Source organism: Stenotrophomonas sp. YJH_SMC_133, assembly GCF_059370655.1.
Window position 1 is genome coordinate 111583 of the sequence record NZ_JCAFTW010000004.1, and the last position, 56580, is coordinate 168162.

The 56580-nt window shown below is 67.3% G+C and carries 49 protein-coding genes (2 of these 49 cut by a window edge); 20 read left to right on the forward strand and 29 right to left on the reverse strand.

Translation table 11 applies throughout. The features are described from left to right. From AC5P78_RS07085 to AC5P78_RS07095, 3 genes are all read right to left on the reverse strand, one after another. Nucleotides 1-482: the 5' portion of a ribonucleoside-diphosphate reductase subunit alpha gene (locus tag AC5P78_RS07085; RefSeq protein WP_024956224.1), read on the reverse strand. The gene continues 1921 nt to the left of window position 1, outside the view; only the first 482 of its 2403 coding nucleotides appear in the window; its start codon is at nt 480-482; its stop codon lies off the left edge, out of view. 632 nt (nt 483-1114) lie between these two features. Beyond that, nucleotides 1115-2215, reverse strand: a complete 1101-nt coding sequence (gene zapE, locus AC5P78_RS07090) for a cell division protein ZapE (RefSeq protein WP_033836032.1) — start codon at nt 2213-2215, stop codon at nt 1115-1117. Beyond that, nucleotides 2212-2883 carry an alpha/beta hydrolase gene (locus AC5P78_RS07095; RefSeq protein WP_012478798.1) on the reverse strand — a complete coding sequence of 224 codons (672 nt, stop codon included), beginning with the start codon at nt 2881-2883 and terminating at the stop codon, nt 2212-2214. The genes zapE and AC5P78_RS07095 overlap by 4 nt, the downstream gene beginning before the upstream one ends. A gap of 43 nt (nt 2884-2926) precedes the next feature. On the opposite strand from AC5P78_RS07095, the gene AC5P78_RS07100 reads away from it, so the two are divergent. Beyond that, nucleotides 2927-3784 (forward strand): EamA family transporter, encoded by an 858-nt coding sequence (locus AC5P78_RS07100; RefSeq protein ID WP_049395828.1) that lies wholly within the window; start codon nt 2927-2929, stop codon nt 3782-3784. 301 nt (nt 3785-4085) lie between these two features. Here the strand turns inward: AC5P78_RS07100 and AC5P78_RS07105 are convergent, their stop codons facing one another. The 3 genes from AC5P78_RS07105 to AC5P78_RS07115 all read right to left on the reverse strand — a co-directional run bounded on the left by AC5P78_RS07105 (nt 4086) and on the right by AC5P78_RS07115 (nt 7174). After that, entirely contained in the window at nt 4086-5531 is a 1446-nt protein-coding gene (locus AC5P78_RS07105; protein WP_049397256.1) for an ExeM/NucH family extracellular endonuclease, read from the reverse strand. A 310-nt stretch (nt 5532-5841) separates the two neighbouring features. After that, nucleotides 5842-6360, reverse strand: a complete 519-nt coding sequence (locus AC5P78_RS07110) for a c-type cytochrome (RefSeq protein ID WP_005407662.1) — start codon at nt 6358-6360, stop codon at nt 5842-5844. Between the two features lie 205 nt (nt 6361-6565). Then, nucleotides 6566-7174 carry a TetR/AcrR family transcriptional regulator gene (locus AC5P78_RS07115; RefSeq protein ID WP_005407661.1) on the reverse strand — a complete coding sequence of 203 codons (609 nt, stop codon included), beginning with the start codon at nt 7172-7174 and terminating at the stop codon, nt 6566-6568. A gap of 161 nt (nt 7175-7335) precedes the next feature. Here AC5P78_RS07115 and AC5P78_RS07120 point away from each other — a divergent pair, with 161 nt between their 5' ends. Genes AC5P78_RS07120 through AC5P78_RS07130 form a run of 3 tightly spaced genes read left to right on the forward strand, consistent with a single transcriptional unit; the run spans nt 7336 to nt 12144 of the window. Next, nucleotides 7336-8499: an isovaleryl-CoA dehydrogenase gene (locus AC5P78_RS07120; RefSeq protein ID WP_005407660.1), complete on the forward strand. Its 1164-nt coding sequence runs from the start codon at nt 7336-7338 to the stop codon at nt 8497-8499. A 10-nt stretch (nt 8500-8509) separates the two neighbouring features. Continuing rightward, the gene (locus AC5P78_RS07125) at nt 8510-10120 is read left to right on the forward strand and encodes a carboxyl transferase domain-containing protein (RefSeq protein WP_005407659.1); all 1611 of its coding nucleotides are present in this window, start codon (nt 8510-8512) and stop codon (nt 10118-10120) included. A gap of 8 nt (nt 10121-10128) precedes the next feature. Continuing rightward, a complete protein-coding gene (locus AC5P78_RS07130) occupies nt 10129-12144 on the forward strand; it encodes an acetyl-CoA carboxylase biotin carboxylase subunit (protein WP_012478794.1) in 2016 nt (671 codons plus the stop codon). A 21-nt stretch (nt 12145-12165) separates the two neighbouring features. Here the strand turns inward: AC5P78_RS07130 and AC5P78_RS07135 are convergent, their stop codons facing one another. Next, nucleotides 12166-13335: a putative peptide maturation dehydrogenase gene (locus AC5P78_RS07135; protein WP_044569369.1), complete on the reverse strand. Its 1170-nt coding sequence runs from the start codon at nt 13333-13335 to the stop codon at nt 12166-12168. Between the two features lie 143 nt (nt 13336-13478). Here AC5P78_RS07135 and AC5P78_RS07140 point away from each other — a divergent pair, with 143 nt between their 5' ends. Beyond that, nucleotides 13479-13784: an NHLP-related RiPP peptide gene (locus AC5P78_RS07140; RefSeq protein ID WP_005407656.1), complete on the forward strand. Its 306-nt coding sequence runs from the start codon at nt 13479-13481 to the stop codon at nt 13782-13784. Here the strand turns inward: AC5P78_RS07140 and AC5P78_RS07145 are convergent. The 4 genes from AC5P78_RS07145 to aceB all read right to left on the reverse strand — a co-directional run bounded on the left by AC5P78_RS07145 (nt 13757) and on the right by aceB (nt 20759). Beyond that, nucleotides 13757-16294: a putative peptide modification system cyclase gene (locus tag AC5P78_RS07145; RefSeq protein WP_012478792.1), complete on the reverse strand. Its 2538-nt coding sequence runs from the start codon at nt 16292-16294 to the stop codon at nt 13757-13759. The genes AC5P78_RS07140 and AC5P78_RS07145 overlap by 28 nt on opposite strands. Nucleotides 16295-16311: 17 nt before the next feature. Next, nucleotides 16312-17352 (reverse strand): GGDEF domain-containing protein, encoded by a 1041-nt coding sequence (locus AC5P78_RS07150; protein WP_005407654.1) that lies wholly within the window; start codon nt 17350-17352, stop codon nt 16312-16314. 417 nt (nt 17353-17769) lie between these two features. Then, complete coding sequence (aceA, locus tag AC5P78_RS07155; protein WP_005407653.1) at nt 17770-19071, reverse strand: isocitrate lyase; 1302 nt, start codon at nt 19069-19071, stop codon at nt 17770-17772. 65 nt (nt 19072-19136) lie between these two features. Then, a complete protein-coding gene (aceB, locus tag AC5P78_RS07160; protein ID WP_012478791.1) occupies nt 19137-20759 on the reverse strand; it encodes a malate synthase A in 1623 nt (540 codons plus the stop codon). A gap of 109 nt (nt 20760-20868) precedes the next feature. Between aceB and AC5P78_RS07165 the strand changes: the two genes are divergently transcribed. Together AC5P78_RS07165 and AC5P78_RS07170 are read left to right on the forward strand one after the other, a co-directional pair. Further along, a complete protein-coding gene (locus AC5P78_RS07165; protein WP_012478790.1) occupies nt 20869-21837 on the forward strand; it encodes a LysR family transcriptional regulator in 969 nt (322 codons plus the stop codon). 329 nt (nt 21838-22166) lie between these two features. Continuing rightward, the gene (locus tag AC5P78_RS07170; protein WP_044569368.1) at nt 22167-23084 is read left to right on the forward strand and encodes a LysR family transcriptional regulator; all 918 of its coding nucleotides are present in this window, start codon (nt 22167-22169) and stop codon (nt 23082-23084) included. 129 nt (nt 23085-23213) lie between these two features. Here AC5P78_RS07170 and AC5P78_RS07175 read toward each other — a convergent pair whose 3' ends face one another. Further along, nucleotides 23214-24470, reverse strand: a complete 1257-nt coding sequence (locus tag AC5P78_RS07175) for an MFS transporter (protein ID WP_012478788.1) — start codon at nt 24468-24470, stop codon at nt 23214-23216. Between the two features lie 124 nt (nt 24471-24594). Continuing rightward, nucleotides 24595-25221, reverse strand: a complete 627-nt coding sequence (gene lepB / locus AC5P78_RS07180; protein ID WP_012478787.1) for a signal peptidase I — start codon at nt 25219-25221, stop codon at nt 24595-24597. A 176-nt stretch (nt 25222-25397) separates the two neighbouring features. Between lepB and AC5P78_RS07185 the strand changes: the two genes are divergently transcribed. After that, nucleotides 25398-25799: a hypothetical protein gene (locus AC5P78_RS07185; RefSeq protein WP_012478786.1), complete on the forward strand. Its 402-nt coding sequence runs from the start codon at nt 25398-25400 to the stop codon at nt 25797-25799. Between the two features lie 3 nt (nt 25800-25802). Further along, nucleotides 25803-26249, forward strand: coding sequence for a 3-dehydroquinate dehydratase (locus tag AC5P78_RS07190; RefSeq protein ID WP_012478785.1), 447 nt, complete (start codon nt 25803-25805; stop codon nt 26247-26249). Between the two features lie 379 nt (nt 26250-26628). Here the strand turns inward: AC5P78_RS07190 and dcp are convergent, their stop codons facing one another. The 3 genes from dcp to arfB all read right to left on the reverse strand — a co-directional run bounded on the left by dcp (nt 26629) and on the right by arfB (nt 29935). Beyond that, a complete protein-coding gene (dcp, locus tag AC5P78_RS07195) occupies nt 26629-28785 on the reverse strand; it encodes a peptidyl-dipeptidase Dcp (RefSeq protein ID WP_012478784.1) in 2157 nt (718 codons plus the stop codon). A 111-nt stretch (nt 28786-28896) separates the two neighbouring features. Next, nucleotides 28897-29499 carry a lysophospholipid acyltransferase family protein gene (locus tag AC5P78_RS07200; RefSeq protein ID WP_005407645.1) on the reverse strand — a complete coding sequence of 201 codons (603 nt, stop codon included), beginning with the start codon at nt 29497-29499 and terminating at the stop codon, nt 28897-28899. A gap of 4 nt (nt 29500-29503) precedes the next feature. Next, on the reverse strand, nt 29504-29935 hold the full coding sequence (gene arfB, locus AC5P78_RS07205) for an alternative ribosome rescue aminoacyl-tRNA hydrolase ArfB (RefSeq protein WP_005407644.1): 432 nt from the start codon (nt 29933-29935) through the stop codon (nt 29504-29506). 133 nt (nt 29936-30068) lie between these two features. Here arfB and AC5P78_RS07210 point away from each other — a divergent pair, with 133 nt between their 5' ends. Further along, a complete protein-coding gene (locus tag AC5P78_RS07210) occupies nt 30069-30596 on the forward strand; it encodes a DUF2059 domain-containing protein (protein WP_005407643.1) in 528 nt (175 codons plus the stop codon). 76 nt (nt 30597-30672) lie between these two features. Here the strand turns inward: AC5P78_RS07210 and AC5P78_RS07215 are convergent, their stop codons facing one another. After that, complete coding sequence (locus tag AC5P78_RS07215) at nt 30673-31413, reverse strand: pseudouridine synthase (protein WP_012478780.1); 741 nt, start codon at nt 31411-31413, stop codon at nt 30673-30675. A 176-nt stretch (nt 31414-31589) separates the two neighbouring features. Then, on the reverse strand, nt 31590-32177 hold the full coding sequence (locus AC5P78_RS07220; protein ID WP_044569365.1) for an O-methyltransferase: 588 nt from the start codon (nt 32175-32177) through the stop codon (nt 31590-31592). Nucleotides 32178-32342: 165 nt separating this feature from the next. Here AC5P78_RS07220 and AC5P78_RS07225 point away from each other — a divergent pair, with 165 nt between their 5' ends. Genes AC5P78_RS07225 through AC5P78_RS07240 form a run of 4 tightly spaced genes read left to right on the forward strand, consistent with a single transcriptional unit; the run spans nt 32343 to nt 35475 of the window. Then, entirely contained in the window at nt 32343-32954 is a 612-nt protein-coding gene (locus AC5P78_RS07225; RefSeq protein ID WP_012478778.1) for a PIG-L deacetylase family protein, read from the forward strand. Further along, nucleotides 32954-34093, forward strand: a complete 1140-nt coding sequence (locus AC5P78_RS07230; protein WP_012478777.1) for a glycosyltransferase family 2 protein — start codon at nt 32954-32956, stop codon at nt 34091-34093. The genes AC5P78_RS07225 and AC5P78_RS07230 overlap by 1 nt, the downstream gene beginning before the upstream one ends. Next, a complete protein-coding gene (locus AC5P78_RS07235; RefSeq protein ID WP_044569363.1) occupies nt 34080-34685 on the forward strand; it encodes an LbetaH domain-containing protein in 606 nt (201 codons plus the stop codon). Before AC5P78_RS07230 ends, AC5P78_RS07235 begins: the two co-directional genes overlap by 14 nt. A 4-nt stretch (nt 34686-34689) precedes the next feature. After that, nucleotides 34690-35475, forward strand: a complete 786-nt coding sequence (locus tag AC5P78_RS07240; RefSeq protein WP_012478775.1) for a YaiO family outer membrane beta-barrel protein — start codon at nt 34690-34692, stop codon at nt 35473-35475. 52 nt (nt 35476-35527) lie between these two features. Here the strand turns inward: AC5P78_RS07240 and ubiB are convergent, their stop codons facing one another. Together ubiB and AC5P78_RS07250 are read right to left on the reverse strand one after the other, a co-directional pair. Then, complete coding sequence (ubiB, locus tag AC5P78_RS07245) at nt 35528-37183, reverse strand: ubiquinone biosynthesis regulatory protein kinase UbiB (RefSeq protein WP_012478774.1); 1656 nt, start codon at nt 37181-37183, stop codon at nt 35528-35530. Continuing rightward, nucleotides 37180-37815 carry a ubiquinone biosynthesis accessory factor UbiJ gene (locus AC5P78_RS07250; RefSeq protein WP_012478773.1) on the reverse strand — a complete coding sequence of 212 codons (636 nt, stop codon included), beginning with the start codon at nt 37813-37815 and terminating at the stop codon, nt 37180-37182. The genes ubiB and AC5P78_RS07250 overlap by 4 nt, the downstream gene beginning before the upstream one ends. Nucleotides 37816-38250: 435 nt before the next feature. Between AC5P78_RS07250 and ddlA the strand changes: the two genes are divergently transcribed. Continuing rightward, entirely contained in the window at nt 38251-39345 is a 1095-nt protein-coding gene (gene ddlA, locus AC5P78_RS07255) for a D-alanine--D-alanine ligase (RefSeq protein WP_044571124.1), read from the forward strand. A 76-nt stretch (nt 39346-39421) separates the two neighbouring features. On the opposite strand, the gene AC5P78_RS07260 is transcribed toward ddlA, so the two are convergent. The 3 genes from AC5P78_RS07260 to oleC form a co-directional block, all read right to left on the reverse strand. After that, nucleotides 39422-39577 carry a DUF1328 domain-containing protein gene (locus AC5P78_RS07260; protein WP_005407633.1) on the reverse strand — a complete coding sequence of 52 codons (156 nt, stop codon included), beginning with the start codon at nt 39575-39577 and terminating at the stop codon, nt 39422-39424. 81 nt (nt 39578-39658) lie between these two features. Next, entirely contained in the window at nt 39659-40651 is a 993-nt protein-coding gene (gene oleD, locus AC5P78_RS07265; RefSeq protein ID WP_012478771.1) for a 2-alkyl-3-oxoalkanoate reductase, read from the reverse strand. Continuing rightward, nucleotides 40648-42306: an olefin beta-lactone synthetase gene (oleC, locus tag AC5P78_RS07270; RefSeq protein ID WP_012478770.1), complete on the reverse strand. Its 1659-nt coding sequence runs from the start codon at nt 42304-42306 to the stop codon at nt 40648-40650. The genes oleD and oleC overlap by 4 nt, the downstream gene beginning before the upstream one ends. Before the next feature lie 104 nt (nt 42307-42410). Here oleC and AC5P78_RS07275 point away from each other — a divergent pair, with 104 nt between their 5' ends. After that, on the forward strand, nt 42411-42842 hold the full coding sequence (locus tag AC5P78_RS07275) for a YkgJ family cysteine cluster protein (protein WP_005407630.1): 432 nt from the start codon (nt 42411-42413) through the stop codon (nt 42840-42842). Nucleotides 42843-42956: 114 nt separating this feature from the next. On the opposite strand, the gene AC5P78_RS07280 is transcribed toward AC5P78_RS07275, so the two are convergent. The 4 genes from AC5P78_RS07280 to AC5P78_RS07295 form a co-directional block, all read right to left on the reverse strand. Next, nucleotides 42957-43847, reverse strand: coding sequence for an alpha/beta fold hydrolase (locus tag AC5P78_RS07280; protein ID WP_012478769.1), 891 nt, complete (start codon nt 43845-43847; stop codon nt 42957-42959). A gap of 94 nt (nt 43848-43941) precedes the next feature. Then, entirely contained in the window at nt 43942-44958 is a 1017-nt protein-coding gene (locus tag AC5P78_RS07285; RefSeq protein ID WP_004135358.1) for a 3-oxoacyl-ACP synthase III, read from the reverse strand. A 103-nt stretch (nt 44959-45061) separates the two neighbouring features. Continuing rightward, nucleotides 45062-45379 carry a DUF4156 domain-containing protein gene (locus AC5P78_RS07290; protein ID WP_005407628.1) on the reverse strand — a complete coding sequence of 106 codons (318 nt, stop codon included), beginning with the start codon at nt 45377-45379 and terminating at the stop codon, nt 45062-45064. Nucleotides 45380-45591: 212 nt separating this feature from the next. Continuing rightward, nucleotides 45592-48441 (reverse strand): M16 family metallopeptidase, encoded by a 2850-nt coding sequence (locus tag AC5P78_RS07295; protein WP_012478768.1) that lies wholly within the window; start codon nt 48439-48441, stop codon nt 45592-45594. Between the two features lie 415 nt (nt 48442-48856). Here AC5P78_RS07295 and AC5P78_RS07300 point away from each other — a divergent pair, with 415 nt between their 5' ends. Continuing rightward, nucleotides 48857-49333, forward strand: a complete 477-nt coding sequence (locus AC5P78_RS07300; protein ID WP_012478767.1) for an XAC0231 family protein — start codon at nt 48857-48859, stop codon at nt 49331-49333. Nucleotides 49334-49402: 69 nt separating this feature from the next. After that, on the forward strand, nt 49403-49882 hold the full coding sequence (locus AC5P78_RS07305) for a tRNA (cytidine(34)-2'-O)-methyltransferase (RefSeq protein WP_005407625.1): 480 nt from the start codon (nt 49403-49405) through the stop codon (nt 49880-49882). Between the two features lie 407 nt (nt 49883-50289). On the opposite strand, the gene AC5P78_RS07310 is transcribed toward AC5P78_RS07305, so the two are convergent. Then, complete coding sequence (locus AC5P78_RS07310) at nt 50290-51453, reverse strand: acyl-CoA dehydrogenase family protein (RefSeq protein WP_044569360.1); 1164 nt, start codon at nt 51451-51453, stop codon at nt 50290-50292. Between the two features lie 315 nt (nt 51454-51768). Between AC5P78_RS07310 and AC5P78_RS07315 the strand changes: the two genes are divergently transcribed. Both AC5P78_RS07315 and AC5P78_RS07320 read left to right on the forward strand, forming a co-directional pair. After that, entirely contained in the window at nt 51769-53445 is a 1677-nt protein-coding gene (locus AC5P78_RS07315) for an electron transfer flavoprotein-ubiquinone oxidoreductase (RefSeq protein WP_043034974.1), read from the forward strand. A gap of 65 nt (nt 53446-53510) precedes the next feature. Then, nucleotides 53511-53912: a c-type cytochrome gene (locus AC5P78_RS07320; protein WP_012478764.1), complete on the forward strand. Its 402-nt coding sequence runs from the start codon at nt 53511-53513 to the stop codon at nt 53910-53912. Here the strand turns inward: AC5P78_RS07320 and AC5P78_RS07325 are convergent. After that, nucleotides 53906-56580 carry the 3' portion of an ATP-binding protein gene (locus AC5P78_RS07325; protein ID WP_049396232.1) on the reverse strand. Its footprint extends 925 nt past the window's final position, so only the last 2675 of its 3600 coding nucleotides appear in the window; its start codon lies off the right edge, out of view; it ends in the stop codon at nt 53906-53908. The two genes, AC5P78_RS07320 and AC5P78_RS07325, sit on opposite strands and share 7 nt — an antisense overlap.

The following is a 56580-nucleotide window of genomic DNA, read 5'->3' on the forward strand; positions in this document are numbered from 1 at the left end:
AAGTTCAGGTCCAGCGAGATGTCGATGGCATCGTTGAGCTTGCGCGCGTTGGTCTGCACGAAGTTCAGCAGGCGGTCGTTGATCAGGCCGACTTCATGGCCACGGCTGACCGACTGCGAGAAGGCGTAGATTTCCTGGCCCGAGACTTCCTTGGCAATGTAGTTGGCCAGCAGGCGCGCAGCCAGGCGGCCGTACTCGGGCTCTTCACCGATCAGCAGGGCGGCGGTGCGGATGGACAGTTCGTCCAGCTCGCGGGTGGTGGCGCCGTTGTACAGGCCGGAAATGGTGCGGGTGGCCACGCGCATCGGATCGACGGCGTGCAGGCCTTCGGAGGAACGCTGCACCGCGCGCACGATCTTGTTCAGGTCCACCAGTTCGGTCGTGCCATTGCGCTTGGTCACACTCATCGCGTTGGCCGTCGGCGGCGACGTCAACAGGAATTCGCTTTCCTTCTCGATGGTGGCGCTGGATTCGGTGGTCACGGCGTGTGTCCTCTTGGCGTGATTGGTGGGTGCTCGATGCATCGGGTGACGCAGCCCGGGACATGACAGCCCAGGATGGCAGGACGGCGTCGCAGCGGATGAGACCCTGCGCCTGCCACTGCCGTTGACGATCGCGGATGGGTACCCGGGCATCCCTGGAATTGGGGTTGCTGCGACCGACGGCCACAAGATAGTGGGGGTGATGGGGCCCGTCAACGCCAAATGTAGTGAAATTCGGCAATCCCTTGCGCCGCAAGGATCGTGCCACCGGCGTCCGGATCAGACGCTTCAGACCTGCCGGAACGGGCTGCGCAGTCAAGCCCGAAAGGCGTCATTGCGGTGGTACAACGCACCGCGAAAACGGAACAATGACAGCTTCACATGACAGTGATGAAACTGGCTAGGGACAACCCTGTGGATAGGTGGTGGGCAGCCGGTGGGAATCCGGTGGACGCCGGGACCGCCCGCCGGGCAGCGACGCGAGGCTGCATGTGCCGGCCAGGCCGGAGCAGCGGCCGCAGGGAAACGCCGTTGCACCCTTCCCCCGATCATTGCCGGCCAGCGGCCGGCACTACCGGAATCCCAGGGGGGTCGTGCCGGCCGCTGGCCGGCAACGTACGCCCGCAGGCCCCTCACGCCCGGTGTGGGGTACCCAGGTACTCGGCGCTCTGCATTTCGATCAGGCGCGAGGCGGTACGTTCGAAAGCGCCCTGCAGGCGCTGGCCGGTGTACAGCTCGACCGGCGAGGTGCTGGCGGTGCAGACCAGGTTGACGTGGCGGTCGTACAGCTCGTCGATCAGGTTGACGAAGCGGCGCGCGGCATCTTCGTTCAGGCGGTCGAAGGCGGGAATGCCGCCCAGCAGCACCGTGTTGAACTCGTGCGCGATCTCGATGTAATCCGAGGGCCCGCGCGGGCCTTCGCACAGCGCGGCGAAATCGAACCAGGCAATGCTCTTGCCGCGGCCACGCACCGGGATCTTGCGGCCCTCGATCTCGATGTTGCCGGGCTTGGCCGGCTGGCCGCCGCTCAGCTCGTTCCAGCGCGTGGCCAGCCACTCATCGCTGTCGGCCGCCAGCGGTGCGCGGTATACCGGCGAGCGGGTCAGCGCGCGCATGCGGTAATCCTCGGTACCTTCGGCATACAGCTCGACGCAGAAGCGCTGCAGCAGGCCAATGGCCGGCAGGAAGCTCTCGCGCTGCAGGCCGTTGAGGTACAGGTTCTCCACTGCGGTGTTGGAGGTGGTGACCAGGGTCACGCCCTCGGCGAACAGGCGCTCCAGCAGCCGCGCCAGCAGCATCGCATCGCCGATGTCGGTGACGAAGAACTCGTCCAGCACCAGCACGCGCAGGTTGCTGCGCCATTCCTGGGCGATCTTCGCCAGCGGGTCGCTCTGGCCCTGGTGCTCGCGCAGGCGCTCGTGGACGCTGCGCATGAAGCGGTGGAAGTGGGTGCGGTACTTCTGCTTGATCGGCAGCCCGTCGTAGAACAGATCAACCAGGAAGGTCTTGCCGCGGCCGACGCCGCCCCAGAAGTACAGGCCCTTGACCGGCTCGGGCTTCTTCCAGAACGAGGACAGGCGGTCCAGCCAACCGTCCTCGGCACTGTCCAGCAGGCCCAGGTGGATGCGGTCCAGCTCGGCCAGCGCCGCATGCTGGGCCGGGTCGTTCTGCCAGTCGCCACGGGCAACCCCTTCCGCGTACCGCTGCGACGGGGTCAGCTCGGTTGCACTCATGCCGCCGCGCCCAGCCAGTGCTTCACGCCGTGGGTCAGCGCGCCGCGCAGGTCGATCAGCTTGCGGTGGAAGAAGTGGCTGGTCTCGGGCATGCGCACCAGCTCATGCGGGAAATCCAGCGAGTCCAGCCACTGGTAGACAGCCTGCGGGTCGACGATCTCGTCCTGCTCGCCCTGGATCACCAGCCAACGGGCCGGCGGGGCGATGCCGTCGAAGTCCCAGCGGCCGGCCGGCGGCGCGATCGAGATCAGCGCTTCCGGCTGCAACTCGGCCGCGGCCTTCAGTGAAACGAACGCGCCGAAGCTGAAACCGGCCAGCCACAGGCGGTCGTCCGGACGCTGGCTGCGCACCCAGGCGGCGACGGCCTTCAGGTCGTCCTGCTCGCCCACGCCATGGTCGAACTCACCGGCCGAACCACCCACGCTGCGGAAGTTGAAGCGCACCGTGGCGATGCCCAGCTCGCGCAGGGTGGTGGCGGTCATGGTGACCACCTTGTTGTGCAGGGTGCCGCCTTCGGTGGACAGCGGATGGCAGATGATGGCCACGATCGGCTGCACCGGCGCATCGGCCTTGGGCAGGTCGACGACCACTTCCAGCGGGCCGGCCGGGCCGTCCAGTTCGAGGCAGGCGGTTTCGCCGGGGGCGACGGGGAACGAGTGCTTGTGCATGGCACCATGATACCGTCCCCCGCCCCTGCCCTGTGCCCGTCCCATGCTCTACCTGTCTTTGGCCGTGATCTGCAGCGTGCTGGTTTCGGTGTTGTTGAAGGTGGCCGGACGCCGCCAGCTGGATGTTTCGCAGATGGTCACCTGGAACTATCTGGTGGCGGCAACGCTCACCGCCGTGGTGCTGCGGCCGCCACTGGATGCGCTGCGCGCGCCGCACGCGCCGTGGCTGTCATTGCTGGCGCTGGCGGTGGTGCTGCCCTCGATTTTCCTGGTGCTGGGCCGCGCGGTGGCGGTGGCCGGCATCGTCCGCAGCGACGTGGCGCAGCGGCTGTCGCTGCTGCTGTCATTGGCCGCCGCCTTCCTGTTCTTCGGCCAGACTGCCACACCGTGGAAGCTGGCCGGGCTCGGCCTGGGCCTGCTGGCGATGGTAGCCATCAGCCTGCGCCCGCGCGGACCGGCGGTGGCGTCCTCGCCCGGTGGCTGGGGCTGGCTGCTGGCGGTATGGGCCGGCTTCGCGGTGGTGGACGTGCTGCTCAAGCAGGTGGCGCTGTCCGGCACGCCGTCGATGGCGGCGGTGCTGGCCAGCTTCAGCGTGGCCTTCGTGCTGATGCTGGTGCTGCAGCTGTGGCGGCATGCGCGTGGCCGCAGCCGGCTGGCCTGGCGCAACCTGGGCGCGGGCGCGCTGCTGGGCCTGCTCAATGGCGGCAACATTCTCTTCTATGTGCGCGCGCACCAGTCGATGCCGGACAGCCCGGCCACCGTGTTCGCCGGCATGAACATCGGCGTGGTGGTGCTGGGCGCGCTGGTAGGCGTGTTCGCCTTCGGCGAGGCCACCACGAAGTGGAACCGCGCCGGCCTGGCGCTGGCGGTGCTGGCGATCGGGTTGATCGCCTGGGGGTGAGCGTTGGTTGCGGCGGGCCATTTCCGCGCCCGCGGTGGGATGTCACTTTTCTTTTCGCGCGAAAAGAAAAGTAACCAAAAGAAACGCGCCGCCAGCCGCGAGCCGGTGCTGTGCACCGGTACCCTGCGCTTCTCGATGAACCAGGGGACGGCGCCGAACTCGCTGCGCTCAAACATCGGCGCCTCTTCGCCCCTGATTCACCTGCGATGCTCGGCTCGCTTGAAGACGGACTGGAAGATCAAAAGCAACGGCAGGATCCGTGCCGATCAAGGTCCCTCCCAGAGCAGATCCCCGCCGAACCTTATTTGTCGAAACCCAGCAGCAGCGGGTCGTGGTCGGAGCTGCGCCACGGGCCCTGCACGTTGCGGTCCTGGTAGCCGCTGGCATCCTGCTCGTCGGCGTTGCTGTGCCACTCGGCGGCACCGCGCAGGCGCTTGGCCATGCCCGGGCTCAACAGCGCGTGGTCGAGGCGGCCGGTATAGCCGTTGTAGACGTAGCTGTAGGGATGCTCGACCTTGGCGACCTTGAACGCGTCCTGCCAGCCCAGGTCATGCAGGGTGCGGATCGGGTCTTCCATCGCGTAGGCATTGAAATCGCCGAGCAGCACCGCGTCCTTTGCACCGGTACCGGTCGGGTCGGTCTGCAGCCAGGCGTGCAGCTGCTGCGCCGAGGTCACGCGGGTGGCGTTCCAGCAGCCCTGGTTGTCGTTGTGGTCGGCGTCGGCACCGGCGGCGTCGCGGCAGCCCTTCGACTTGAAGTGGTTGGCCACCACCACGAACGGCGCGCCCTGCTTGCCCTGGAAGGCCTGCGCCAGCGGCACGCGGCTGTGCTCGACGAACGGGCCACCGGTCAGCGTGGCCGGCTTGCCCACCGGCTGCAGGCGCGCGCTGCGGTAGATGATGCCGACCCGGATCGGGTTGTCACCGGGGCCGTTGCCGGCATCGACAAAGCGCCAGTCGCCCTGCGCGCCGCGGTCGCGGTTGAGCGCATCGACCAGTTCGGCGATGGCCGACTGCGGACCGTAGCCATCGTTCTCCAGCTCCATCAGCGCGGCGACATCGGCGCCCAGCGCGTTGACCGTGGTGACCAGCTTGGCCACCTGCGCCTTGTGTTCCTCCAGCGTGCGTGCGCCGCGCAGGGTCGGGAAGCCACCGCCCTGGCCGTCGCCGTTGAAGAAGTTCTCCAGGTTGAAGGCCGCCACATGCAGGTTGCCCGGCACGGTCGGCACCGCCGGGCGCTTCAGCTCCGGCAGCTTCAGCGCGCCTTCGACCTGCAGGCGCGGATGGCCCTGCGCGTCCATGCGCACGATGCCCTGCACATCGCGCAGTTGCATGCCGGTGCGCAGCACCGGGTTGCCCGGCAGGTAAGCCACGCTGGCCGGGTCGCGGGCATCGCTGCCATCTTCCAGCACCAGGCGGCGGCGCTGGTTGTCGGCCATCACCTGCTCATAGCCGGCAGTGCCCGGCGTGGCCACTTCGGTCGGCTGCCAGAGGCGGCCATCGAAGGCCACGGTGAGCTGGCCGAAGCGCTCCAGGCCGTCGGTACCGGCCAGGGTCAGCGGTGCGGCGATGCGCACTCGCTGGCCATCCAGTGCACGCCAGTCGGCCGGCGCGGCGGTCAGCACCACGGTGGCGCTGCTGCGCGCAGCGGAGGGCGACGCGGCCGGTGCGGCCTGCGGCTGGGCCTGGGCAAAGGCACCGGCCGGCAGCAGCAGGGACAGGGCAAGGGCGAGGGAACGGCGGCGCATCGACGGGCGACTCCATGGAAGAGGCGCACAGACTAACCTTGAAATGCGAAACCCCAGCGACGCGCGCGGTTTTGGCCTTGGCCGGCAAAGCCGCCGGCGGCAGACGGAGAACGACCGCGGCGATTGGGGCGACCGGCGGGTAGAGTCGACTGTTAGTCGACTATCGCGCGCAGCGCGGGCTTTTTCGGTGGCGTTGGGAAGAGCAGTCGACCAACAGTCGACTCTACCCCCTTCCCGCGGTTCCGCCATCCCGTTTGGCCGTTCCATGTTCCGACGTTTCCGCCGTTTCGCGGTTTGGCCGTCCCGGCGCCTACTTCAGGTTGCCCAGCATCCAGTCCACGGTGGCGTGGATCTGTTCCTCGGTCAGCGCCGGGTTGCCACCCTTGGGCGGCATGATGCCGCCATCCGGGCCGGTGTAGCCCTCGATGGCGTGCTTGTAGAGGGTGTCCTTGCCCTGCGCGATGCGCTTGTCCCAGTGCGAATGGTCCAGCGTCGGCGCCATGCCCACGCCAGTGGTGTGGCAGGCGGTGCACAGGTTGTCGAAGATGACCTTGCCGTCCTTGGTGCCGCCGTAGGCCACCTGCGAGGCGGCCTTGGCCAGCGCGGCGGCCTTGGCCGCAGCCTGCGCGGCGGCGCCGGTGCTGCCGGCATAGACCGCGCCGGTGGGCGAGATGCGCTGTTCGGTGCGCTTGGCCGCAGTCGGCGACACCTCGGGCGGAATCCGGGTGTGGATGTAGGCGGCTAGGAGGATGAGGCCGAGGGTGATGGTCGCCAGCAGCGCGATCACCATGGAGAAGCGTTTCAGGAACTCCAGATCGTAATTCCGCACTCTTCGTTACCCCTGGCTGATAGTCGTTGGACCACGGCTGAGCGACTGCGTGATGGACCGAGTATAGAACGCGCTTTGCGTGCGACAACAGGCGTCACTGCTGGTGCGGCGCAACATGCCGGCCCGGTAGTGCCGGCCGCTGGCCGGCATCGCCATCCCGCCGGATGGATCGTGCAGAAGCCGGCCAGCGGCCGGCTCTACCACGTTACCGGGCGCCGATCGCGCGCAGGCAGAAGCTGCAGATCGCATCCACCAGCGCGTCTTCGTCGCGGTGCGCTTCGCGGCTGGGTGCGGTCGGGCCGACCATCGCCTCGGTGAAGGCGCCGACCAGGCAGGCGGCGGCCACATGCGCGTCCTGCGCCGGCAGCTCACCGGCGGCCACGCCCTCCTCCACCAGCCGCAGGAACACGTCGCCGAAGGCGCGACGACCACGCATGCGCTCAGCCTCCACGTCCGGATCGACCGGTTCGACGATGAAGGCATGCGCCAGCCCCGGCCCGGCCAGGGCGCGGCGAACGAAGGCGGTGATCGCCAGCCGCAGGCGCTCGCTGGCCACCTCCGGACCACTGGCGATGCGCTCCATGATCGCGACCTCGTGGGCCACCGCGGCGTTGAGCACCTCCACGAACAGCTCGGCCTTGGACGGGAAATGGCGATAGATCAGGCCAGTGGATACCCCCGCCTGGGTTGCCACGGCGGTCACCGGGGCGTTGCGCCAGCCGCCGGTGGCGACCAGCTCACGGGTGGCCAGCAGGATCCGTTCACGGGCCCCGGCCAGGCGTTCTTCCATCAGTGCAGAGCGTTTGTAGGCCATGTTTTGATTCTTGTTTCAATTTTTGAATTTGTATTCACTTCTTATCCGAACCCCGCTACGCTGGGGTCCAATCGCCCGTGCGGGCAGCGGTCCTGCAGACCGCCGCCCGCTCCCCCGCCGGGTGCGTCCATTTCCTGCCATCCCGTCGTGGAGCCACCACAATGCACGTGCCATCCCTGAACTTCGACCTTGGCGAAGACATCGACCTGCTGCGCCAGAGCGTGGCCCATTTTGCCGCCGCCGAGGTCGCACCGCTGGCCGCCGAGGCCGATGCCAGCAACCAGTTCCCGCTGGCCCTGTGGCCGAAGCTGGGCGAACAGGGCCTGCTCGGCCTCACCGTGGAAGAAGCATACGGCGGCACCGGCATGGGCTACCTGGCCCACGTGGTGGCGATGGAAGAAATCTCGCGTGCCTCCGGCGGCATCGGCCTGTCCTATGGCGCGCACTCCAACCTGTGCGTGAACCAGCTGCGCAAGAACGGCAACGAAGAACAGAAGCAGCGCTTCCTGCCCGGCCTGTGCGACGGCAGCCTGGTCGGCGCGCTGGCGATGAGCGAGCCGGGTGCCGGTTCGGACGTGGTGTCGATGAAGCTGCGCGCCGACAAGCGCGGCGACCGCTACGTGCTCAACGGCAACAAGATGTGGATCACCAACGGCCCGGATGCCGACGTGCTGGTGGTCTATGCCAAGACCGACATGGACGCCGGCGCCAAGGGCATCACCGCGTTCCTGGTCGAGAAGGGCATGAAGGGCTTTTCCACCGCGCAGAAGCTGGACAAGCTGGGCATGCGCTCCTCGCCCACCTGCGAGCTGGTGTTCCAGGACTGCGAAGTGCCGGAAGAAAACGTGCTGGGCCAGGTTGGCGGTGGCGTGCGCGTGCTGATGTCCGGCCTGGACTACGAGCGCGTGGTGCTGTCCGGCGGCCCGCTGGGCCTGATGGCCGCGGCGATGGACGTGGTGATGCCGTACGTGCACGAGCGCCACCAGTTCGGTGAGGCGATCGGCAGCTTCCAGCTGATCCAGGCCAAGATCGCCGACATGTACGTCGGCCTGGGTGCCTGCCGCGCCTATGTCTATGCCGTGGCGCGCGCCTGCGACCAGGGCCGCACCACCCGCCAGGACGCCGCCGGTGCCATCCTGTACGCCGCCGAGAAGGCCACCTGGCTGACCGGCCAGGCGATCCAGATTCTGGGCGGCAACGGCTACATCAACGAATACCCGACCGGCCGCTTGTGGCGCGACGCCAAGCTGTATGAAATCGGCGCCGGCACCTCGGAGATCCGCCGCATGCTGATCGGCCGCGAACTGTTCCAGCGCACCCTGTAAGGCCACCGCGATGACCGTCCTGAACAGCCAGCTGCAACCGGGCAGCGATACCTTTGAAGCCAACCGCGCGGCCATGCAGGCCGTGGTCGACGATCTGCACGCCACCCTGGCGCGCACCGCGCTGGGTGGCAGCGAAGCCGCACGCGCCAAGCACACCGCACGCGGCAAGCTGCTGGTGCGTGACCGCATCGACGCCCTGCTCGACCCCGGCAGCGCCTTCCTCGAAATCGCGCCGCTGGCCGCGCATGGCATGTACGAAGACGCCGTGCCGGCCGCCGGCGTGGTGGCCGGCATCGGCCGGGTGAGCGGCGTGGAGTGCGTGATCGTGGCCAACGATGCCACGGTCAAGGGCGGTACCTACTACCCGATGACGGTGAAGAAGCACCTGCGCGCGCAGGAGATCGCAGAACAGAACCACCTGCCGTGCATCTACCTGGTCGATTCCGGTGGCGCGTTCCTGCCGCTGCAGGACGAAGTCTTCCCCGACCGCGACCATTTCGGCCGCATCTTCTACAACCAGGCCAACCTGTCGGCGCAGGGCATTCCGCAGATCGCCTGCGTGATGGGCAGCTGCACCGCTGGTGGCGCCTACGTGCCGGCGATGAGCGACGAGACGGTGATCGTGCGCGAACAGGGCACGATCTTCCTCGGCGGCCCGCCGCTGGTGAAGGCGGCCACCGGTGAAGTAGTGACCGCCGAGGAACTGGGCGGCGCCGACGTGCACACCCGCATATCCGGCGTGGCCGACCACATGGCTGACAACGATCTGCAGGCACTGGCACGGGTGCGTGCGATCATCGCGCAGCTGAACTGGCGCAAGCCGGAACCGGCGATGGCGGTGCAGGCCAGCGAAGAACCGCTGCTGCCGGCACACGAACTGTACGGCGTGATCCCGGCTGATACGCGCAAGCCCTACGACGTACGCGAGGTGATCGCGCGCCTGGTCGATGGCTCGCGCTTCGACGAATTCAAGCCGCGCTATGGCGCGACGCTGGTGACCGGCTTCGCCCATCTGAACGGCTACCCGATCGGCATCATCGCCAACAACGGCATCCTGTTCTCCGAGTCGGCGCTGAAGGGCGCGCACTTCATCGAGCTGTGCACCCAGCGCAACATTCCGCTGGTGTTCCTGCAGAACATCACCGGCTTCATGGTCGGCCGCAAGTACGAACAGGGCGGCATCGCCAAGGACGGCGCCAAGCTGGTGATGGCGGTGGCCTGCGCCAGGGTTCCCAAGTTCACCGTGGTGATCGGCGGTTCGTTCGGCGCCGGCAACTACGGCATGTGCGGCCGCGCGTACTCGCCGAACTTCCTGTGGATGTGGCCGAACGCACGCATCGGCGTGATGGGCGGCGAGCAGGCCGCCAGCGTGCTGGCCACGGTCAAGCGCGATGGCATCGAAGCCAAGGGCGGCCAGTGGCCGGCTGCGGAGGAAGACGCGTTCAAGGCGCCGATCCGCGACCAGTTCGAGCAGCAGGGCCACCCGTACTACGCCAGCGCGCGCCTGTGGGACGACGGCGTGATCGATCCGGCCGACACCCGCCGGGTGCTGGCCCTGGCGCTGTCGGCCAGCCTCAACGCCGCCCCGCAGCAGACGCGCTTCGGCGTGTTCCGCATGTAATCCATGCCATGACCGAGCACGCTCCCATGAAGCCCGTTGCCATGTTCACCAAAGTCCTGATCGCCAACCGTGGCGAAATCGCCTGTCGCGTCATCGCCACCTGCCGCCGCCTCGGCATCGCCACCGTGGCGGTGTACTCCGATGCCGACCGCAACGCGCGCCACGTGCGGCTGGCCGACGAAGCCATCCACATCGGCCCGGCTGCCGCGCGTGAGAGCTACCTGCGCGGCGATGCCCTGCTCGACGCCGCACGCACGACCGGCGCGCAGGCGATCCACCCCGGCTACGGCTTCCTGTCCGAGAATGCCGACTTCGCCGATGCCTGCGCCGCCGCCGGCATCACCTTCATCGGGCCGCCGGCCAGCGCCATCCGCGCGATGGGCGACAAGAGCGCGGCCAAGGCGCTGATGGCCAAGGCCGGCGTACCGCTGCCCCCGGGCTACCACGGCGACCAGCAGGCACCGGACTTCCTGCGCACGCAGGCCGACGCCATCGGCTACCCGGTACTGATCAAGGCCAGCGCCGGTGGCGGTGGCAAGGGCATGCGCAAGGTCGAGCGCAGCGAGGACTTCGTCGATGCGCTGGCCAGCTGCCAGCGCGAGGCGGCCTCGGCGTTCGGCAACGACCACGTGCTGGTCGAGAAGTATGTCGAGCGCCCGCGCCATATCGAGATCCAGGTATTCGGCGACAGCCACGGTGACGCGGTGTACCTGTTCGAGCGCGACTGCTCGGTGCAGCGCCGCCACCAGAAGGTGCTGGAAGAAGCGCCGGCCCCGGGCATGAGCGCGGAACGTCGTGCTGCGATGGGCAAGGCGGCGGTCGATGCCGCGCGCGCGGTGGGCTATGAAGGTGCGGGCACGGTGGAGTTCATCGCCGGCCCGGACGGCGATTTCTACTTCATGGAAATGAACACCCGCCTGCAGGTCGAGCACCCGGTCACCGAGTACATCACCGGTACCGACCTGGTGGAATGGCAGCTGCGTGTGGCCTCGGGCCAGCCGCTGCCGCTGCGCCAGGAGCAGCTGGCCATCCACGGCCACGCGATCGAAGCGCGCCTGTATGCCGAAGATGCCGACCGTGGCTTCCTGCCCTCCACCGGCACCCTGCGCCGCCTGCGCCTGCCAATCCCGTCGGCCCATGTGCGCGTGGATACCGGCGTGGAGGAAGGCGACAGCATCACCCCGTACTACGACCCGATGATCGCCAAGCTGATCGTCTGGGACGTGGACCGCGATGCAGCGCTGCGCCGCATGAGCCAGGCGCTGGCCGACTGCCAGGTGGTAGGCGTGACCACCAATGCCGGCTTCCTGCGCCGGCTGGTGAATACCGATTCGTTCGCGCACGCCAGGCTGGATACCGCGCTGATCGAACGCGAACAGGCGGCATTGAGCGCAGTGGGCGACACGGATGATGCCCTGTGGCAGCTGGCCGCCGTGGCCGCGGTTGCTGGCACTGCCGGTGCCAGCACCGACGCGCGCGACCCGCATTCGCCATGGCAGGCCCAGGATGGCTGGCGCCTCGGCGCATCGGCACCGCGCGTGCTGCCGCTGCAGCAGGGCGAACGCAAGCACACGCTCAAAGTGTGGGCACAGGCCGATGGCTGGCGCGTGCAGCGCGATGACGCCGCGCCGGTTCAGGTGATCGGCACAGCCGATGCGCAGCATCTTACCGTGCAGCTGGGCGAACGCCGCTGGTCGCTGCAGCTGCTGCGCGACGGTGACCAGCTGTACCTGTTCGGCGCCGACGGCCAGCACCGCTTCACCCTGCACGATCCGGTGGGCGAATCGGACCACGCCGTGGCGGATGCCGGCAGCCTGCTGGCGCCGATGCCGGGCAAGATCGTCGCGACACTGGTCGCGGCCGGCACCGAGGTCAAGCGCGGCACGCCGCTGGTGGTGCTGGAAGCGATGAAGATGGAGCACACCCTGCAGGCACCGGCGGATGGGACGGTGAAGGGCTATCGCGCCAAGGCCGGCGACCAGGTGGGTGATGGCGCGGTACTGGTGGACTTCGAAGCGGCGTGATGCAGCAGAGGCCGCGCGGGGTCAGCCCGCGCGGTCTTCAAGGTTCCAGATCGTGCCTGCAGGGTCCAGCTCGCTGGTCGTCATCCGTGATGCACGCCATCCGAAACCGCAGACCGCGAGTACCCCCTCATTGATCGTGTCCAGGCCCAGGGCACGTTCGATGGGCTTTTCGTTGATCGCTGCAGTAATGAATGCTCCCAGGCCGGCATCCGTGGCCGCCAGGTACAGCGTCTGGGATAGATGTCCCGCCTCCATCGCGACAACCCGATAGCTTTTCCCATGCTGGCGATACTTCCAGTACGTCCTGTTGAAACGCGGGGCCAGGACCACCAGCACGTGCGCATCCGCGAACCAGTGCTGCTGCCCGACCATGGACATCACGAAGTCGCGATCGATGGCCACGGGGCAATCAACCGGCATCAGTCCGTGGCCCTGCGCTCGATAGAGGTACATGCCCGCGGCAAGTCCATCGACATTGCGCACCAGCACGTAGGCTTCGACAGGATGCAGTCCACCGCCCGAAGGGACGTTCTTCTTCAGGAACACCAGATCATCGCCTTCGCGCTGGCAGCTGCTGCTGCCGAATGCCCGTTGCAGCATCTGGCTCAGCAGGGACAGCGGCAGTGATCGGGTGACATCGAAGTTCCGGCAGGTGACGCGCCGCGCCAGCAGTGCGTCGAAATCGTTGGACTGCTGAGGCGGCAGTGGTACCAACCCAGCGTCGGCAGCGGCAGCGTGCGGTGGCGGCGGTCCCAACGTCCTGCGCATCTGCGAGGCCGTTTCGATCTGTGATTCACGCATGTTGCGAACGGCGTCAACATCCTCCCAGCGTGAGAAGGCATGCATGACCGCAGCCAGGGGATGCCAATGCGTTGCACGCAGCCGCTCGTCACGAGCGGCAACATCGTCATCCTGCCCCCGGGTCAACACCAGGCCACTGGCGATCAGCAGGTCCATCGCGGGTGAACAGGCCTCCCCTGCCTCAAGCGTGGTCCATGCACTTGGGCTCAGGCTTCCCAGCAGTGCCTGTGCCGCAGCGTCCAGCACCACCGGTCCATCCAGGTGGGGGGCGAGTGCCTCCCAGGCAAGCGTGCGCACCAGCCCATCACCACCGCGCAGCAGGCCCTCAAACTCGAACCGGATCTGCTCGGTGGGCTGTACCACTACGATCGCGCAGCGCCTGACATCCATCGGATCAGCCCTTCCTTCATCGTGAATCCACGTTATCGAACCGCGACCCGATTCCTTTACATCTCCCGCTCTACCCTCTCAAGAACCGCTTTGCCAAGCCGACATCACCACTGCCCCTCGACACTCCATGGATGCAGGACACAATGCCCACGTTGACGCTCTCGCTGCCGGTCGCAAGGACGCTGGTTCAGCGCCTCGCCACCGATGACACCTTCCGCCAGCTCTTCGCCACCGACACGGCTGCCGCGATACTGCTGGCTGGACACGTTCCATCCAACCCGGCTGACCTTCAGCAGTTCGTCCAGGATTGCTGCAAGAACATCTGCCTGGCGGAGAAAGACGTCATCGCACAGGCCGAAGAGCAGATCATCGCCATGCTGACCAGTGGTACCGGCTACTCCGTGCCGATGCTTGAGGACGGTTACGGCTCGCCGCGCACGCTGCGCTGAGGCATCGAGGCCATGGTGTCGGCAGCCTCGATTGCCGGCGCCGCCATGAGCCTCCGCACATCCACTACGTTAAGCGCCTGCAGGCAGAAGCTGCATTGCGCTTCTGCATATGCAAATCCGGGGCGATCACGCAGCCAACGCGTCTGCTCCTGGGCAACATCCTTCAGGCCCGCCTCCAGCGCCAGGTCACGCACTGCCAGCCGCACCTGCAGGCGTGGCTGCTTCTTCAGCAGCGGTACGAGCAGGTCCAGCCCGGCCTGGGGCCGGCCCTCATGCTGCATCATCCGCCCGGCCAACAGGGTGACGTACTGGCGCAACACGCTGCTGTCAGGGAGATCCTGAAGCGCGTTCATCCGGGCCTGGACCGCCTTGGCCGGTGCGGCATCGCCCAGTCTCAGTGCCAGCAAGGCTGCCGCGTGTGCTGCAACCAGGCGATCCACTACCTCCACCGCGGGTTCGCCGCTCAGCTCTGCGAACGGCGCGGTCGCGGCCACGCGCGCCACCATCAGCGCCTTCGACCTTCTGCCGGCCATCATGTAGGCGACGGCCAGGGGCATGTCGAAGTTGTACCGATCCATGCCCTGGCGCTGTCCGGCAAGCATCCTTCCCTGTTCGGCGAGCTTGATGGCGCCCTCGACATCGCCTTGGTCAAGCGCAATCGTGGTAGCGAAATTGCCAGCATGGAAGTTGCCTGGATCGATCCGCGCAAGCAGCGCATTGGCCTTCTCGAACTCGGAACGCGCTGCCGCCACCGTCGCCTGGCGCATCAATGCACCTTCCCAACCATTGCCGGCGGCACGGCTGAACGCGATGTCAGCCTCTGCGTAGCGCTCGCTGGCCAGCAAGGCGCGGCCGTACTGGTCCTGCGCGATCTCAGGCAGCTCGACCCTGCTTTGTGCAACACGCCTGGAAAGCGCCAGGGCCTCGGCAAGGCGGTTCTCGTGGAAAAGATTCAGACCGGCGTTGTAGCTTGCAGGCATGTAATCCGGATACAGCTCCGCCATGCGCGCCCAGCCATCGGTGGCGCGATCCGGATCACTGATCTGCAGCGCCCAGTTCTGCACGTACAGGCGCTCGCGTGGCGTAAGGTGCCCTGATCGACGGTCGGCCTCTGCCAGCAGACGCCGGGCATCGCGGTAATTCATCATGGCGAAGCGACAGCGGGCTTGGCCCAGCCATGCCAGGGCGAACTCAGGATCGACCTCGATCGCCTGCCCGAAGAATGCCATCGCGCCGTTGAAATCTCCTCGGCTGTAGCGCTTCTGGCCCAAGGCAAACGCACGCAACGCATCCATGCTGCCCGTGGTCACCTCCGGCAGGGATTGGCTGTCGCGCTGGATCAATGCGGGCTCTTCGCCCAGGCGATCGCGCAGCTGGCGCGAAACATCGTCCACCGCCGCCAGTACCGCACCCGCCTTCGCATCGGCGGATACCACGGCCAGGGTGCGCAGCGTCGACGGCTCAAGCACCTCCACGCTGAAGCGGGTTCGGCCGCCGACATCGGTCGCCGATGGCACGAACACCAGGCGGGCGCCCGTGCGCACCGCCACAGCGGCGGCATCGCCACGTTCGCGGACACCGCGATCCGGCGGTTTCCGCATCATCTCAAGGGTGCGGCTGACGCGGTCGTCACTGACGACGTTGACGTAGCGGGACTGCTCGAGACTGATCCGGAACGCCTGGTCCAGGGCGTCATCGAGCAGTCGATTGCCGGTGAGGTTATGCAGCCCGCCGAGCACCACCCAGTCGCGTTCGGCGAACGCGATGGCCGGCTGTGGCCGGGTCAGCAACCAGACGCCAAGCACTGCGGCCAGCAGTACGGCGGCCTGCGCCGCCATCGCCAGCGGACGGCGCCACAACGGAAGATCACGCCGGGCCTTGGCCGTGTGCCGCAGCCGCCCCGGGGCGGGCATGCCCGCCGCCTGCACGCCGTAGACTTCGGCTGGCTGGCTCACGCCCTTGAAGCGCCATCGCCCGAACGATCGCCATTGCAGGCCTTCAGCCATCGCGCCCAGCGACCCACTGGAGCGACGCACGATGGATTCGGCCACCGCCGAAAGCAGGATCTGGCCCGGACGTGCCAACTGCATCAGGCGCGCCGCCGTCGGCTTGGCCAGGCCTTCGACTTCAATCGCCTTGGCGCCAGCCCGCACTGCCTCGGCGCTGTTCTCCCAGGTCAGCACATCGCCCACATGCAGACCGGCCCGCGCCTGCAGATGGATCTCGTGTCTCTGCCCCAGCGGCTGCAGCCCACGCTGGTAATCCAATGCGAAGCCAAGCGCGTCGATCGGGCGCTCGAACAGCATGAACAGTCCGTCGGAGCGATCGATCAGCTGGCCGTTCCAGCGCTGCTGCAGCGCCAGCACCAGGCGGTCGTGTTCCTGGAACAGTTCGGCGGCAGCGACATCGCCGATGCGTTCGACCAGCAGCAGCGAGTCACACAGGTCGGTGAACAGCAGGGCGCGCAGTTGCTGGTTGTGCGGCGCCGACGTTCCGTTGTCGCCATTCATCGCCTCTGTCTCCCGATCTAGGGTGAGTCCACTGCGTCTGCCCAACGCAGGCAGTTGCCACCATCACGCTTGGCCTGGTACAGCGCACGATCCGCGCTGGCGTACCACTCGCTCCAGCCCGCATCCGGGTCCAGCAGGCTGGCGCCGATGCTGACCAGGCTGACGTGCGGCGTGCCGTGGCTGCGCTCGAGCAGGCCGTGTACCGCGCTGAGGATGAACTCTGCCGCGTGCTGCACGATCTCGTAGTTGCCACGACGCAGGATCAGGCAGAACTCGTCACCGCCGAGCCGGCAGGCCAGGTCCTGCTCACCGGCCATCGAGCGCAGGATGTTGCCCATGCTCTGCAGCACGCGATCGCCGGCCTGGTGGCCATGGCGGTCATTGATCTGCTTGAAGCGGTCGCAGTCGATGAGCAGCAGCGCCTGCGGCAGCCCACTGCCATCGGCGCGGCATTCCTGCAGGTACAGGGTGAGGCCACGGCGGTTGTGCAGCCCGGTCAGTTCATCGGTACGCACCAGTTCACGGGTGTGGGTCAGCTGGTGGGTAGTGATGTACAGATTGTCCAGCGCGGTTTCCAGATCATGGTTGCGCCGGCGCAGCTGGCTGATCAGCGCCTGTTCGTTGGTCAGCACGCGCATGATCGTGCGGCGCAGGAAGTAGGCGACCAGGCCCGGATCGGATTCCACCAGACGATGGAAGTCGGCGGGCCCCAGCTCAAGCACCTCGCAGTCCACCAGGGCGCGCGCACTGGCGCTGCGCGGGTGATCACCCACCAGCAGGCCCAGCTCACCGAAGAACTCCTGCTGCCCGAGGGTCTTGATCACCAGGTCCTCGCCGAAATCCAGTTCGATCTGGCCTTCCAGGATCACGTACATGCGCTCGCCACGGTGGCCACGCTGGAACAGCCACTGCCCGGCATGAAGCTTGCGTGGACGGGCAAATCTGGCGAACAATGCGACCTCGGCATCGGACAGCAGCGCATGCACGATCTCGGCCATCGCCACCCGGGCGATACCTGACGTCACATCACTGTTCTCGGCCGCACCCCTGCCGGTCATTCCCTGCACCCGCCGCCAGCGTCCCCTGGTGAGCCGCGGAGCATAGCACCGCTTTAAAATGTGCGCCCTATCTCATTTTGAGCCTTGTGGTCCGCTTTCCCGATGTGAAGGCGCACGGTGGCCGTTCTGCCCGCCACGGTCCAGGGAAAAGTCGTTCCGGATCAATCTGATGGCCACCTTCACAGGGTTTCGGCCAAGTTGCCGGACTGTGGGGTGCGCTGGATTGACGCTGCATGCGTTCATCGCGTTTCCGTCGATACAACAACGCCGGCAGGTCCCCCGACCGGCCGGCGTTGCCTGGCCCTTCCCTGGCCACCCTGATCGGATTCGCGACCCCGGTAGAGCCGGCCGCTGGCCGGCTTCTCCGTAGTGCCCGAAGGAGCACGTGGGTGCCGGCCAGCGGCCGGCACTACCGCATCACGCGGCGCGTTCGCTGCGCCCGCCGTGGAACTGCTCTTCTTCGGTCGAGCCGGTCAACGCGGTGGTCGAGGACTGGCCCTGCTGGATCGCCTGGGTCACGGCATCGAAGTAGCCGGTGCCAACCTCGCGCTGGTGCTTGACCGCGGTGAAGCCGCGCTCGGCGGCTTCGAACTCGGCTTCCTGCAGTTCCACGAACGCGCTCATCTGGCGGCGTGCGTAGCCGTGGGCCAGATTGAACATGCCGTAGTTCAGCGCGTGGAAGCCGGCCAGGGTGATGAACTGGAACTTGTAGCCATAGCTGCCCAGCTCACGCTGGAACTTGGCGATGGTGGCGTCGTCCAGGTTCTTCTTCCAGTTGAAGCTGGGCGAGCAGTTGTAGGCCAGCAGCTTGCCCGGGAACTTCGCATGGATCGCCTCGGCGAACCTGCGTGCGAATTCCAGGTCCGGCTTGCCGGTCTCGCACCACACCAGGTCGGCGTAGGGCGCGTAGGCCAGGCCACGGCTGATCGCCTGGTCCAGGCCATTGCGGGTCTTGTAGAAGCCCTCGACGGTGCGCTCGCCAGTGGTGAACGGGCGGTCGTTGCCGTCGATGTCACTGGTCAGCAGATCCGCGGCCTCGGCATCGGTGCGCGCGACCAGCAGGGTCGGCACGCCCAGCACGTCGGCGGCCAGGCGTGCGGCGTTGAGCTTCTCGATGGCCTCACGGGTCGGCACCAGCACCTTGCCGCCCATGTGGCCGCACTTCTTCACCGACGCCAGCTGGTCTTCGAAATGCACGCCGGCGGCGCCGGCCTCGATCATCGCCTTCATCAGTTCGAAGGCGTTGAGTACGCCGCCGAAACCGGCTTCGGCGTCAGCCACGATCGGCTGCAGGAAGTCGATGTCATCCTTGCCTTCGGCGTGGTGCAGCTGATCGGCACGCAGCAGCGTGTTGTTGATGCGCTTGACCACCGCCGGCACCGAATCGGCCGGGTACAGCGACTGGTCCGGGTACATCTGGCCGGCCAGGTTGGCGTCGGCCGCCACCTGCCAACCGGACAGGTAGATGGCCTTCAGGCCAGCCTTGACCTGCTGCATGGCCTGGTTGCCGGTCAGCGCACCCAGCGCGTTGACGAACTCGCGCTCATGCAGCGACGCCCACAGCTTCTCCGCACCCAGGCGGGCCAGCGAGTGCTCGATGTGGACGGTGCCGCGCAGGCGCACCACGTCGGCGGCGCTGTAGTTGCGCTGGATGCCTTCCCAGCGCGGGTTGGTATCCCAGTCGTGCTGGATCTGTTCGGCAGTGGGCAGCTTGCTCATGTCTTTCTCCAGTTCGGTTCGTGCGTGCAGCGGGGAGGGAAACGGCGTGGAAACGCGGGCGGGAGTCAATCGATGCGCGCGTAGGCCGGCAGGGTCAGGAAATCGGTCAGTTCGTCGCTGCGGCTCAGTTCGCCGAGCAGGGTGATGGCTTCGCCGATGCGTGTACCACCAGGCAGCGCGGCGGTATCGCCCAGCCGTGCCGGCAGCTGCGAGAGAGTGGAATCCAGCAGCGCCAGATCGATCGCAGTGCCGTCGTCCAGTTGCTGGCCCGGCGTATGCAGCCACTGCCACAGCTGGCTGCGGCTGATCTCGGCGGTGGCCGCGTCCTCCATCAGGTGGTGGATCGGCACGCAACCGTTGCCATCCAGCCACGCCGCCAGGTAGCGCACGCAGACTTCCACGTTGCCTTCGAAGCCGGCACGGGTGATGGTGCCCGGCGGGCGCGCGATCAGTTCATCGCGGCCCACGCGCACATCCTGGCGCAGCACGCTGTGCTGGTTCGCACCGGGCATGTGTTCGTCGAAGATCGCCATCGCCACTGGAATCAGCGCCGGATGCGCAACCCAGGTGCCGTCATGGCCGGCGGTGACTTCGCGCAGCTTGTCGGCGCGCACCCGGGCCATCGCCTGTTCGTTGGCCGCGGCATCGTTGTTGATCGGGATCTGCGCGGCCATGCCGCCCATCGCATGCGCACCGCGGCGGTGGCAGGTCTGGATCAGCAGTTCCGAATACGCCTTCAGGAACGGCTGGGTCATGGTCACCTGGCCGCGTTCGGGCAGCACGCGGTCGGCGTGGCGGCGGAAGGTCTTCAGGTACGAGAAGATGTAATCCCAGCGCCCGCAATTCAGGCCGACGATGCGGTCACGCAGTGCGTGCAGGATCTCGTCCATCTCAAACACCGCCGGCAGCGTTTCGATCAGCACGGTCACCTTGATCTGGCCGTGCGGCAGGCCGAGCATGCCTTCGATGTGCGACAGCGCGGTCTCCCACAGCGCGGCCTCTTCCATGCTCTGCAGCTTGGGCAGGTAGAAGTACGGGCCGCGGTCCTTGGCCTGCAGGGTGCGGGCGTTGTGGAAGGCGAACACCGCCGCGTCGAACAGGCCGCCGGCGATGAACTGGCCGTCGATGCGCACGTGCTTCTCGTCCAGATGCCAGCCGCGCGGGCGCACGATCAGCACGGCCTGTTCGTCGTACGGGCGCAGCGTGTAGTGCTTGCCATTGGCGGCGGTGAATTCCAGATCACCACGCACCGCCGCCGCCAGCGACTGCTGCCCGGCCAGCAGGTTGCGCCAGGTCGGCGAGGTCGAATCCTCAAAGTCGGCCATGAACACCTTGGCGCCGGAGTTCAGCGCGTTGATGACCATCTTCGGGTCGGTCGGGCCGGTGATCTCGACGCGGCGATCCTGCAGCGCGGCCGGCAGCGGCGCAACGCGCCAGTCGCCGCTACGGATCGCGGTGGTGTCTTCACGGAAGTCCGGCAGGCCGCCCTGGTCGAAGAACGCCTGGCGTTCACGGCGGGCCTGCAGCCGTGCCTGCCGGCCCGGTTCCACCGCACGGTGCAGCGACACCAGCAGGGCCAGCAGCGGCGCCGGCAGCACGGTGTCCTGACCGGCCACGCGGGTCGCCAGGGCGATGCCGGGGGTGGCCTTGCTGGCAGGGGTGGGAACAGCGGAAGCGACGGCGGACATGGGGCGACTCCAGCGGTGGGGAACGCCTCCACGGTGCCGCCCTGGCCGAGTATTTGGCAAAACAGTTTTTGCAATGCTCTACATAAGTTGTGCTAATACTTGTAACGCCATGACCACGCGCCCCTCGCCAAGTCCGCGTTTTTCCTACAAATCCGACCGGTTGAAGCCGTTGCGCGCGTTCTGCCAGACCGTGCGCCTGGGCTCTGTCTCACGGGCGGCTGAGGCGTTGTTCGTCAGCCAGCCGGCCATCAGCCTGCAGTTGCAGGCCCTGGAACGGGAGCTGGGCGTGCCGTTGTTCGAGCGCAGCGGGCGTCGCCTGGTGCCCAGCCGCGAGGGCCAGCTGCTGTACGAAATGGCGCAGCCGCTGGTGGAGAACCTGGACGGGCTGGAGGCACGCTTCCGCGACAAGGTACGCGGCCTGGACGCGGGCGAGCTGAACATCGCCGCCAACAGCTCGACCATCCTGTACCTGCTGCCGAAGATCGTCGAACGCTTCCGCCTGCACCACCCGGACGTGCGCCTGACCCTGCACAACGCGATCAGCGCCGACGGCACCGACCTGCTGCGCGAGGATGCCGCCGACCTGGCAATCGGTTCGATGACCGATGTGCCGGCCGATCTCAGCTACGCCCCGGCCTATCGCTTCGAGCAGGTACTGATCGCGCCGCACGATCATCCGCTGGCGAGCGGTGGCGAGCTGGAGCTGGCCGACATCGCGCGCTATCCACTGGTGCTGCCACCGAAGCGGCAGATCACCTATCGGCTGGTCGACCAGGTGTTCCAGCGCCACCGCATCGCCTACACCGTGGCCCTGGAGGTGGGCGGCTGGGAGGTGATCAAGCAGTACGTGGCGATGGGCATGGGCATTTCCATCGTGCCGGCGCTGTGCCTGAACGAGGCCGACCACGAGCGGCTGGCGGCGCGGTCGATGAAGCGCTGGTTCCCCGAGCGCAGCTACGGGGTGATCGTGCGGCGTGGCAAGGCGTTGTCGGCGCAGGCGCGGGCGTTCATCGAGCTGATCCAGCCGGAGTTGTTCAGTCCGCGCGATTACGACCAGAGCGGGCATTCCGAGCGGTGAGGGGTGTTCTGGTTTGCAGGGCTGCCGCCCTGCACCTGCGGTAGTGCCGGCCGCTGGCCGGCAACCTCAAAAGCAACAGCGGGCATTCCGTGGGATGGCGGGGTGGGTCCGGTTGCGGGGGACGCCGTAAACCCGTCCATGAAGTGACCCCCGAGACTTGGTCGCGGCATCCGTGCCGCTCACACCCCCGCAACCGGACCCACCCCGCCTTCGACAGTTGGTTGCTGCTGTTGGTGCCAGCTGCTGTTGGTGGGTGCCGACCGTTGGTCGGCACGGGATCGGATCCCATCTCTGATTCATTTCCGGCTGACGATGAATAAACTGGCCCCATGTCCATCGAACTCCGCCACCTGCGCTACTTCCTCGCTGTCGCCGATACGCTGCACTTCGGCCAGGCGGCGGAGCGGCTGGGCATGTCGCAGCCGCCGCTCAGCCAGCAGATCCGCCAGCTGGAGGACCTGATCGGTGCGCGCCTGTTCGTGCGCAGCCATCGTCGTGTGCAGCTGACGCCCGCGGGCGAGCTGCTGCAGGAACGTGCACGCGCCATCGTGCAGCAGGTGGAAGCGGCGGTGGATGAGGTACAGCGCGCGCAGCGCGGTGAGCAGGGTGAACTGCACATCGGCCTGACCCGCGCCACGCCGCTGTCGCCGCAGATTCCGCGTTCGATCCTGCATTACCGCCAGCAGTATCCGCAGGTGCGGCTGCAGCTGAGCGAGATGAACACCCTGCAGCAGATCGACGCGCTGCTCGACGGCTCACTGGACGTGGGCATCATCCGCAAGCGCGCGTTGCCACCGGAACTGGTGGCGCACAGCCTGTTCGTCGATCCACTGGCGTTGATCGTGCATGCCGGGCACCCGGCCCTGCACCGGCTTTCGAAGCAGGGCACGCTGTCGCTGCGCGACTTCGCGCAGGAACCGTTCGTGGCATTCCGGCGCAGCGCGGGCGCGGGCATCCACGACCACATGATCGCGTTGTGTGCGGCTGCCGGATTCACGCCGCGCATCGTGCAGGAAGCGGGTGAAGCCTCGACGCTGATCAGCCTGGCCGCCGCGGGCCTGGGCGCCGCGATCCTGCCGTCTTCGTGCGATCACATCCGGGTGGAAGGATCGCGCTTCGTGGCGCTGGCCGATGCCGGTGCCCATTCGGAAGTGCAGCTGGCGTGGCATCGCGAACGGGTAACCCCGTTGATCCGCAATTTCGCCACGCTGCTGCGCGGGGCATTCGCCGATAGAGTCGACTGTTAGTCGACTATCGCGCGCAGCGCGGGGTTTTCGCGATCTGATGGAAGAGCAGTCGACTAACAGTCGACTCTACCTCGGCAAACCCGCCACACCGTGGTTGCCGGCCAGCGGCCGGCACTACCGTGCGTTGGGTCACGCCGTGACCGGCTGCGGCGCGCGCTGCTGCAGCGCCCAGACGATGCCACCGCCGATCAGGGTCAGCACGGCGGCGAACGCACACACGCCAAGCCAGTCCCAGGCTGCATAGGCCAGGCCACCCACACCGCCCAGCACGCTGGACCCCAGGTAGTAGGCGAACAGGTACAGCGCCGAGGCTTCCGCACGCATCGCGCCGGCGCGGCTTCCAACCCAGCTGCTGGCCACGGAATGACCACCGAAGAAGCCGAAGGTCACCAGTGCGATACCCAGCGCCATCGTGCTCAGCCACGGCATCGCCAGCAGCGCGATGCCGGCGCCGATCAGCGCGAACGAGATCGACAGGATGCGGCCGCGTCCGTAGCGCGTGGCCTGCTGGCCCATCCACGCCGAACTGAAGGTACCCACCAGATAGACGCTGAAGATCAGCCCGACCACGGTCTGGCTGAGATGGTAGGGCGGCGCCAGCAGGTGATAGCCCAGGTAGTTGTAGAGGGTGACGAACACGCCCATCAGTACGAACGAGGTGGCGAACAGCCACGGCAGGCCCGGGTCGGCGAACAGCGTGCGCCAGCGCGACGGCAATTGGCGCAGGCCGCCGCGACGTGCATGGAAGTGACGCGACGGCGGCAGCTGCAGCCACAGCAGCACGGTGCTGGCCACGGCGATGATCGAGACCACGCCGATGCCCCAGCGCCAGCCCCAATGGTCGGCGATGATGCCGGCCAGCAGGCGCCCGCTCATGCCACCGATGGCGTTGCCGCCGATGTACAGGCCCATCGCCAGGCCCAGCGCGCGGCTGTCCATTTCCTCGACCAGGTAGGTCATCGCTACCGCCGGCACGCCGCTCAGCGCCAGGCCAAGCAGGGTCCGCAGCACCAGCAGCGTGGTCCAGTCGTCCACCAGCGCGGTGCACAGCGACAGCATGGCCGACGCCAACAGCGCAACGATCATCAACGGGCGACGGCCGACCGCGTCGGACAGCAGGCCGGCCAGCAGCATCGCCACCGCCAGCGTGCCAGTGGTCAACGACAGCGACATCGCGCTGCCGGCGGCGGACACGCCGAAGTGACGGCTGAACTCGGGCAGCAGCGGCTGCACGGTGTACAGCAGGCCGAAGGTGGAGAAGCCGGCCAGGAACAGCGCCAGCGCGGTGCGGCGGAAGGCCGGGGTGCCCTGCTGGATGCGGGTGTCGGTGCCGGTATCGAGAGTGGAGGGACGGCCTTCAACGGCCGCCGCAGTTTCGCCAGTCATGGAATCGAAGGGCCGGTGGGGACGGCCGGGCGTGGGAGGGAACGGGCCTCAGACTAGGCCCGTCCATCCAGTCGATCCATAACCTGATAGGTCAGGATTGATACTCAAGAAGTATCAATTCAGCTTACAGGCGCTGCCACTCGAAACCGTCGCCGCGGCGGTAGTACACCGCCACCGCACGGCCGTAGACCTTGTCGGCATCTACGAAGCCGAAGAAGCGGCCATCGAAGCTGTTGCCACGGTGGTCACCCAGCACCAGCACCTTGCCGTCCGGCACCACCAGGTCGGCGATGTCCGGGCCGCCCCCCATGTCCAGATCGAGGCTGGCACGGCGTTCACCAAAGGCTTCCACATCCTGCAGGTCCGCAGTCTGCAGCGGCTGGCCGTTGATGGTCAGGTGCCCTTCGTACAGCTGCACATGGTCACCGGCCACTGCGGCAACGCGCTTGATCAGGCGGGTGCCGTCGGCTGGCGAATCGAATACCGCCACTTCGCCGCGCTGCGGCGTGCCGGTGGACATCAGTTCCCTGCTGGTGAATGGCAGGCGCAGGCCGTAGGCGCGCATGTCCACCACCACCCGGTCGCCGGGCTGCAGGGTCGGCTGCATCGAACCGCTGGGCACCACGTAGTGGTTGGCGAGGGTATCGCGGGCGGCGGCGAGCAGGCCGAGCATCACCAGCAACGGCAGCGCCTCCTTTTTCAGCCAGGCCAGCGCGCGATCGGAAAAGGGAGGGCGGGCAACGGCGTCCATGGCAGGCTCCGGGTGGGTGGTAGCTGCATCAGACCACATATGGGGGGGAGAGGTTCCCGGTAGCGCCGGGTTACGCAGGTTTTACGCGCGGGACCTGCCGCCGGCATCGCACCTTTACGGCCAGCGCGCGCATCGTGTGCCCACCGCGCCGCAGGGCGCATTCCGCAAGGTGTTGTATGACCCTCCTGGTGATCCGCCACGCATCTTCGTCCGTGCCGCGCCCGCAGCTGCCGGCGCAGCTGAACGGCCATCGCGTGCTGTGCAGCGACTGCGCCAGCCTGTCCGAAGTGCGCCAGTGCCTGTGCCAGTCGCAGGCGCGTTCGGCCGACTGGGTGCTGCTGGATGTCGGCGTGGCCGACGAGGCGCAATGGCAGGCCGAGGGCGGTGCGCTGCAGGCGGCGCTGGAACGGCTGCCGGCGCAGTACATCGAGTTGCAGGCACCCAGCGAGCCCGGCCTGGAGTCGCGCCTGCAACTGCAGCATGGCCCCGCGGCGGTGGTCATCGACCAGCGCAGCCAGCAGGCCGGTTATCCGTTGTCGCTGGCCATCGTCGGCCGCCGCCTGGCGCAGGAGGGCTGAGCCATGTCGATCTTCATCATCCGTGGCCCGGAAGCCGCCGGTGCGCTGATCCGTACCGCCATGCCGCTGCCGGCACCGGTACTGAAGTCGTTGGTGCACCGGGCAATCGACGCCGGCACCAGCGTGGCGATACGCGCCTGCGGCTCGGAACAGGAACTGCTGGACGCCCTGCGCGTGGCCGACCACAGCCGTGGCGAGGTGACGCTGCTGGACCCGGGTGCGTGTGCCAACAGCCTGCGTCTTCAGCGCCTGCTGCCCTACCTGCACAACGCCTACGTGGAAGTACATGACGACGGCGCGGTGGCCGAGTCGTGCCTGCCGGCCGGTGTCGGCCAGCGCCTGGGCATCGCCGCCGGGTACGGTGCGCAGAGCTATGTGCTGGCGCTGGACATCGCGTTGGATCACCTGGGGCTGGCCGAACAGGCCAACCGGGTACACGTGGGGACGTGATGGCCGGGCTGTGCCCGGCACCCGGTAGTGCCGGCCGCTGGCCGGCAACCTCAACAGCAACAGCAACAGCCAAAGCCGGTTTCCTGGGGATGGCGGGGTGGGTCCGGTTGCGGGGACGCTGCAAGTACGTCCCTGTAAGCTTGGCCGCGGCATCCATGCCGCGGACACCCCCGCAACCGGACCCACCCCGCCTTCGACAGATCTCCGCGAACCGTCGGAACAGCATGGCCTGCTTCTGGTGGGTGTCGACCTTGGTCGATACATGGATCCACGCCATGCGTGGATGAGCGGCAAACTGCGGAATCTGTCGATGGTATCGATTCAACGAAAAACGGCGGGGTTTCCCCCGCCGTTATTTCTTTCGTACTTCAGGTCGCGCTTATTTCAGTCCGCGGAACTTCAGCAGCGGTTCCACCGACGGGTCTTTGCCGCGGAAATCGCGGTACAGGGTCGACAGCTCCACGCTGTTGCCGCGCGAGAGGATCTTGTCGCGGAATTCCTGGCCATTGGCGGCGGTCAGGCCACCGTGTTCGGTGAACCACTGGTAGGCGTCATGATCCAGCACTTCGGCCCAGAAGTAGGCGTAGTAGCCGGCCGAGTAACCGCCACCCCAGATGTGGTCGAAGTAGGTGGTGCGGTAACGCGGCGGCACCTGCGGCAGGTCGACCTTGAACTTCTTCAGCGCGCTGGCTTCAAAGGCGCCGACGTCCTGCAGCGGCGCGTCGGCCTTCTGCGTGTGCCAGGCCAGGTCCAGCAGTGCGGCCGACAGGTACTCGGTGGTCGCATAGCCCTGGTTGAAGCTGCGTGCCTTGAGGATCTTGTCGACCAGCTCCTGCGGCATCGCCTCGCCGGTCTTGTAGTGCTTGGCGTAGTTGGCGAACACCTTCGGGTCCAGCGCCCAGTGCTCGTTGAACTGCGACGGGAACTCGACGAAGTCGCGCGAGGTGGCGGTGCCGGCAATCGACGGATACTTCACGTTCGAGAACATGCCATGCAGTGCATGGCCGAACTCATGGAACATGGTGGTGACGTCGTCGAAGCTGATCAGCGCAGGCTGGCCGGCGGCCGGCTTGGTGAAGTTGCAGACGTTGTAGACCACCGGCTTGGCGCCGGTCAGGCCGTCCTGCTCGACGAACACGTCCATCCAGGCGCCGCCGGACTTGCTGTCACGCTTGAAGTAGTCGGTGTAGAACAGGGCCAGCGAGGTGCCGTCCTTGTCGAACACTTCGTACACCTTCATGTCCGGGTTGTAGGTCGGAATGTCGGTACGCGGCTTGAAGGTGATGCCGTACAGCTGGGTGGCGGCGTAGAAGACGCCGTTCTGCAGCACGTTGTCCAGTTCGAAGTACGGCTTGATCTGCGACTCGTCCAGATCGTACTTGGCCTTGCGCACCTGCTCGGCGTAGAAATCCCAGTCCGAGGCGGCGACCTGGAAGCCGCCCTTCTGCGCGTCGATCACCTTCTGGATCTCGCCGGCTTCGGCGCGCGCCTTGGCGGTAGCGGCCGGCACGGTGTCGGTCAGCAGCTTCAGCGCGGCAGCCGGGGTCTTGGCCATCTGGTCGCCCAGCTGGTAGTCGGCGAAGGTGTCGAAGCCAAGCAGCTTGGCCTTCTGCGCACGCAGCTGGGCCAGGCGCTGCACGGTCTGCCGGGTGTCGTTGGCATCGCCACGCTCGGCGCGGGTTTCCGAAGCCTTCAGCACGGCGGCACGCTGGTCACGATCACTCAGCGAGCCGAGCACCGGCTGCTGGGTGGTGTTCTGCAGCGGCAGCAGGAACTTGCCATCCAGCTTGCGCTCCTTCGCTGCGTTGGCGGCGTTGTTGATCGCATCCTCGTCCAGGCCGGCCAGCTTGGCCTTGTCGTCAACGACAACGGCCGCAGCGGCGGTAGCGGCCACCAGGCGGGTGTGGAACTGGGTGGAAAGGGTGGTTTCTTCCACGTTGAGCTTGCGCAGCGATGCCTTGTCGGCGTCGGACAGCTGTGCGCCGGCGCGCACCAGGCCATCGTAGTAGTGCTCGACCAGGCGCTTCTGCACCGGATCCAGTTCAAGCGTGTCGCGCTGGTCATAGATCGACTTCACGCGCGCGAACAGCTTCGGGTCGAGGTTGATCTCGTCCTGGTGCGCAGCCAGCTTCGGCGCCACTTCTTCCTGGATCTTCTGGCGCGCATCGTTGGTATCGGCCTGGACCAGGCCGAAGAAGATGCGCGACACGCGGGTCAGGGTCTCGCCGCTGCGCTCCATCGCCACGATGGTGTTGTCGAAGGTGGCCGGCTCGCTGCTGTCGGCGATCTTGCGAACGTCGGCCAGGTGCTGGCGCATGCCTTCTTCGAAGGCCGGCAGGTAGTCGCTGTCCTTGATCTTGTCGAACTGCGGCGCCTGGAACGGCAGCGTGCTGGCGCTCAGCAGCGGATTGGTGGAGGCTTCGGCCGGCTGCTGGGCCGGGGCTTTCTGGGCATCGGACACGGGGGTGGACTCCTTGCCGGAACAGGCCGCCAGCGCCAGGCTGATGGCGGCGGCCAGGACTACGGTACGCGACATGTAAAACGCTCCTTGGGCAGACGGTATGGAATACCAGCCCTCCACCCTACTCCTGTCGCGCTCGCCCGGCATGTGCCGGACGTGGCGTCTATGCGACGGCCTGCGGCCGGCTCAGACCGTGCCGCGGGTCTTGCCGATCCACGGCCGGTAGAACTCGCGGATGGCGGCCATGTCGGCAGCATCGTCGCCGGTCGGCTGGAACAGCGGGCCGATGCCGATGGTCTTTTCCGGGTAATGGAAATAGGCGGCCAGGATCGGCACGTCGGCCATCCGGGCGATCTTCAGGAAGCCGGCCTTCCACTCCTTCACCGCCTTTCGGGTGCCCTCGGGGGTGATGGCGAACCACATCTTCTCGTTGTTGCGCAGCAGGTCCACCGCCTGGCCCACCGTGCCCTGCGGCGAGCTGCGGTCCAGCGGGATCACGCCCAGCTTGTGCAGCAGCGGCCCCAGCGGCCACCAGAACAGCGAGGCCTTGCCCAGCACCTTCACCTTCATGCCCAGCGCGATCTTGGCCGCCATGCCCCACAGGCCGTCCCAGTTGGACGAATGCGGCGCGATGATGAACACCAGGCGCGGGATGTCAGGCAGGGTGCCGGTCACCTTCCAGCCGCCCATGCGCAGGGTGCAGCGCGCCAGCCAGCGCAGGAAGGCGTTGGGTTTGACCTGTGGCATCTGCGGCGGCACGGCCGGCAGCAGCGGAGTCGGGTTGTTCAAGCAATCACTCCCAGTCACGTGATGAGCGCCCGCGCTTGATCTGCGCGCGCCCGCGTTTGGCGTCCAGACGACGCAGTTTCGACCCGAGGGTCGGCTTGGTGGCCTTGCGCGGTTTGGGCACGCTCAGCCCGGCCTGGATGAAGGCCGCCAGCCGCTCGCGCGCATCCTCGCGATTGCGATCCTGGGTACGGAAACGTTGCGCGTCGATGACCAGCACGCCTTCGCCGGTCATGCGCCGGTCACGCCGCGCCAGCAGGCGCGTGCGCAACGGTTCGGGCAACGAGGGCGAGTTGGCCACGTCGAAACGCAGTTCCACCGCAGTGGAGACCTTGTTGACGTTCTGGCCACCGGCACCGCTGGCACGCACGAACCGCTCGACGATCTCGCCGTCGGGGATTTCAAGCTGCGCGTTGATGGTGACCGGTCCACTGCCCATCCGCGCATTGTAGCGGCAGCCACGTGTCGGAGTGCGCATCGCGCGCCGTATGCCGCCGATCAGGTACCGAACACGCCGCCTTCGCCTTGGCTGCGGGTATGCTGGCCGTCCCATGTACCGCAGGAAGCTTCGCATGACCCGCTCCGCACCCGCCCTGCCCTCCCTGCTGCGCCGCGCCGCCCTGCTGCTGGCGCTGGCCGTGGCCAGTGTCCCCGCCCTGGCCGCGCCGCCGACCGATGGCGACATCAACCGTCTGCTGTCCGCGTCACGTGCGCAGAGCATGATCGACACCATGCTGCCGCAGATCGAGGCGATGCAGCAGCAGCAGTTCCAGCAGGTGGCCGCACAGCGCCAGCTCAATGCCCAGCAGCAGGAGCAGCTGAAGCGGATCCAGGCACGGACCAGCCAGACCCTGCGCCAGGCACTGTCCTGGCAGCAGCTGCGGCCGATGTACGTGGACCTGTACAAGAAGACTTTCAGCAAGGAAGACGTGCTGGCGATGGCCGAGTTCTACGAGAGCGCGGCCGGCCAGAGCCTGCTGGACAAGACCCCGGCCCTGATGCAGAACGTGATGGTGGCGATCCAGGCGCGCATGCAGCCGCTGTTCGCGGACCTGCAGAAGGACCTGGAAGCGATCGTCAACGAGCCGGAAAAGAAGTGAGGTCGTGCCGGCCGCTGGCCGGCAACCTCGTACGGTTGGGATCAGGCAGATGCCGGCCAGCGGCCGGCACGACCGTCTATAGGTCCACCTGCCAGCCGAACAGGTCCAGCGCCTTCTGGAACTCACGATCCAGCGGCGCACTGACATCCACGTTGCCGCCCTCAGGATGCGGGAACCGCAGGCGCTCGGCGTGCAGCAGCATGCGGTGCACGCCCTGCATGCGGAAGATGCGGTTGTGGCGGCCATCACCATGGCTGGTGTCGCCGATCATGTGATGCGACAGGTGCTTGAGGTGCCGGCGGATCTGCCGGAAGCGCCCGGTCTGTGGCTGGCAGCGCAGCAACGCATAACGCGAGCGGGTGAATTCACCGACCGGCACCGACAACTCGCCGGTGGCCAGGCGCTGGAAGTCGGTGACCGCCGGCTTTTTCACCGGTTTGCCCGGGCCGCCGTCCAGATCATGATCGACCTGCCAGGCGAGTTCGGCCGGCCAGCCCCGGCAGACGGTCAGGTAGTCCTTCAGCACCTCGCCACCCATCAGCGCCTTGCCCAGCGCACTGGCGGTCTCGCGGTCAAAGGCCAGCAGCAGGCAGCCACTGGTGGCCCGGTCCAGGCGATGCACGAGGAAGATCGGGCGGCCCAGCTGCTCGCGCAGGCGGTCGGCCAGGAAGTCGTCTTCGCCACGGGCCAGCTTGCTGTCGTGGACCATCAGCCCGGCAGGCTTGTTGACCACGGCCAGGCGCTCATCCAGGTGCAGCAGCTGCAGGGGCGCGGTTTCAGTCTCGACCGCGGCGAGGGTGTCAGGTTCGGTGCTCACGGCGGAATTATCGAGGCTGGGCACTGAATGCGGTAGAGCCGGTCGCTGGCCGGCTGCCTGCGGATCGTCTGGCTGCCGGGGTTGCCGAGCGGCCGGCACTACCAGATCAGGCGCGACCGGCACTACCAGATCAGGCGCGGCCGGCACTACCGGATCAGGCGCGGGCAGCACGGCGGTCAGGCGTTGCGTACGGCCAGCAGCTCGCCGTTGCCTACCGGCACCAGGCTGGTGCTGAAGTTCGCGTCAGACTCCAGCAGCGTCCGCAGCGGTTCCATCTCTCCCGCATGCGAGGTGGCGTTGTCCACCACCAGCAGGCCACCCGGCCGCAGCACGCGGCGCAGCTGCGGCCACCAGCCGGCGTATTGCCCGCGGTCCGAATCGAGGAACAGCAGGTCAATGCTGGCATCGGCGGCCTCTGCAAGCCACGGCCCGGCATCGTCGTGGACCAGCGTGATGCGATCGGCCAGGCCACTGCGCGCGAAGGTGTCACGCGCCATCGCCGCCTTGTCCTCGGCGTATTCCAGCGTAGTCACGTGGCCGTCGATGGCGGCGGCGGACTCGGCCAGCCACAGCGTCGAATAGCCGTTGGAGGTGCCGATCTCCAGTACGCGGCGCGCAGTGCCGAAGCGCACCAGCACCGCGAGGAATTCGCCCGTATCTGGCGTGATGTTGAGCATGCGGCGGCCGCGTTCGACTTCACGGGCGTCGTTTTCGGCACCGAAGTGGGCCAGTTCGTTCTTCAGTTCCGACAGTTCCAGGGCCATTTTCCGCTGAGCTCGCCATGACGCAGCGTCCATTCTTACCCGAATTCCGGAATTTCGTATGAATCCTAGAGCCGCTGCATTTTCACGCTGAGATAGTTCCCGCCTCCTTCGCGCGGGGACAGCATGCCTGGCCGCCGCGCACCCGGCTTCCGCTAGGACACGGCCATGACATTGAACATTCTGGCAATCGGTGCCCATCCAGATGACATCGAACTCGGTTGCGGTGGCAGCCTGGCAAAGCTCGCCCGCGCCGGCTCACGCATCCATGCACTGGTACTCAGCCGTGGCGGCCGGGGCTGCCACGCCGGCATCGACCGCAGCGATGAATCGCATCGCGCCCTGCACCGGCTCGGGGTGGCCGAGGTGATCCAGCAGGATTTCCCGGACACACGATTCCCCACCTGCCGCAACGACATCATTGCGTCGATCGAACAGGTCTGCACGCTGATCGAACCAGACCGCATCTACACGATGTGTGGTGAGGATCATCACCAGGACCATCGCACCGTTCACGAAGCGTCGATCATCGCCTGCCGCCACATTCCGCAGATCCTCTGTTATGAGAGTCCCAGCACCCTGCCGCAGTTCGCGCCGCAGGTGTTCGAGGACATCAGCGCGCAGCTGGAGCTGAAGATCCACGCGCTGCGCGAGCATGCCAGCCAGGGCGATCGCCACTACATGCAGGAAAGCCACCTCCGCTGCCATGCGCAGTTCCGTGGCCAGCAGATCGGCATCGGTCCCAGCGAGGGCTTCCTGCCCTACCGTCTGGTGCTTTGATGAAGACGCTGTTGTTCCTGGCCATGTGCGCTTTCATCCTGGTACGAATCTGCGTGCAGGCCTCGCGCCGGCCCAGCACCCGCCTGTACAGCATCGACGCGATCGTGCCGGCCTACAACGAAGCCCCATGCCTGGAGCGCTCGCTGGCCAGCCTGCTGGAAAACCCGTACGTGGCGCGGGTGATCTGTGTCAACGATGGTTCCACCGACAACACGGCTCAGGTGCTTGATGCGCTGCAGGCGCGCTGGCCCGGGCGCCTGGTGGCCGTGCACCAGGCCAACACCGGCAAGGGCGGTGCGCTGATGCACGGGCTGCAGCACGCAACCGCCGAGCAGGTGTTCCTGACCGATGCAGATACCCATATCGATCCGCGCAGCCATGGCCTGGGTCATCTGCTGGCCGAGATCGAGCGCGGCGCCGATGCGGTTGGCGGGGTCCCCTCGTCCAGCCTGCAGGGCGCCGGCTTCCTCCCCCATGTGCGCGCCAGCCTGAAACTGCCGATGATCGTGATCAAGCGCAGCTTCCAGCAATGGCTGGGCGGCGCACCGTTCATCGTTTCCGGCTCGTGTGGCCTGTTCCGTACTTCGGTGCTGCGCAAGGTCGGATTTTCCGATCGCACCCGCGTGGAAGACCTCGACATGTCCTGGTCGCTGGTTGCGCAGGGCTATCGGGTTCGCCAGAGCATCCGCTGCGTGGTCTACCCGCAGGAATGCAACACGCTGGTGGAGGAATGGCGGCGCTGGCGACGCTGGATCGTCGGCTATGCGGTATGCATGCGCCTGCATCGCCGCCTGCTGCTGACACGCTTCGGCATTTTCAGCATCCTGCCGATGATGCTGCTCGCCCTGGCCGGCATCATGCTGTCGCTGCAGGTATGGTTCGGCGCGGCCCGGCTGCACGGACCGGGTGGCCTTGCCCTGTCGGTGATGCCGCTGTTCTGGACCGGCATCGTCATGCTGCTGGCAGTGATCAGTGCCATCCACCACCGACGCGCGTGGCTGGTGCCGGCGGCGGCCTTCTCGATGCTGTATGTACTGCTCGCCTATGCGATCTGGCTGTTTCATGGCCTGGCGGGGCTGTTCACCGGCCGCGAACCCGTGCGCGACAAGCCGACGAGGTACCCGCATGTGGTGGAATGACCTCGCCGCGATGGCCGAGGCACTGTCGACACTTGCGCCCCACACTGATCCCGACGCGGAGGTCTCGCCACGGGCCACCCTGCACGGCGCCGTACGGATCGGTGCCGGCAGTCGCATCTGCGACGGCGCCCATGTCCAGGGTCCGGTGTCGATCGGCCGCGACTGCCTGATCGGCAACAACGCACTGCTGCGCGGCCCGCTGTGCATCGGTGACGGCACGCGTATCGGCTTTGCCAGCGAACTGAAGAACGCACGGTTGGGCAACCAGGTCAGCATCGGCCCGCAGTGCTTCATCGCCGACAGCCGCATCGATGACCGGGTCTACCTCGGCGCCCTGGTGCGTACCAGCAACCATCGCCTGGATGGGGCAACGGTCACCGTCCACATCGGCGACACCGTCATCGACAGCCAGCGCGACAAGCTCGGCGCCTGGATCGGCGAAGGTGCCGCGCTGGGCGTCGGCGTGATCATCCTGCCCGGCCGCATCGTCGCGCCGGGAAGCCAGTTCGGGCCGCGCATCACCGTGGAACGAAACCTGCCGCCCGGCCGCTACCGGCTGCTGCAGTCATTGCATTCCCAACCCCTGGAGTAACCCCATGCGATTGATCATCCGCGGCGCACTGCCATGCGCCCTGCTGCTGGCTGTCTGCAGCGCCCACGCCGGCGTCGACCGTGTCACGGTGCAACTGGACCATGCCGACTACAGCGATGGCTTCGGCAAGCGCGACGTACAGACCGTGGACGTGGCCGGCCGCAGTGGCGGCAGCCGCTGGCACCTGGGGTTGGCCCATGGCGAGCGTGACTACGGCAGCAGGCGATTCAGCGGCAACCGCATGCAGGGCTCGCTGCACCATCGCTGGAGCCCGCGCCTGTCCACCCGCACCGCTGTCACGGCATCCAACGATGATCCGGTGTTCGTCAACCGCCAGGTCAACCAGGACATCCAGTGGAAAGTGACACCGCAGACCGTACTGAGCGTGGGCGGCAAATACGCCCAGTACCATGCCGGCGCCCATGTGAGCGGCTGGTCGGTGGGTGCCTCGCATTACTTCCCGCGCGTGACTGCCTCACTGCGCCACGAACGGCACCGCCAGTCCAATGGACCGGATGGGCATGGCACCACACTGTCGCTGCGGCTGAAGGATGGGCAAGGCCGTGGTTCGACCCAGCTGTGGCTGGGCAGCGGCACGTCCGGCTACACCGCCGAGTCCGATCCGCTGCTGCTGCGCGAGCACGATGCACGGCGTGCCTTCCTGCGCCGCAGCCAGCCATTGGGTGAGCATCTGGTGCTGGACGTGGGTATCGGCAAGACCTGGCACAGGACGCGCCTGGACAGCTTCCAGAGTGTGCAATCGCACCTGGGCCTGGGCTACCACTGGTGAGCCTGTAATTGATCGGCGGCGTACCCTGCCGCCGATCTTCAATCTGCCGGAGTCAGCGCCACCACGCGCGCGCCAGCGCCACCACGCCGACCGCACCGGACAGCCAGCTCCACGCCGGCACGTCGCCCCAGTACCAGCCCGGCGGCTGCAGCACATACATCAGTGCAGCGATGGCGAGCAGGCCCACACCGGTGATCGCGCCCACGGCGCGCTTCTGCAGGCGCTGCAGGCTGGCGTCGAGCGCGACCAGATCGCGCGAACGCATCGCCAGTTCGTGGCGGCCTTCCACCTGCTGGGTCAGCCAGGCGTGCACCAGCCGCGGCATGTCCGGCGCATGGGTCATGATTTCCGGCAGGCGCTTGCCCAGCTCGCGCACCACCCGGCGCGGGCTGTAGCGCTCGCGCAGGATCTTCGCCAGCACCGGCTTGGCCACCGCCCAGATGTCGATCTGCGGGTCCAGCTGGCGGCCGACGCCCTCGATGTTCAGCAGGGTCTTCTGCAGCAGGATCAGCTGCGGCTGCAGCGTCAGCTGGTAGCGCTGCGCCACCCGGAACAGCTTCATCAGCACTTCGGCCAGCGAGATCTGCGACAGCGGACGGGTGAAGTACGGCTCGCACACTGAACGCACGGCCGCTTCCAGATCGTCGATGCGTACGTGGTCGGGCATCCAGCGTGCCTGCACGTGCAGTTCGGCGATGCGGCGGTAATCGCGGTTGAAGATGGCCATGAAGTTCTCGGCCAGGTAGTACTGATCTTCCTGCGAGAGCTGGCCCATGATGCCGAAGTCCAGCGCGATGAAGCGCGGATTGGCACGGCGCGCCGGATCGGTGTCGACCCAGATGTTGCCGGCGTGCGCATCGGCGTGGAAGAAGTTGTCGCGGAACACCTGGGTATAGAACACCCGCACGCCCTTGGCGGCCAGCGCCTTGCGGTCGATGCCGGCCTTGTCCAGTGCAGCGATGTCATCGGACGGAATGCCCCAAACGCGCTCCAGGGTCAGCGCGCGCTCGGCGGTGTGGCTCCAGATCACTTCCGGCACGTACAGGTCGTCGCTGTTTTCCCAGAAGCGGCGCAGCACGCTGGCGTTGGCGCCTTCGCGCTGCAGGTCCAGCTCGGCGGCCAGGGTGTTCTCGACCTCGGCCACCACTTCGCGCGGCCGGATCTTGTCGGCGCGCGGATGGGTGCGCTCGACCAGGGCGGCCAGCGAATTGAGCAGGGCGATGTCGGCGTCGATCTGCTTCTCGATGCCCGGGCGAAGTACCTTGACCACCACCTGGCGACCATCGGCCAGCGTGGCCGCGTGCACCTGCGCGATCGAGGCCGAAGCCAGCGGTTCGGTGTCGAAGCTGGCGAAGGCCTCGCTGACCGGCAGGCCGAGCGCGTCCTCGACGATGCGGCGCGCGGTCTCACCATCGAACGGCTTGACCCGGTCCTGCAGCAGGGTCAGTTCGTTGGCCACGTCCGGCGGCACCAGGTCGCGGCGGGTGGACAGGATCTGGCCGAACTTGACGAAGATCGGGCCGAGGTCCTGCAGCGCCAGGCGCAGGCGCGCACCGCGCGACTGCGAGGCGATGCTGGCCGAGGCGCGCGGCACGAACGGCTTGGCCAGGCGCAGCCAGCGCTCGGCCGGCGTGCCCTGCAGCAGGTCGTCGAGGCGGTAACGCAGGATCACCCGGCCAATGCGGCTGGCCCGCAGCACGGCCTTCATGCGGCACCCCGCAGGCGCTGCACGCGTGCACCAAGGCGCTCCACGTCATCGCGCAGCACATCCACGTCGTCGTGGAAGGCATCCAGCTCGGCGCGCGGCACCACATCGCGCGACTCCTCGGTGATGAACTCAGCGGCGCTGTGGGCCAGATCGATCGCCCCCTGGCGCGCGTGCTGCAGGGCGCTGCGCAGGGTGTTGGCGACCTGCACGCCCAGTACTTCGCCGAATACGCTGACGAAAGGCTGCTGCCAGTCCGGATCGAAGCCCTTGGCCAGCTGCTGCAGGCGGCGCGCCAGCTCGGCATCGCCGGCCACGCGCACACGGCCCTTGCCGTTGTTGTCGCCGCGCCGCGCGTTGGCCAGCAGCGGCAGCTGCGCCAGCACGCCGGCCAGGCTGCTGCGCACGGCCAGGTCGGCTTCCTGCGCATCCACCGGGCCGACCCGCAGCTGGTCGCCGTCGACGCTGATGCGCATCGCCAGCACCGGCGCTTCCAGGGTCAGGTCGATATGCCGGCCGTCGAGGCTGGCCAATGCATGGCGGGTATCCGGATCCAGCGCCAGCGCGCGGTTCAGGGCGATCTGCAGGGCGCGGCCAGCGACCGGCTTGAGGGACTTGAGCAGGGAGAGAGCCATGTGCGCATTCTACCTGCGTGGGTGGGGAGCTTGGGCCGGGCTGCCGGGCTGCCGGGCTGCCGGGCTGCCGCCCGGCACCCGTGGTAGTGCCGGCCGCTGGCCGGCAAGATCAACATCAAAAGCTGGCTATCCGTGGGATGGCGGGGTGGGTCCGGTTGCGGGGGACGCTGCAAGTACGTCCATGTAAGCTCGGTCGCCGCATCCATGCGGCTCACGCCCCCACAACCGGACCCACCCCGCCTTCGACAGTTTCCTGTCGTCCGTGGGGTCGGATCCCGTTGTAGCGCAACGGGCTCCGACCCCTGTTGATGGGCCATGAGGACGGTAGATCCACGCCATGCGTGGATGGATTTCTGGTTCATCTGTGCCTCACGCGGAGGGCCGATGAAGGTTCATGCTATGGGGCCACGCAACGCACAGGACATCGCATTCCCCATGGCACGGACCCGGGTTGGCATCATTTTCGGGGGCAAGTCTTCCGAGCACGAAGTTTCGCTGCAGTCGGCGAAGAACATCCTCGATGCGCTTGATCGCGAGCGCTTCGAGCCGGTGCTGGTCGGCATCGACAAGCAGGGCCAGTGGCATCTGAGCCAGCCGGATACCTTCCTGATCAATGCCGATGATCCGTCGCTCATCGCGCTGCATCGCTCGGGCCAGTCGCTGGCGGTGCGCCCGGGCGCCGAGCAGGCGCAGCTGCAGCCGTCCGATGCGGCCAGTGCGCTGGGCCAGATCGATGTGGTGTTGCCGATCGTGCATGGGCCACTCGGCGAAGACGGTGCGCTGCAGGGGCTGCTGCGCATGATCAACCTGCCCTTCGTCGGTTCGCCGGTACTGGGCTCGGCGGTGGCGATGGACAAGGACGTGACCAAGCGCCTGCTGCGCGACGCGGGGCTGCAGGTGGCGCCGTGGCTGTGCATCCGCCGCCATGAGGCCGCGGAGGTGGATGCCGATGCGGTGATCGCCCAGCTCGGCCTGCCGCTGTTCGTGAAGCCGGCCAACCAGGGTTCGTCGGTGGGTGTGAGCAAGGTCAAGGATGCGGCGGGCTTTGCCGAGGCACTGGCATTGGCGCTGCGCTACGACCACAAGGTGCTGGTGGAATCGGCGGTGGTCGGCCGCGAGATCGAATGCGCGGTGCTGGGCAACGAGCACCCGCAGGCCAGCGTATGCGGCGAGGTGGTGGTGCACGACGAGTTCTACGCCTACGACACCAAGTACATCAATGCCAATGGCGCTGACGTGGTGGTGCCGGCCGACATCGACGCCGCCACCCAGGCGCGTATCCGGCAGATCGCGCGGCAGGCCTACCAGACGCTGGAGTGTGCGGGCATGGCGCGCGTGGATGTGTTCCTCACCGCAGACGGCGAGATCGTCATCAACGAGGTCAACACGCTGCCGGGCTTCACCCGCATCAGCATGTACCCGAAGTTGTGGGGCGCCAGCGGTGTTGACTACACCACGCTGATCACGCGCCTGATCGAACTGGCGTTGGAACGCCATGAGGCCGATCGCGGGCTGCAGAGCGCTGTGTAACGTGGTGATCGCCCGCAGAGTCGAGCATGGCTCGACTCTGCGGAAAGCGATGCCGGCCAGCGGCCGGCACTACCGGCTAGCCTCGCTTGCGGAACATCGAGATCACCGCAAGGATCAGGAACACCACGAACAGGATCCAGGCGATGTTCGTTGCGGCGCCGGCGATACCGGAGAAACCCAGAACGGCGGCGATGATGGCGATGACAAAGAAAATGATGGCGTAATGCAGCATGGCGCTCCTCGCGGGTGGTCGAGCCTTGGATGGCGTGGATCCATCCTCCCGATCCTGCGGTGTGCAACCAGTGACGGCGATCTAAGCAGCAGATGAAGCCTTCAGCCTGCGCAGCCCTTCTTCGATGCTGACCTGCGGCACATAGCCGAAGTCACGGCGGGCGGGCTCCATGCTGTACCAGTGCGGCGTGCACAGCTGCTCGGCCAGGAACCGGGTCAACGGCGGCTCGCCACGCAGGCGCAGCAGCGGCCACAGCCGCTCGCAGATGGCGCCGATACGGTACGCGGTCTTGAAGCTGATCGCCTTGTCCACCCTCGGTGCACCCACGGCGGCCAGCAGCTGGTTGACCAGCTCGCGCATCGGCAGCGGTTCGCCGTTGGAAATGAAGTAGGCCTTGCCTGCACATGCGGCACCGGGCGCCAGTGCCTCGAAGGCGAGGAAGTGGGCAAGCGCGGCGTTGTCGATGTAGGTGGTATCGACCTTGTTGCTGCCATCGCCCACCAGGCGCAGGCGGCCCTGTCGTGCACGTTCGGCCAGGCGCGGTACCAGCTGCTGGTCGCCAGGGCCCCAGATCAGGCGCGGACGCAGCGCCACCGTCGCCAGCGACGCGTCATTGGCCGCCAGCACGCGCTGTTCGGCAATCGCCTTGGTGGCCGCATAGGGCGCCTGGAAATCTTCGCCGTACGGCACTTCGTCGGCGCCGAGGCCTTCTACCGGGTGGGTGGCCCGGTGCGTCACGCTGGGCGTGGAGGTGTACACCAGCCGGCCGATACCGTGCGCGCGACAGGCCGCGATGACGTTGTCGGTGCCGATCACATTGGCCTGGTGGTAGCTGTCATAGCTGCCCCACGCACCGGCCTTGGCACCGTTGTGGAATACCGCATCGACGCCGGCCACCGCATGCAGGACCGCCTGCGGGTCGGCCAGGTCGCCACGGATCTGGCCCACGCCCATCACCTGCAGCTCCGGGTAATGGCTGCGGTTGAACGCCAGTACCTGGTGGCCACGTTCGACCAGCCCGCGGCACAGCGCCTGGCCAAGGAACCCACCACCACCGGTGACCAGGATCTTCATGCGCGCTTCTCCAGTTCGGCGCTGGCCCAGACGGCGAGCTTCTCGCGGCCGATCTTGGCGTTGTGACGGATATCGACGGGGAACGCCGGATGCACCAGGAAGTGCTGCAGGCCGGCCTCAGGCGTGCGCGCTGCGGCATGCGCACGCAGCGCTTCCTGCAGCGCCGGGCTGTCGGACTGGCCGCGCAGCAGTTCCACGCACAGCACCGGCACCTGCGCACCGGCGGCGCCGACACCGACCAGCGCGGTGCGCGCCACGCCTGCGACGGTGTTGAACACCGGCTCGACCTGTTCGGTGTACAGCGGTCCGCGCGCGGTTTCCACGCGCTGCGTCTTGCGCCCGCAGAACCACAGGCGACCCTGTGCATCGAAGTAACCGACGTCGCCCATGCGATGCACCACGCGGGTGCTGCCATCGGCCAGCGTCTCGCGGATCTTCGCTGCAGCCGTGGCCTGCGGGCGGTTGAAGTAGCTGTCGGTGGCGGTCGGGCCAGCCACCGTGATTTCTCCCACTTCGCCAACCGCCAGCACGCGCGCCTGCGACCAGTCGGCCAGCGGCGCGTCATCGATGGCGATGATGCGCACTTCGTTCGGCGCCACCACGCTGCCCACGCAGGTGCCGGCGCCGGCCTCGGTGGCGGCGCGCGTGCGTTCCAGCTCGCGGCCTTCGACCACCGCTACCGGCAGGCACTCGGTGGCGCCATACGGCGTCCAGAACTGCGCGTCGGCCGGCAGCAGGCTGCGGATGGTGGCGACCACGTCCGGCGGCACCGGCGCACCCGCCGAGGTCACCCGGGTCACCGTCGGCAGCGGCCGGCCATGCTTCGCCAGCACCCGCATCAGCGCCGGCGAGCCGAACAGCTGGGTCACGCCGAAGCGCTGGATGGCGTCATGCAGGCGGACCGGGTCGGCCTGTGCCGGCCGGGTCGGGTCCATGTCCGGGATGACCGAGGTCAGGCCCAGCGCAGGATCGAACAGGGCGAACGGCGGGAAGGTCGGCAGGTCCACCCCGCCCGCTTCCATGCCGAAGGCGCTGCCCAGCAGCTGGATCTGGCCGACGAAGTGGCGGTGGCGGTAGACCACGCCCTTGGGCACGCCGGTGGAGCCGCTGGTGAACAGGATCGCGGCCATGTCCTCGCCGTCGGTGGCGGCCAGCATCGGCCCACCCTTGGCGCCGGCGCGCTCCAGCGCGGCCAGCGTGGTCCCGCCCCAGCCGAGGCGGCGGCCCACGGTCACCAGGCGCGCCGCCGAGGGGGCCCAGCGCAGCACCAGCCGCGCCACGTGCGCCAGCGGAATGCCGATGAAGGCCTCCGGCTGCGCCTCGTCCAGGCACTGCTTCAGCGCGCGCCTGTCGATGCCCGGGTCGACCAGCACCGGCACCGCGCCCAGCTTGAACAGGGCAAACATCAGCAGGAAGAACTCCGGCGACGGCCGCACCATCACCACCGTGCGCACTCCACGGCCGATCCCGTAGCCGGCCAGGCCGGCCGCCATGGCGTCGCTGCGGGCGTCCAGCTGGCGGTAATCCAGGGTCACGTCGTAGGCGGCCATGCCGTTGCCGGCGCCACGGCGGCCAGGGCAGCGGATGGCGATCTGATCTGGCCGTTCACGCGCCAGTTCAGGCAAGCGGGCGGCAATATTGCAGGGTCGGTTCATCCGTTCATTGTCGCCGCTTACGGAATTTCTTGCGCGGCGGCCCACTTCGTGGAAAATCCGCACCCTCGTTCCTGATTCCGACTGCCGCCCGAGGCGGCTTGCCCATGCAACATCCCTGCATGACCTGCGGCGCCTGCTGCACTCAGTACCGCGTGGCCTTCCACTGGATGGAATCAGACGAGGTCACCCCCGGCGGCGTGCCGCACCAGCTCACCGAGGTGCTGGACCCGCACCGCCTGTGCATGCGCGGCACCCATTCCAAGCCGGTGCGCTGCGTGGCGCTGGATGCGCAGATCGGCGTGTATTCACGCTGCACCATCCATCCCAACCGGCCCAGCGTGTGCCGCGAGGTGGATGCATCGTGGGAGTACGGCAAGGCCAGCCCGCAGTGCGACAAGGCGCGCATCGCCTATGGCCTGGATCCGTTGACGCCGGCCGACTGGCGCTGGCGCGATGACGCCGACAATGACGACGACCATCCGGACGACAACGGCAACAGCCCTTCCTCGCCGCCGCAGGCGCCGGTCGCCGCGTAATGGTAGTGCCGGCCGCTGGCCGGCAACCTCATCAACCCTTCGGGTGTGCCGACCAACGGTCGGCACCCACCGGAAGAGGAAGGGGTGGATGCCGACCGTTGGTCGGCACACCGATCAGATCGGGTTCTTGTCCAGAAAGGCGCGGATCTCCGGCACCAGCACTTCGTGCTTGTCTTCCAGCACGTAGTGGCCGGCGTCCTCGAACGCATGTACCTGGGCCTGCGGCAGCGCGGCCTGGAAGCCCTTCAGGAAGTGGTGGTCGAACACGAAGTCGCGCAGGCCCCAGCCGAGGAAGGCCGGCCGGTCGGCGAACGACGGCAGCGCCTTGCCGGCACGCTCCAGCAGCGACCACGCCTTGTCGGCCGGCGACAGCGGGATGTCCTGCATGAAGCGGATGGTGCTGATGCGGTTGGCCCAGCTGTTGTACGGCGACACGTAGGCGCGGCGCACGTCGGCCGGCATCTTCCGCTCCACGCCCAGCCACGAGGCACCGGAGGAGAACGCGTTGAAGGTGCGGATGATCCACTCGCCGATCTTCCAGTGGCGGCCCAGCGCGATCTGCCACGGCATCTTCTTCGCCGCCGGCATCGGGAATGCAGCGGTATTGAGCACCACCAGGCGCTTGACCTGGTCGTGGTGCGACAGCGCCCAGCCGAAACCGATCATGCCGCCCCAGTCGTGCACCGCCAGGGTCACCGGGCCGGTGATGCCCAGATGCTTGAGCAGCGCATCGAGGTCGTCAACGCGCGACTGCAGCGTGTACTCGTAGCGGCTGTCATCGGGCTTGTCCGACAGGCCCATGCCGATGTGGTCCGGCACGATGCAGCGGTACGTGTCCGACAGGCCGGCGACCAGCGTGCGCCAGTAATAGCTCCACGACGGGTTGCCATGCACCATCACCACCACCTCGCCGTCGCGCGGGCCTTCGTCGAGATAGTTCATCGACAGGCCGGGGCGTACCTCGAAGCGCTGCGGGTGGGCGGGGTAACCGGGAAGCTGGGACATCGGATCGCACCTGTAGAAAGGGCCGGTAAACCGGCCCTTGAACACTTGGAAAAATCATCGCTGCCCGTCGTGCAGCAGGTCAGCGGTGACTCTTTTACCAGACCACTTCAGCCATCGAGCAGTTCAGGCCCGAGCCGATACCCAGAAGCGCGATGCGATCGCCCTTCTTCAGCTTGCCCAGCTGCTTGAGCTTGCTCAGCACGATCGGCACCGAGGCCGGGCCGATGTTGCCGTGCTCGCCGAAGATGGTCATGACCTTCTTCGGGTCGATGCCGAAGTTCTTGATGAACGCGGCGGTGTGCGGCTGGCTGACCTGGTGGATCACGAACTGGTCCAGCTCTTCCACGGCCCAGCCCAAGGCGATCTTGGCAGCGGTGAAGGTCTTCTGTGCCAGCTTGATGCCTTCGATCAGCAGCAGGCGGGTGTCGGTGACCATGCGGTCCAGGTTGCCCAGGCACAGCTGGTTCCACTCGGTGGCCGAGCGCGTCACGCCGCCCTTGTAGCGCGGCGCGTCCGGCACCAGCTCCGAGCGCGCCATCACCATCGCCGCGGCACCCGAACCGGTGGTCAGGGCGGCCAGCTCGTTGCGGAAATCGTCGGCGGTGACGTCCGGGGCGGTCATGCGCTCCAGGGTCTTCTCGTACACCAGGTTGGCGGTCTCGCCGTCCACCACCAGCGCGTAGTCGATGTCACCGCGCTCGATCATGCGCGCGGCGATGTCCATGCCGTTGATGAAGGCCAGGCAGGCATTGGCGACGTCGAAGGTCATGCACTCGTCGCTGACGCCGAGGTTGCCCGAGACGATGGAGGCCGTGGACGGCTCCAGGTAGTCGCGGCTGACCGAGGTGTTGACCAGCAGGCCGACCTGCGTCGCATTGATGCCTGCGTCTTCCAGTGCCTTGCGGCCTGCCATGGTGGCAGCGTCGGACGCCAGCACGCCGTTGTCCCACAGGCGGCGCGCGTGGATGCCGGCGATGTCGCCGAGCACGTCGGTGCGGATACCCAGGCGATCCAACGTCGGCTGCAGGCGTTCGTTGATTTCCTTGGTGGTCAGCGTATGCGGCGCGTCGACGTGTGCCAGGCCGGCGATCGAGACATTCTTGAAGAGCATCGAGGTTAGCGCCAAGGCTCAGGCAAAAGGGGGCGCTATTCTATAACCCCCGGGGCCTTCACCGCATCTTTACGAATTCAGCCTTGGCCGTATGGTGAAGCGTTCAGCGCGGCGGGCACTGGAATGCGGCGAAGCGCTGGCTGCCATCGGCCGGGGCCGCAGCGGCCTGCACGGCATTGGCGCCGGCGCTCGGGGCCTCGTTGCGGGCCAGGGTTTCCAGCTCTTCCTGCACGCGCAGCGGGTTGCGGTTGTAGAAGCCGACCTTGCTCTTCACGGTAACCACCACCTCGCCCTTGGCGATGCAGCCGGCCGGAACCGGGCCTGCCGGCAGCACACGGGTTGCCTTGCCGGCCGGTTCGATCGGCACCCAGGTACAGGCGGTGACGGTGAGCAGCAGGGAGGAAAGCAGCAGAACGCGCATGGGCAGATCCTGGAAGGGTATGGAGGGATTCTGCCTGAACAGCCTGAATCGGGGGTAGCCGGTGGGGGGACGGATCCCTCGCAGGGGGCTGTGACCCCGCCTTCGGGTCACGGCGTTGCCGGCCAGCGGCCGGCACTACCACGGCAAGGTTGCCGGCCAGCGGCCGGCACTACCTGGGGAGGCCTGCCCGCGGGGGCGGGCAGGCGCATCCCTCATTTCTTGACCGGGTTGCCTTCGGCGTCGATCACCGTCACCTCGCCCAGGTTCAGCGCACGCACGGCCGCTTCGGTCTGCTTGAGATCACCCACCACCACCCAGGTCAGCGCCTGTGGCTTGATCTCGGCGGCGGCCTGCTGCACCTGCGCCGGGGTCATCGCCTCGATCTCGGCCTTGCGACGCAGCACGTAGTCGTCCGGACGCTTGAACTGCACGATCGAACCGATGGTCGAGGCGACCGCGCTGGCGGTCTCGTAGGCACCGGGCAGGCTCAGGGTCTGGATGTTGCGGATGCGGTTGACCTCGGCGGCGGTGGCCGGCTTGCTGCCATCGGCGAACGCGGCGATTTCCTTGCGCATTTCCGCCATCGCCGGGCCGGTCTTGTCGATCTGCACCGGCGCGCTGGCCATCCACGGGCGCTGGCCCACCGAGTTGATCGCGCTGCTGCGCGCACCGTACGACCAGTGCTTGTCCTCACGCAGGTTCATGTTCAGGCGCGAGGTGAAGTCGCCGCCGATCACGCCGTTGGCAATATCGAAGCGGGTCGAAGTGGCGGCGCTGGACGGCGCCACCACCTGGCTGGCGAACAGGTTGGCCTGCACCGCACCCGGCTGGTCGATCAGGAACACGCGCGGGCCCTTCGGCAATGCCACGTCGGTGGCGGCCTTCACCTGCGGGGCGTCGCCCGCAGCCTTCCAGTCGCCCAGCTGCTTGTCCAGCAGCGGCACGATCTCGGCCAGGGTGGTGTCACCGACCACGATCAGGGTTCCGTTCTGCGGGCGCAGCCAGTCGCGGTGGAAGTCGACCAGGTCTTCGCGGGTCAGGCCGTTGATCGCTGCTTCGTCACCGCTGCCGGTGAACGGAATGGCATACGGGTGGCCCTTGCCGTACAGCAGCGGCGGCAGCACGCGCATCGCCACCGCACCCGGGTTGACCTTCTCCTGCTGGATGCCGGCAATCCAGCTCGCCTTGACCCGGTCGATCTCACCCTGCTCGAAGCGCGGTTCGCGCAGCAGGTCCCGATACAGCGCCAGCGACGGTGCCAGGTTTTCCTTCAGCGCCGACAGGTCCACGCTCATGGAGTCCAGGCCGGCCGAGGCATCCAGGCTGGCGCCCAGTGCGTCAGCAGCATCGGCGAAGGCCAGCGAGCCGAGCTTGCCGGCGCCTTCGGTCATCAGGCTCATGGTGAAGTTGGCGGTGCCCGGCTTGCGGCCCTGGTCGGCGCTGAAGCCACCCGGGAACTGGTAGCTGAACTGCACCACCGGAATCTCGTGGCGCTCGGCCAGGATCACCTGGGTGCCGTTCTTCAGCGTGGCGCGCTGCAGCGCCGGGAACTTCAGCTGCGGGAACTCGCGGGTCTGCGGTACGCCGGCCTTGCGGTCGACCTGCTCGGGCAGCGTGCTGTACTTGGGGTCCACCGCCGGCACGTTGAACGGCTTCGGCGCTTGGCTCGGGTCTTCCTTCAGCGCCACGCGCTCACCCGGTGCAATCACCAGGGTGTGGCTGCCCTTGTCCAGCCACTGCGCGCCCAGACGGCTCAGATCAGCAGCACTGGCCTTCTCGATGTTGGCCAGCGAGGTGCGGAAGCAGCCCGGGTCGCCGGTGAACACCGCGCACTCGGCCAGTGCGTCGGCCTTGCCGCCGAAGCCGCCGATGCGTTCGATGCCGCGGATGAAACCGGCGCGGGCACCGGTCTTGGCGCGCTCCAGCTCGGCCGCGGTCGGGCCCTGCTTGATCAGCCGGTCCAGTTCCTCGTCGATGATCTTCTCGACCTTGGCAGGGTCCTGGCCCTGCTTGACCGTCGCCATGATCACGAAGTTCGAACCCAGCTGCGACGTCGACAGGCCTGCCGCGATGCTGTCCACCAGCTTGTCCTGGTGCTGCAGGCGCTGGCTCAGCCGCGAGGACTTGGCACCGCCCAGTACCTGCGCGAACAGCTGCAGCTGATCGACCTCGGTGGTACCGACCTGCGGCACGTTCCAGGCGCGGTAGATACGCGCCTGCGGCACCTTGTCGGTCATCGTCTCGCGCGTGTCGGCGCTGCGCTTGGCCACGTTCACCGCCGGCTGCGCCATGGTCGGGCCGGCCGGGATGCTGCCGAAGTACTTGCCAACCTTTTCCTTGGCGGTGGCCAGGTCGATGTCGCCAGCCAGCACCAGCACGGCGTTGTTCGGGCCGTACCAGGTGCGGAACCAGGTCTTCACGTCATCCAGCGACGCCGCGTTCAGATCGTTCATCGAACCGATCACGCCGTGGTGGTACGGGTGGCCAACTGGATACAGCGCCTTGTTGAGCTGGTCCCAGGCCTGGCCGTAGGGCTGGTTCTCGCCCTGGCGCTTCTCGTTCTGCACCACGCCACGCTGCTCGTCCAGCGCCGCCTGGTCGATCGCACCGACCAGATGGCCCATGCGGTCCGATTCCATCCACAGCGCCATGTCCAGCGCAGTGGTGGGCACGTTCTCGAAGTAGTTGGTGCGGTCGGTATTGGTGGTGCCGTTCTGGTTGGTGGCGCCGACCTGCTTGAACGGCTCGAAGAACTCGCCGTCGTGGTTTTCGCTGCCCTGGAACATCAGGTGTTCGAACAGGTGCGCGAAGCCGGTGCGGCCGGCCGGTTCGTCCTTGCTGCCGACGTGATACCAGACGTTGACCGCGACGATCGGCGCCTTGCGATCGGTGTGCACGATCACGCGCAGGCCGTTGGGCAGGGTGAACTGCTCATACGGGATATCGACCTTGGCCGGTGCGGCCGGCTTTGCCGCCAACGCATGGGAAGGCACAAGCGTGCCCAGGGCGGTGCTGAGGGCAACGGCCAGCAGCGCAGTGCGCGGGCGAAGGGCGAGAGACATATCCGGATCCTTGGTCACATAGGTGAACCCCGATCCTAGCGTGCGCGCGCAACGGCAGGAATCGGTCGCCAGTCACTGGGGGTGATTGCCCCTGTGCGCCATCTGCGGAGCCGATCTGCCCTGTCCGAGCCGTCACAAGCACCCGCCAGCAACGTCCGGACAGTGTCCGCAGCACATCGAATGGACAGGTGTCCGCCCGCCGGACACTTTTCGATGACCATAAAACCCTTGCAAATCAATGATTAAAAGTTGGCACGGGGATTGCTTGGTACTTCCTGCACCAGGAAGGGCTTCAGACAAAAGCTGACTGAAGACTGAACAAACGAAGGAAATCGAAAATTTTCCTTGCAAGCCCAGAATTGGTGTACTACCTTACTACCACACCACTGATCACCAACACTAAACAGGCCCCGTCATGAACGCCAAGACCATTGCCATCGCCATCGCCCTGATCGCCGGCACCGCGGTTGTTTCGTCGGTGCAGGCCTCCGAATCCATCAAGACCCTGTCCACCGTGCAGGTTCGCCCGGCCGCCGACCAGTTGGCCCAGCGGGCCTGGGAACAGGCCAGTGGCATCCCGACCCTGGCCACCGTGGAAGTGCGCCCAAGTGCCGACCAGCTGGCCGAGCGCAGCGGCTACGTCGCCGCCCCGGTCGCCGCCGCGATGCCGATCACCACCCTGGCCTCGGTGGAAGTGCGCCCGAGCCTGGAACAGCGCGTCGCCCTGGCCGCCGAGCTGGAAGCCCAGCGCTACGCCGCCACCCTGGCCGCAGCCGCCACCAGCGTCGCCAACCAGGTGATCGTCAACCTGCCGGCCCTGCAGGTGCGTCCGAGCGCCGCCGACCTGCAGGCCCTGGCCACCGAAACCGCCCAGATCCTGCTGCGCCCGTAAGCGGTGCCGCCCTGCCTCGCGCAGGGCGTGCGCCGTAAAGGCGGCGGTCGTCGCAGGTACACTGCGCCGATGAATGCCGCGCCCCAGTTCCACGTGATCCTGTTCCAACCGGAAATCCCGCCCAACACGGGCAATGTGATCCGGCTCTGCGCCAACACCGGCGCGCAGCTGCACCTGGTCGAGCCGCTCGGCTTCGCACTGGAAGACAAGCAGCTCAAGCGCGCCGGCCTGGACTACCACGAGTATTCGCGCCTGCAGGTGCACCCCGACCTGGACACCGCGCTGGCGCGGATCGCACCGAAGCGGTTGTTCGCCCTCAGTACGCGTGCCAGCGTCCGCTATGACAGCGTGGCGTTCGAAGACGGTGATGCCTTCCTGTTCGGCCCGGAAAGCCGCGGCCTGCCGCAGGACGTGCTCGATGCCTTGCCCGATGGCCGCCGCCTGCGCCTGCCAATGCGGCCGGACAACCGCAGCCTCAATCTTTCCAACACCGTTGCCGTGGTGATGTACGAGGCGTGGCGGCAGCACGGGTTTGCCGGCGGGGCGTAACGCCACGCGTCTCTCTTCTGCCTGGTCGTTGCTGTGGCGGGCGCATGCGTTCATGGGCGTTACTTTTCTTTCCGCGCGGAAAGAAAAGTAACCAAAAGAAACGCGCCGCCATCCGCGAGCCGGTGCTGCGCACCGGTGCCCTGCGCTCCTCGGCCCGCCGGGGGGCGGCGCGGAACTCGCTGCGCTCAGACACCCGCGCCTCTTCGCCCCCGCCGGACCTGCGGTGCTCGGCTCGCTTCAAGGCGGACCCAACAGCCGCGCGGTACAGGCTGTCCTTGAACCCATCTCGGTACAGTGCGCGGTTCGATACACCGATCGCTCGCCTGCGAGTACGCTACTGGGCAATGCCGGCCAGCGGCCGGCACTACCAACTCAATGCCGGCCAGCGGCCGGCACTACCGGTGCACTCAGAACGCATTGATGCCGGTCAGTTCGCGGCCGATCACCAGCTGGTGCACGGTCTCGGTGCCTTCATAGGTGATCACCGATTCGAGGTTCAGCGCGTGCCGGATCGCCACGTGTTCGGTGGTGATGCCGGCGCCACCCAGCAGGTCACGGCATTCGCGGGCGATGTCGATCGCCATGCGGCAGTTGTTCCACTTGGCCAGGCTGACCTGCTGCGGCTGCAGCTGGCCGGCTTCCTTCAGGCGGCCCAGCTGCAGGGCCAGCAGCTGCGCGGTGGTGATGCGGCGGGCCATCTCGGCCAGCTTGATCTGCGCGCTCTGCGTGGCCGCCAGCGGGCGACCGAACAACACGCGCTCCTTGGCATAACCCAGCGCTTCATCCAGGCAGGCAATCGCCGCACCGATCGGGCCCCAGCTGATGCCATAGCGGGCCTGGGTCAGGCAGCCCAGCGGCCCCTTCAGGCCCTTCACGTTCGGCAGCCGGTGGCTGTCAGGCACGCGCACGTCATCAAAGAACAGCGCCCCGGTCAGCGATGCGCGCAGGCTCATCTTGTGCTTGATCTCCTGCGTGGTGAAGCCGGCCATGCCCTTTTGCAGCACGAAACCCTGGATGCCGTCCTCGGTCTGCGCCCAGACGATGGCCAGGTCGGCCACCGGGCCGCTGGTGATCCACATCTTGCTGCCGCTGATGCGCCAGTCGCTGCCGTCGCGCACCGCGCGGGTCTTCATGCTGGCCGGATCGGAACCCCCATGCGCCTCGGTCAGGCCGAAGCAGCCGATCAGTTCGCCGCGCGCCATCGCCGGCAGCCACTGCTGGCGCTGTTCCTCGCTGCCATAGGCGTAGATCGGGTACATGCACAGCGAGCTCTGCACCGAGACGAAGCTGCGCAGGCCCGAATCGCCGCGCTCCAGCTCCTGGCAGATCAGGCCGTAGCTGACCGCGCCGAGGCCACCACCGCCGTACTCGGTCGGCAGGGTCGCACCGAGCAGGCCCAGTGACGCGATCTCCGGCACCAGTTCATCGGGGAAGCGGGCCTGGTCGAAGGCATCGCCGATGATCGGCAGCACGCGCTCGTTGGTGAAACGGGCGACGCTCTCCTGCACCGCGCGCTCTTCCTCGTTGAGCAGGGAACGGACATCGAACAGATCGTACGGATGCAAAGCCATGGCACTCACGCGCAGTCAGGACCGGGCCATTGTCGGTCATCCGCAAGCATCGCGTCTGGTAGGTGTGGACCTTGGTCCACACGGATGCAGGTCCGGGCGGTGAAACAATGTGCCAACCAAGGTTGGCACCTACCCGGCCACGAGCATTACGCTGCACCGCAGCAATCATGACGTGAACATCGGCGATCTAGCTCGATCACGCGCGTCCCGGTACCCTGACACATTCAAACAACCGTTTCGCCCGTGGCTGCACGCGCGATTCCCAGGCACCGCCGGTGGCCCCGATGCCGGCCCTACCCACGAGTCATGCAATCGATGAGCGCTGAAGCCAACGCCCTGCCCCCGCGTGAAGTAATGGAATTCGACGTGGTGATCGTCGGCGCCGGCCCCGCCGGCCTGGCCACCGCGATCCGCCTGCGCCAGCGCGCGATCGAAGCCGGCCGCGAGTTGTCGGTGTGCGTGCTGGAGAAGGGGTCCGAACCAGGCGCGCACGTGCTGTCCGGCGCGGTGATGGATCCGCGCGCGCTGACCGAACTGTTCCCGGACTGGGCCGAGCGTGGCGCACCGCTGAAGCAGAAGGTCACCCGCGACGAATTCCTGTTCCTCAGCGAAACCGGCGCACGCAGCACGCCCAACGCGCTGCTGCCGGAGTGCTTCCACAACGAAGGCAACTACATCATCAGCCTGGGCGAAGTGACCCGCTGGCTGGCGCAGCAGGCCGAGGCGCTGGAAGTGGCGATCTTCCCGGGCTTCGCCGCCGCCGAAGTGCTGTATGGCGACAACGGTGAAGTGATCGGCGTGGCGACCGGCGACATGGGCATCGAGAAGGACGGCAGCATCGGCCCGGCCTTCGAGCGCGGCATGGCGCTGCACGCCAGGTACACGATCTTCGCCGAAGGCGCACGCGGCCACCTGGGCCGCCAGCTGATCGCTCGCTACAAACTTGACGAAGGCAAGGACCCGCAGGCCTACGGCATCGGCATCAAGGAACTGTGGCAGATCGACCCGGCCAAGCATGAGCCGGGCCTGGTGGTGCATGCTGCTGGCTGGCCGCTGGACAGCGACACCTACGGCGGCGCGTTCCTGTACCACGCCGACGGCGGCAAGGTCGCCATCGGCTACGTGGTCGGCCTGGACTACAGGAACCCGTGGCTGAGCCCGTTTGAAGAGTTCCAGCGTTTCAAGACCCATCCGTCCATCCGCAAGCACCTGGAGGGTGGCACCCGCATCGGTTACGGCGCGCGTGCGATCACCGCCGGTGGCCTGTTGTCGCTGCCGAAGACGGTGTTCCCCGGTGGCGCGCTGGTCGGCTGCGAGGCCGGCTACCTCAACGCCAGCCGCATCAAGGGCAGCCACGCCGCGATCAAGACCGGCATGCTGTGCGCCGACGCCGCGTTCGATGCACTGGCCGCCGACCGCCAGCACGATGAACTGAGTGCCTACCCGACGGCGTTCGAAGCCAGCTGGCTGTTCACCGAACTGCAGCAGGCCAAGAACTTCAAGCAGTGGTTCAAGAAGGGCCAGACCGTGGCCACGCTGATGACCGGCGTGGAGCAGTGGCTGCTTCCCAAGCTGGGCGTGCGCAACCCGCCGTGGACCCTGCACCGCACCCAGCCCGACCACGCCTGCCTGGAACCGGCCGCCAAGCACACCCGCATCGCCTACCCGAAGCCGGATGGCGTGCTGACCTTCGACCGGCTCAGCTCGGTGTTCCTGAGCAGCACCAACCACGACGAGAACCAGCCCAGCCACCTGACGCTGAAGGACCCGAGCATTCCGGTGAAGGTGAACCTGGCCGAGTACGCAGGCCCGGAAGCGCGCTACTGCCCGGCCGGCGTGTACGAGTTCGTCGGCGAAGCCGACAGCGCGCGCCTGCAGATCAACGCGCAGAACTGCGTGCACTGCAAGACCTGCGACATCAAGGACCCCAGCCAGAACATCGTGTGGGTGACCCCGCAGGGCGGCGGCGGCCCGAACTACTCGGGCATGTGAACGCCACAGGCTGCGACCGAGCGTCGCAGCCCGTCGCTTGCCACACACCGCTATCCTGCCCGCCCATGCGTGCATCATTCCTGCTCATCGCTGTTGCCGTGGCCCTGGCCGCCACGGCCTGCCAGCGCCCGCCTGCAGCGCCCGCCCCGCCGGAACAGGCGCAGCAGCAGGCCATGCAACGCGCGTTCGAGTTGTGTGCCGGCTGCCACACCGTGCAGCCTGGCGGCATCCACCGCTTCGGCCCGAACCTGCACGGCGTGATCGGCCGTCGCGCCGGCAGCCTGCCCGACTACGGCTATTCCGACGGCATGCGCCGCGCCGACATCACCTGGTCCGCGCAGACCCTGGATGCGTTCCTGCAGTCACCCACCCATGTTGTACCGGGCACACGCATGTACAACGCCTTCCCCAGCGCCGAACGCCGTGCGCTGGTGATCGCCTACCTGCAGCAGCAGTCGGCTCAGTGAGCCAGGCGCTGCAACTGCTGTTGCAGCCGCGCCACGAATGCCGCCACCGCGGTGAACAACGGCACCGGATCGGTCTCGGCCGCATCCTGCAGGCGCTCGACCAGGGCATTGGCCTGCGCAGCCAGCACCGTCGCTCCCACCGCGCCCAAGCCACCGGCCTGGCGATGCAGGTGCAGCGCGGCAGCCTCACGGTCGCCGGCCTCCAGCGCGCGCTGCACAGCGGCCAGGTCACCTGCACTGGCCTGCAGCAGGCTGTCGCGCAACTGCTCGGCGACCGCGCGTGAGCCGAAGCGCCGCTGCAGGCTGTCCAGATCGGGCAGCGTCCTGTCATCGACGGCAGCGGACTCGGCCAGCGGCTCCTCGAACCGTTGCCCCTGCGCCTGCGGCAACCAGCGCAGCAGTGCCGCGCGCAGTGTCGCCAATGACAATGGCTTGGCCAGCACCTCATCCATCCCGGCTTCACGGCAACGACGTGCATCGTCGTCCAGCACGCTGGCGGTCAGCGCCAGTACGGTCAGCCGCGGCTGGCCGTTGCGGCCTTCGCGTTCGCGCAGCAGGCGGGTGAAGGCGAAACCATCCAGTACCGGCATCCGGCAATCGGTAATGACCAGATCAAAGTGCTCCGATGCCAGGCGATCCAGCCCCTGCTGGCCATCGCCGACCAGCACATGCGGTACACCCAGTTGCTGCAGCCGCCAGGCCATCATCGCCTGGTTGGTCGGATGATCTTCGATCACCAGCACGCGTGCCTGGCGCAGCGCCGGCGGCAGCAGCGCCGCCTGTTCCTGCTCGGCGACCAGCGCTTCAACATCACTGCTGCCGGCTTCCACCAGCGACAGCCGCACCTCGGCGCGGGTGCCCTCGCCCAGCGTGCTGTGCAGTTCCAGCTCGCCGTCCATCATCTGCACCAGGCGCTGGCAGATGCTCAGGCCCAGGCCGGTTCCACCATGGTCGCGCTGGATGTACGCACCGGCCTGGGTGAACGGCGCAAACAGGTGCTGCAGCTGTTCCGGTGCGATGCCGATGCCGGTATCGGTGACGCTCAGGCACAGCGGCTGGCTGCCGTCTTCGGCGGTTGGCCCCAGCACTTCCAGCTGCAGCCGCACTTCGCCGCGCACGGTGAACTTGATGGCGTTGCTGAGCAGGTTGAACACGATCTGGCGCAGACGCACGCCATCCACTTCGTGCGCGGCTGCCAGCTGCGGATCGATCTGCACGTGCAGGCCCAGCCCACGTGCACTGGCCTGCGCCGACAACAACCGGCACACGCTTTCCAGCAACGGCCGCAGCGGCTGCGGTACCGGCTCCAGCCGCAATGCGTTGGCCTCCAGCCGCGAGTAGTCAAGGATGTCGTCAAGGATCTGCCGGAGCATCTGCGCCGAATCCTCGATCACGCCAAGGATGCGTTTCTGTTCTGCATCCAGCGGTGAGTGCGCCAGCACTTCCAGCATCCCCAGCACGCCACTCATCGGCGTGCGGATCTCATGGCTCATGGTGGCCAGGAAGCGGGATTTCGCCTCGGCCGCCTGCTCGGCCTCGGCCTTGGCTGCGGTCAGGGCGTCCGCTTGTGCACGAGCCTCGCTGGCATCCACCCAGTAGCCACTCCAGGTCACCACACCGGCTTCGGCGGCATAGGGTTGCGCCTGGGTGCGCACCCAACGCGGGCCCGCTCCATCGCCCCGCAGGCGGAATTCCAGCATGAGCGGTGCGAACTGGTGCGCGGCCTGTTCGACCACCTGCAGGATGCGCGCGCGATCGTCCTCTTCGACGCGTTCCAGCAACATCGTGGCGTCCTGCTCAGCCTGCTGTCGGGTGATCCCGAACAGCGCCTGGAGGTCACCGGCAATGAACGGGAAGCTGAGCGTGCCATCAACCTCGCGACGGGCCTGGTAGACCACGGCAGGCAGGTTGTCGGTCACTTCGGCCAGGCGCTGCTCCAGCTGGCGGCGCCCGGCCACCTCGCGACGCAGGCGCCAGTAGCCGATGCCATGCACCAGCAGCGCGGTCAGCAGCACCAGCAGCAGCGGTACACCCCAGCGCAGCGTGCTTCGCCAGTCGATGCCGTTGTGGTACTCCACCGCCAGCCAGTCGCCGCGCAGCGCTTCGCGCTCGCGTGGCGTCATCTGCAGCAGCAAGCGATCGAAGGTCGTGGCGAGCGCCGCATGCCGGCGCTCCACGGCCAGTGCCAGCTGGTCGTTGAAGCCCGCGGGCGCGGCAACCTGCAGGCGCCCCGGGAAACGCGTGCGCAGCAGGTGGTCGACCAGGGCCAGATTGCCCACGTAGGCGTCGGCCTCACCATCGATCAGGCGTTGCATGGCCTGTTCGGCGCTGCGCGCGGCGACGATCCTGGCCTGCGGCGCCTGCTGCAGCACGTAACCGCGTACGCGCTCCGGATCCGACAGCAGTACGCGCTTGTCCTGGAGGTCGGACAGGCCCAGCAGCGCCGGGCTGTCGTGGCGGCTGACGATCACGTTCGGCACGCTGATGAAGGGTTGGCTGTACACCCAGTCCGGGCCCAGATAGTGCGAATCGACCGGAATGCCCATCACCGCCTGCAACTCGCCGCGGCGCGCCTTCTCGCGCACCTCGTACCAGTCATGGCTGTTCTGCGCCTGCAGGTTGGCACCGGCCTGCATCAGCCGCGCCAGGTACTCGCTGGCCAGGCCGC

Excerpts from the sequence above, each read along its gene's own strand:
- arfB (WP_005407644.1), bottom strand. The coding sequence starts at position 29,935 with ATGGGCAGTGGACCGGTCACCATCAACGCGCAGCTTGAAATCCCCGAC.
- AC5P78_RS07280 (WP_012478769.1), bottom strand. The coding sequence starts at position 43,847 with ATGTCCCAGCTTCCCGGTTACCCCGCCCACCCGCAGCGCTTCGAGGTA.
- AC5P78_RS07095 (WP_012478798.1), bottom strand. The coding sequence starts at position 2,883 with ATGCACAAGCACTCGTTCCCCGTCGCCCCCGGCGAAACCGCCTGCCTC.
- AC5P78_RS07220 (WP_044569365.1), bottom strand. The coding sequence starts at position 32,177 with ATGGCCCTGGAACTGTCGGAACTGAAGAACGAACTGGCCCACTTCGGT.
- AC5P78_RS07275 (WP_005407630.1), top strand. The coding sequence starts at position 42,411 with ATGCAACATCCCTGCATGACCTGCGGCGCCTGCTGCACTCAGTACCGC.
- AC5P78_RS07285 (WP_004135358.1), bottom strand. The coding sequence starts at position 44,958 with ATGCTCTTCAAGAATGTCTCGATCGCCGGCCTGGCACACGTCGACGCG.
- AC5P78_RS07140 (WP_005407656.1), top strand. The coding sequence starts at position 13,479 with ATGCCCACGTTGACGCTCTCGCTGCCGGTCGCAAGGACGCTGGTTCAG.
- AC5P78_RS07295 (WP_012478768.1), bottom strand. The coding sequence starts at position 48,441 with ATGTCTCTCGCCCTTCGCCCGCGCACTGCGCTGCTGGCCGTTGCCCTC.
- oleD (WP_012478771.1), bottom strand. The coding sequence starts at position 40,651 with ATGAAGATCCTGGTCACCGGTGGTGGTGGGTTCCTTGGCCAGGCGCTG.
- AC5P78_RS07320 (WP_012478764.1), top strand. The coding sequence starts at position 53,511 with ATGCGTGCATCATTCCTGCTCATCGCTGTTGCCGTGGCCCTGGCCGCC.
- AC5P78_RS07105 (WP_049397256.1), bottom strand. The coding sequence starts at position 5,531 with ATGCGCCGCCGTTCCCTCGCCCTTGCCCTGTCCCTGCTGCTGCCGGCC.
- zapE (WP_033836032.1), bottom strand. The coding sequence starts at position 2,215 with ATGAGTGCAACCGAGCTGACCCCGTCGCAGCGGTACGCGGAAGGGGTT.
- AC5P78_RS07185 (WP_012478786.1), top strand. The coding sequence starts at position 25,398 with ATGACCCTCCTGGTGATCCGCCACGCATCTTCGTCCGTGCCGCGCCCG.
- AC5P78_RS07305 (WP_005407625.1), top strand. The coding sequence starts at position 49,403 with ATGAATGCCGCGCCCCAGTTCCACGTGATCCTGTTCCAACCGGAAATC.
- AC5P78_RS07120 (WP_005407660.1), top strand. The coding sequence starts at position 7,336 with ATGCACGTGCCATCCCTGAACTTCGACCTTGGCGAAGACATCGACCTG.
- AC5P78_RS07130 (WP_012478794.1), top strand. The coding sequence starts at position 10,129 with ATGACCGAGCACGCTCCCATGAAGCCCGTTGCCATGTTCACCAAAGTC.
- AC5P78_RS07150 (WP_005407654.1), bottom strand. The coding sequence starts at position 17,352 with ATGACCGGCAGGGGTGCGGCCGAGAACAGTGATGTGACGTCAGGTATC.
- AC5P78_RS07225 (WP_012478778.1), top strand. The coding sequence starts at position 32,343 with ATGACATTGAACATTCTGGCAATCGGTGCCCATCCAGATGACATCGAA.
- AC5P78_RS07170 (WP_044569368.1), top strand. The coding sequence starts at position 22,167 with ATGTCCATCGAACTCCGCCACCTGCGCTACTTCCTCGCTGTCGCCGAT.
- AC5P78_RS07135 (WP_044569369.1), bottom strand. The coding sequence starts at position 13,335 with ATGGATGTCAGGCGCTGCGCGATCGTAGTGGTACAGCCCACCGAGCAG.
- AC5P78_RS07125 (WP_005407659.1), top strand. The coding sequence starts at position 8,510 with ATGACCGTCCTGAACAGCCAGCTGCAACCGGGCAGCGATACCTTTGAA.
- AC5P78_RS07190 (WP_012478785.1), top strand. The coding sequence starts at position 25,803 with ATGTCGATCTTCATCATCCGTGGCCCGGAAGCCGCCGGTGCGCTGATC.
- AC5P78_RS07315 (WP_043034974.1), top strand. The coding sequence starts at position 51,769 with ATGAGCGCTGAAGCCAACGCCCTGCCCCCGCGTGAAGTAATGGAATTC.
- lepB (WP_012478787.1), bottom strand. The coding sequence starts at position 25,221 with ATGGACGCCGTTGCCCGCCCTCCCTTTTCCGATCGCGCGCTGGCCTGG.
- AC5P78_RS07175 (WP_012478788.1), bottom strand. The coding sequence starts at position 24,470 with ATGACTGGCGAAACTGCGGCGGCCGTTGAAGGCCGTCCCTCCACTCTC.
- AC5P78_RS07250 (WP_012478773.1), bottom strand. The coding sequence starts at position 37,815 with ATGGCTCTCTCCCTGCTCAAGTCCCTCAAGCCGGTCGCTGGCCGCGCC.
- AC5P78_RS07100 (WP_049395828.1), top strand. The coding sequence starts at position 2,927 with ATGCTCTACCTGTCTTTGGCCGTGATCTGCAGCGTGCTGGTTTCGGTG.
- aceA (WP_005407653.1), bottom strand. The coding sequence starts at position 19,071 with ATGAGCAAGCTGCCCACTGCCGAACAGATCCAGCACGACTGGGATACC.
- AC5P78_RS07230 (WP_012478777.1), top strand. The coding sequence starts at position 32,954 with ATGAAGACGCTGTTGTTCCTGGCCATGTGCGCTTTCATCCTGGTACGA.
- AC5P78_RS07260 (WP_005407633.1), bottom strand. The coding sequence starts at position 39,577 with ATGCTGCATTACGCCATCATTTTCTTTGTCATCGCCATCATCGCCGCC.
- AC5P78_RS07240 (WP_012478775.1), top strand. The coding sequence starts at position 34,690 with ATGCGATTGATCATCCGCGGCGCACTGCCATGCGCCCTGCTGCTGGCT.
- aceB (WP_012478791.1), bottom strand. The coding sequence starts at position 20,759 with ATGTCCGCCGTCGCTTCCGCTGTTCCCACCCCTGCCAGCAAGGCCACC.
- oleC (WP_012478770.1), bottom strand. The coding sequence starts at position 42,306 with ATGAACCGACCCTGCAATATTGCCGCCCGCTTGCCTGAACTGGCGCGT.
- AC5P78_RS07210 (WP_005407643.1), top strand. The coding sequence starts at position 30,069 with ATGACCCGCTCCGCACCCGCCCTGCCCTCCCTGCTGCGCCGCGCCGCC.
- AC5P78_RS07235 (WP_044569363.1), top strand. The coding sequence starts at position 34,080 with ATGTGGTGGAATGACCTCGCCGCGATGGCCGAGGCACTGTCGACACTT.
- ubiB (WP_012478774.1), bottom strand. The coding sequence starts at position 37,183 with ATGAAGGCCGTGCTGCGGGCCAGCCGCATTGGCCGGGTGATCCTGCGT.
- AC5P78_RS07310 (WP_044569360.1), bottom strand. The coding sequence starts at position 51,453 with ATGGCTTTGCATCCGTACGATCTGTTCGATGTCCGTTCCCTGCTCAAC.
- AC5P78_RS07115 (WP_005407661.1), bottom strand. The coding sequence starts at position 7,174 with ATGGCCTACAAACGCTCTGCACTGATGGAAGAACGCCTGGCCGGGGCC.
- AC5P78_RS07290 (WP_005407628.1), bottom strand. The coding sequence starts at position 45,379 with ATGCGCGTTCTGCTGCTTTCCTCCCTGCTGCTCACCGTCACCGCCTGT.
- AC5P78_RS07145 (WP_012478792.1), bottom strand. The coding sequence starts at position 16,294 with ATGAATGGCGACAACGGAACGTCGGCGCCGCACAACCAGCAACTGCGC.
- dcp (WP_012478784.1), bottom strand. The coding sequence starts at position 28,785 with ATGTCGCGTACCGTAGTCCTGGCCGCCGCCATCAGCCTGGCGCTGGCG.
- ddlA (WP_044571124.1), top strand. The coding sequence starts at position 38,251 with ATGGCACGGACCCGGGTTGGCATCATTTTCGGGGGCAAGTCTTCCGAG.
- AC5P78_RS07165 (WP_012478790.1), top strand. The coding sequence starts at position 20,869 with ATGACCACGCGCCCCTCGCCAAGTCCGCGTTTTTCCTACAAATCCGAC.
- AC5P78_RS07300 (WP_012478767.1), top strand. The coding sequence starts at position 48,857 with ATGAACGCCAAGACCATTGCCATCGCCATCGCCCTGATCGCCGGCACC.